The organism is Acrocarpospora sp. B8E8 (assembly GCF_039871605.1).
Lineage (GTDB): Bacteria > Actinomycetota > Actinomycetes > Streptosporangiales > Streptosporangiaceae > Acrocarpospora > Acrocarpospora macrocephala.
In genome coordinates, this window is sequence record NZ_JBDPLV010000021.1 from 112,301 (window position 1) to 158,903 (window position 46,603).

Annotated in this window: 38 protein-coding genes (1 of these 38 only partly in view); 25 read left to right on the forward strand and 13 right to left on the reverse strand. The window is 67.9% G+C overall.

Annotated features, from left to right (window positions below):
- Positions 1-1,912 carry the 5' portion of a nitrate- and nitrite sensing domain-containing protein gene (locus tag ABGB08_RS21965; RefSeq protein ID WP_347593112.1) on the reverse strand. 491 nt of this gene lie to the left of the window's left edge, so 1,912 of the gene's 2,403 nt are visible here — the first part of the coding sequence; it begins with the start codon at positions 1,910-1,912; the stop codon falls past the left edge of the window.
- Between the two features lie 153 nt (positions 1,913-2,065).
- Between ABGB08_RS21965 and ABGB08_RS21970 the strand changes: the two genes are divergently transcribed.
- Positions 2,066-2,860: an SDR family NAD(P)-dependent oxidoreductase gene (locus ABGB08_RS21970; protein WP_347593114.1), complete on the forward strand. Its 795-nt coding sequence runs from the start codon at positions 2,066-2,068 to the stop codon at positions 2,858-2,860.
- A gap of 9 nt (positions 2,861-2,869) precedes the next feature.
- Here ABGB08_RS21970 and ABGB08_RS21975 read toward each other — a convergent pair whose 3' ends face one another.
- Entirely contained in the window at positions 2,870-3,322 is a 453-nt protein-coding gene (locus ABGB08_RS21975) for a hypothetical protein (protein ID WP_347593116.1), read from the reverse strand.
- A gap of 319 nt (positions 3,323-3,641) precedes the next feature.
- On the opposite strand from ABGB08_RS21975, the gene ABGB08_RS21980 reads away from it, so the two are divergent.
- Positions 3,642-5,048: a multicopper oxidase family protein gene (locus ABGB08_RS21980; protein WP_347593118.1), complete on the forward strand. Its 1,407-nt coding sequence runs from the start codon at positions 3,642-3,644 to the stop codon at positions 5,046-5,048.
- 276 nt (positions 5,049-5,324) lie between these two features.
- Positions 5,325-6,398, forward strand: a complete 1,074-nt coding sequence (locus ABGB08_RS21985) for an acyltransferase family protein (RefSeq protein ID WP_347593120.1) — start codon at positions 5,325-5,327, stop codon at positions 6,396-6,398.
- On the opposite strand, the gene ABGB08_RS21990 is transcribed toward ABGB08_RS21985, so the two are convergent.
- The gene (locus ABGB08_RS21990; protein WP_347593122.1) at positions 6,399-7,196 is read right to left on the reverse strand and encodes an IclR family transcriptional regulator; all 798 of its coding nucleotides are present in this window, start codon (positions 7,194-7,196) and stop codon (positions 6,399-6,401) included. It abuts the gene before it with no gap.
- Between the two features lie 95 nt (positions 7,197-7,291).
- Between ABGB08_RS21990 and ABGB08_RS21995 the strand changes: the two genes are divergently transcribed.
- Positions 7,292-8,563 carry a glucarate dehydratase family protein gene (locus tag ABGB08_RS21995; RefSeq protein WP_347593124.1) on the forward strand — a complete coding sequence of 424 codons (1,272 nt, stop codon included), beginning with the start codon at positions 7,292-7,294 and terminating at the stop codon, positions 8,561-8,563.
- Entirely contained in the window at positions 8,557-9,534 is a 978-nt protein-coding gene (locus ABGB08_RS22000; RefSeq protein WP_347593126.1) for a 2-hydroxyacid dehydrogenase, read from the forward strand. The genes ABGB08_RS21995 and ABGB08_RS22000 overlap by 7 nt, the downstream gene beginning before the upstream one ends.
- Positions 9,535-9,764: 230 nt before the next feature.
- On the opposite strand, the gene ABGB08_RS22005 is transcribed toward ABGB08_RS22000, so the two are convergent.
- The 4 genes from ABGB08_RS22005 to kdgD are packed head-to-tail and all read right to left on the reverse strand — an operon-like array spanning position 9,765 to position 14,559.
- Positions 9,765-10,691, reverse strand: coding sequence for a 2-hydroxyacid dehydrogenase (locus ABGB08_RS22005; RefSeq protein WP_347593128.1), 927 nt, complete (start codon positions 10,689-10,691; stop codon positions 9,765-9,767).
- 13 nt (positions 10,692-10,704) lie between these two features.
- Positions 10,705-12,045, reverse strand: a complete 1,341-nt coding sequence (locus ABGB08_RS22010; protein WP_347593130.1) for an enolase C-terminal domain-like protein — start codon at positions 12,043-12,045, stop codon at positions 10,705-10,707.
- Entirely contained in the window at positions 12,023-13,624 is a 1,602-nt protein-coding gene (locus ABGB08_RS22015; protein ID WP_347593132.1) for an aldehyde dehydrogenase (NADP(+)), read from the reverse strand. The genes ABGB08_RS22010 and ABGB08_RS22015 overlap by 23 nt, the downstream gene beginning before the upstream one ends.
- Before the next feature lie 2 nt (positions 13,625-13,626).
- On the reverse strand, positions 13,627-14,559 hold the full coding sequence (gene kdgD, locus ABGB08_RS22020; RefSeq protein WP_347593134.1) for a 5-dehydro-4-deoxyglucarate dehydratase: 933 nt from the start codon (positions 14,557-14,559) through the stop codon (positions 13,627-13,629).
- Positions 14,560-14,673: 114 nt separating this feature from the next.
- Between kdgD and ABGB08_RS22025 the strand changes: the two genes are divergently transcribed.
- From ABGB08_RS22025 to ABGB08_RS22055, 7 genes are all read left to right on the forward strand, one after another.
- Positions 14,674-15,591 (forward strand): LysR family transcriptional regulator, encoded by a 918-nt coding sequence (locus tag ABGB08_RS22025; RefSeq protein WP_155360909.1) that lies wholly within the window; start codon positions 14,674-14,676, stop codon positions 15,589-15,591.
- Positions 15,592-15,677: 86 nt separating this feature from the next.
- Entirely contained in the window at positions 15,678-17,252 is a 1,575-nt protein-coding gene (locus tag ABGB08_RS22030) for an ABC transporter substrate-binding protein (protein ID WP_347593137.1), read from the forward strand.
- Positions 17,253-17,274: 22 nt separating this feature from the next.
- The gene (locus tag ABGB08_RS22035; RefSeq protein ID WP_347593139.1) at positions 17,275-18,210 is read left to right on the forward strand and encodes an ABC transporter permease; all 936 of its coding nucleotides are present in this window, start codon (positions 17,275-17,277) and stop codon (positions 18,208-18,210) included.
- Positions 18,207-19,163 (forward strand): ABC transporter permease, encoded by a 957-nt coding sequence (locus ABGB08_RS22040; protein WP_347593141.1) that lies wholly within the window; start codon positions 18,207-18,209, stop codon positions 19,161-19,163. Before ABGB08_RS22035 ends, ABGB08_RS22040 begins: the two co-directional genes overlap by 4 nt.
- Complete coding sequence (locus ABGB08_RS22045) at positions 19,160-20,134, forward strand: ABC transporter ATP-binding protein (RefSeq protein WP_347593143.1); 975 nt, start codon at positions 19,160-19,162, stop codon at positions 20,132-20,134. The genes ABGB08_RS22040 and ABGB08_RS22045 overlap by 4 nt, the downstream gene beginning before the upstream one ends.
- Positions 20,131-21,135, forward strand: a complete 1,005-nt coding sequence (locus ABGB08_RS22050; protein ID WP_347593145.1) for an oligopeptide/dipeptide ABC transporter ATP-binding protein — start codon at positions 20,131-20,133, stop codon at positions 21,133-21,135. The genes ABGB08_RS22045 and ABGB08_RS22050 overlap by 4 nt, the downstream gene beginning before the upstream one ends.
- Positions 21,132-21,776: a sulfite exporter TauE/SafE family protein gene (locus tag ABGB08_RS22055; RefSeq protein ID WP_347593147.1), complete on the forward strand. Its 645-nt coding sequence runs from the start codon at positions 21,132-21,134 to the stop codon at positions 21,774-21,776. The genes ABGB08_RS22050 and ABGB08_RS22055 overlap by 4 nt, the downstream gene beginning before the upstream one ends.
- Before the next feature lie 181 nt (positions 21,777-21,957).
- Here the strand turns inward: ABGB08_RS22055 and ABGB08_RS22060 are convergent, their stop codons facing one another.
- Both ABGB08_RS22060 and ABGB08_RS22065 read right to left on the reverse strand, forming a co-directional pair.
- On the reverse strand, positions 21,958-22,170 hold the full coding sequence (locus ABGB08_RS22060; protein ID WP_347593149.1) for a DUF397 domain-containing protein: 213 nt from the start codon (positions 22,168-22,170) through the stop codon (positions 21,958-21,960).
- A complete protein-coding gene (locus ABGB08_RS22065; RefSeq protein WP_347593151.1) occupies positions 22,161-22,985 on the reverse strand; it encodes a helix-turn-helix transcriptional regulator in 825 nt (274 codons plus the stop codon). The genes ABGB08_RS22060 and ABGB08_RS22065 overlap by 10 nt, the downstream gene beginning before the upstream one ends.
- A gap of 652 nt (positions 22,986-23,637) precedes the next feature.
- Here ABGB08_RS22065 and ABGB08_RS22070 point away from each other — a divergent pair.
- The 4 genes from ABGB08_RS22070 (at position 23,638) to ABGB08_RS22085 (ending at position 27,275) form a co-directional block, all read left to right on the forward strand.
- The gene (locus ABGB08_RS22070; protein ID WP_347593153.1) at positions 23,638-25,047 is read left to right on the forward strand and encodes an ATP-binding protein; all 1,410 of its coding nucleotides are present in this window, start codon (positions 23,638-23,640) and stop codon (positions 25,045-25,047) included.
- 555 nt (positions 25,048-25,602) lie between these two features.
- Positions 25,603-25,872 carry a hypothetical protein gene (locus ABGB08_RS22075; RefSeq protein ID WP_347593155.1) on the forward strand — a complete coding sequence of 90 codons (270 nt, stop codon included), beginning with the start codon at positions 25,603-25,605 and terminating at the stop codon, positions 25,870-25,872.
- Complete coding sequence (locus ABGB08_RS22080; RefSeq protein WP_347593157.1) at positions 25,865-26,485, forward strand: DUF6879 family protein; 621 nt, start codon at positions 25,865-25,867, stop codon at positions 26,483-26,485. The genes ABGB08_RS22075 and ABGB08_RS22080 overlap by 8 nt, the downstream gene beginning before the upstream one ends.
- 4 nt (positions 26,486-26,489) lie before the next feature.
- A complete protein-coding gene (locus tag ABGB08_RS22085) occupies positions 26,490-27,275 on the forward strand; it encodes a DUF6082 family protein (protein ID WP_347593159.1) in 786 nt (261 codons plus the stop codon).
- A 24-nt stretch (positions 27,276-27,299) separates the two neighbouring features.
- Here the strand turns inward: ABGB08_RS22085 and ABGB08_RS22090 are convergent, their stop codons facing one another.
- Complete coding sequence (locus ABGB08_RS22090; RefSeq protein WP_347593161.1) at positions 27,300-29,366, reverse strand: glycosyltransferase; 2,067 nt, start codon at positions 29,364-29,366, stop codon at positions 27,300-27,302.
- A 72-nt stretch (positions 29,367-29,438) separates the two neighbouring features.
- Positions 29,439-30,578 (reverse strand): UDP-N-acetylglucosamine 2-epimerase (non-hydrolyzing), encoded by a 1,140-nt coding sequence (gene wecB, locus ABGB08_RS22095; RefSeq protein ID WP_347593163.1) that lies wholly within the window; start codon positions 30,576-30,578, stop codon positions 29,439-29,441.
- A 56-nt stretch (positions 30,579-30,634) separates the two neighbouring features.
- On the opposite strand from wecB, the gene ABGB08_RS22100 reads away from it, so the two are divergent.
- The 7 genes from ABGB08_RS22100 (at position 30,635) to ABGB08_RS22130 (ending at position 39,455) form a co-directional block, all read left to right on the forward strand.
- A complete protein-coding gene (locus ABGB08_RS22100) occupies positions 30,635-32,299 on the forward strand; it encodes a glycosyltransferase family 4 protein (protein ID WP_347593165.1) in 1,665 nt (554 codons plus the stop codon).
- A 102-nt stretch (positions 32,300-32,401) separates the two neighbouring features.
- Complete coding sequence (locus tag ABGB08_RS22105) at positions 32,402-33,664, forward strand: nucleotide sugar dehydrogenase (protein WP_347593167.1); 1,263 nt, start codon at positions 32,402-32,404, stop codon at positions 33,662-33,664.
- A gap of 13 nt (positions 33,665-33,677) precedes the next feature.
- The gene (locus ABGB08_RS22110) at positions 33,678-34,766 is read left to right on the forward strand and encodes a glycosyltransferase (RefSeq protein ID WP_174900310.1); all 1,089 of its coding nucleotides are present in this window, start codon (positions 33,678-33,680) and stop codon (positions 34,764-34,766) included.
- A gap of 34 nt (positions 34,767-34,800) precedes the next feature.
- On the forward strand, positions 34,801-36,618 hold the full coding sequence (locus ABGB08_RS22115; protein ID WP_347593169.1) for a DUF4434 domain-containing protein: 1,818 nt from the start codon (positions 34,801-34,803) through the stop codon (positions 36,616-36,618).
- 26 nt (positions 36,619-36,644) lie between these two features.
- Positions 36,645-37,301, forward strand: a complete 657-nt coding sequence (locus ABGB08_RS22120) for an NUDIX domain-containing protein (protein ID WP_155348067.1) — start codon at positions 36,645-36,647, stop codon at positions 37,299-37,301.
- 340 nt (positions 37,302-37,641) lie between these two features.
- Entirely contained in the window at positions 37,642-38,604 is a 963-nt protein-coding gene (locus ABGB08_RS22125; protein WP_347593188.1) for an acyltransferase, read from the forward strand.
- 515 nt (positions 38,605-39,119) lie between these two features.
- The gene (locus tag ABGB08_RS22130) at positions 39,120-39,455 is read left to right on the forward strand and encodes a helix-turn-helix domain-containing protein (protein WP_347593171.1); all 336 of its coding nucleotides are present in this window, start codon (positions 39,120-39,122) and stop codon (positions 39,453-39,455) included.
- Here the strand turns inward: ABGB08_RS22130 and ABGB08_RS22135 are convergent.
- Entirely contained in the window at positions 39,364-40,215 is an 852-nt protein-coding gene (locus ABGB08_RS22135) for an IS110 family transposase (protein ID WP_347593190.1), read from the reverse strand. The two genes, ABGB08_RS22130 and ABGB08_RS22135, sit on opposite strands and share 92 nt — an antisense overlap.
- Positions 40,216-40,647: 432 nt before the next feature.
- Between ABGB08_RS22135 and ABGB08_RS22140 the strand changes: the two genes are divergently transcribed.
- Complete coding sequence (locus ABGB08_RS22140; RefSeq protein ID WP_347593173.1) at positions 40,648-41,709, forward strand: RNA-guided endonuclease TnpB family protein; 1,062 nt, start codon at positions 40,648-40,650, stop codon at positions 41,707-41,709.
- 63 nt (positions 41,710-41,772) lie between these two features.
- Here the strand turns inward: ABGB08_RS22140 and ABGB08_RS22145 are convergent, their stop codons facing one another.
- The gene (locus tag ABGB08_RS22145; protein ID WP_347593175.1) at positions 41,773-42,417 is read right to left on the reverse strand and encodes a polysaccharide deacetylase family protein; all 645 of its coding nucleotides are present in this window, start codon (positions 42,415-42,417) and stop codon (positions 41,773-41,775) included.
- Positions 42,418-42,911: 494 nt separating this feature from the next.
- On the opposite strand from ABGB08_RS22145, the gene ABGB08_RS22150 reads away from it, so the two are divergent.
- Positions 42,912-46,463 (forward strand): BTAD domain-containing putative transcriptional regulator, encoded by a 3,552-nt coding sequence (locus tag ABGB08_RS22150; protein ID WP_347593177.1) that lies wholly within the window; start codon positions 42,912-42,914, stop codon positions 46,461-46,463.
- Positions 46,464-46,603: the final 140 nt, after the last annotated feature.

Here is a 46,603-nt window from a genome sequence, read left to right on the forward strand (position 1 = left end):
GCGCGGGCTGCGCGGGCACGACCTCCGCCTGAACCTTGGCGGGGGGGATGGAGGCGGGTGATCCCTCCTCGGCCACCAGGGCCCTGGGCACGAGCACGATGGCCGTCGTGCCGCCGTACGGGGAGGAGCGCAGCACCACGCCGATGCCGTACCGGGCGGCGAGCTGGCCGACCACGAACAGGCCGAGGCGGTCGCTGTCGGCCAGGTCGAACTCAGGGGGCGTCACCAGCTTCGCGTTGATCGCCTCGTATTCCTCGGGGGCGAGGCCGAGGCCGCGGTCCTCCACCTCCAGCACCAGGCCGTTGGCGACCATCTCGGCGCGCACCTGGACCTTGGTCTGCGGCGGGGAGAAGACGGTGGCGTTCTCGATCAGTTCGGCGACCAGGTGGATGAGGTCGGCCACCGACGCGCCGGCCACGGCGGACTCCGGCATCGGCAGCACGGTCACCCGGGTGAAGTCCTCCACCTCGGCGACGGCGGCGCGGACCACGTCGATGATCGGGACCGGCTTGCGCCAGGACCGGCCGGGCGTGGCGCCGGACAGGATGATCAGGCCTTCGGCGTGGCGGCGCATCCGGGTGGTGAGGTGGTCGAGCCGGAACAGGTCCTCCAGGGTCTCCGGGTCGTTGGCCCGGCGCTGCATGGAGTCGAGCAGGGTGAGCTGGCGGTGCAGCAGGCTCTGCTTGCGGCGGGCCAGATTGAGGAAGACGTGGTTGACGCCGCGGCGCAGGTTGGCCTGGCCGACGGCGGCCTCGACGGCGGTGCGCTGGACCGAGCTGAACGCCTGGGCCACGTCCTCGACCTCGGTGGAGCCGCCCGCGACGATCGGCGGGGCCTCCGTCTCGATGTCGACCTCCTCGCCCTTCTTGAGGCGGTCGACGACCCGCGGGAGCCGTACGTCCGCGAGCTCGATGGCGGCGAGGCGCAGCCCGGCGAGGTCGCGGACGAGGCGGCGGCCGAAGCGGACCGAGAAGATGATCGTGGCCACCACAGCCACCAAGCCGAGGCCGCCGGCGATGGCGATCCTGGCCATGATCCCGGTGGCCACCGAGGTGGCGTTGTCGTTGAGCGCGTCGGAGGAGCGGATCCGGGCGTCGTCCAGCCGGACGATCAGGCTGTCCACGGTGGACTTCCACTTGCCGGCCTCGGCCGGCAGCGGCCCGCCGGAGCGCACCTGGTTGACGATCTGGTTCTCCAGCAGCTGGAACTGGGTGAACAGATCGGAGTTGAGCACCGTCTCGTACGGCGTGCGCATGCCGCCTTCGAGCACCGGGAGATTCTTCGCGTAGAGGAACTGCCGGGTGGCCACCCACTCGCTGAAGGCGTTGTGCTCCTCGGCGGTCAGCTTGCCCCTGGACAGCGCGCCGCGGATGAGCGCGTCCTCGCGGGCGATCATCTCGTGCGCGTTGCCCATCGCCTGCATGGCGTTGGCCTGCTGGAAGATGCCCAGATCCGGCACGGAGACCATCCGGTCGTAGACCCGGAACAGCTCGTCCATGATCGAGTTGTAGGACTTGATCGCGTCCAGCCGGGTGGCGTTGCCCAGCGCGACCGAGTCCCGGATCCTCGGCAGGTTCCCGAGGGCGACGATGAGGCTGTCGAGGGGCGACTGCAGCTCCTCGCTCATCGAGCCGCGCGCTTCGGGATCCTTGGCGGCCTTGGTGAACGCGTCCACGGCCGCGGTCGTCTTGGCCTGCATGGTGCTGAGCTCGGCCGAGTTGGTCTGGCCGCTGCTGAGCACGTCGGCGGAGAGTGATCGCTCTTCCTGGATCCGCAGGCCGAGGTCGGTGGAGGTCACTCCGATCGTCTCGTACAGCGTGGCGGCCCGCAGGAGCGCGAGGCCGTCGCCGACGGTCAGATTGAGGACGAATCCCCACAAAGCACTCAAGGTCAGCAGAGGTAAGAGCAGCAAGAGAAAGATCTTGAACCGAATCGACCGGTTTCTTGAACCCATGGCCACTCCTGCAGTGCGTGGAGGCTCGCGCCGCATTTGGGGGGAAATGCACCTCCGGAAGATCGCACAGGAGACTAGCACCGATACAGTTCGTGCGCAGTGGAGGAACTGATGATTACTGTGATTACGGGGGCGAGCGCGGGAATCGGCGCAGCTTCCGCCCTTGATCTCGCCAAAAAGGGGCACCAACTTGTCCTGGTCGGCCGCAGCCGGGCCAGGCTCACGGCGGTAGCCGAGCGTGCGAGAGCGGTTTCGGATAGTGATCCGAAGATCGTCGTGGCCGACTACGCGTCCTTCGATTCGGTACGGCAGGCAGCCGACGAGATCAAGGAACACTGCGCGCGCGTAGACGTTCTGGCCAACAACGCCGGAGTGATGACCCCGCGCAGGGAGCTCACCTCAGACGGTCACGAGCTGATGATCCAGGTCAACCACCTGTCGCCGTTCCTGCTGACCAACCTGCTCCTGGACCGGGTGGGGCGGGTGGTCACGACGACCTCCCGGGCCGCCTATTGGGCAAAGCTCGATATTTCGGATTTGTCCCGAAATGGGCGGCGGTGGAATGGATGGCAGCAGTACGGGGACTCCAAACAGGCCAATGTTCTGTTTACGGTCGCCCTTGCGGCGCGGGGGACCGCGGCGACCTGCTTTCATCCCGGCGTGATCAGAACGGGATTCGCCGCTGGAACTTTCCTCATGCGCGCGCTCACCCTTCCCGGGCTCGCCGAGCCACCCGAGTCCGGGGCCGCCCGGCTGGTCCATCTGGCGACCGCGGCGGACGGTGTCACGAACTCCGGCCGCTACTTCAAGAAGGACCGGCCGCGGAACGTTCCCGCCGCCATGGGCGATCTGGCGCGAGCCGAGGCCCTGTGGGCGGCCAGCGCCGAGGTGACCGGTCTGTCCTGAACCATCCGTCTAGGCGTCCACGAGGAAGTCGCGGTAGCAGGAGTAGATGCTCGCGTTGTCGTCGCGGGAGCGCAGGATCAGGTCCCACAGGTTGAGATGCACCTCGCCGGGCGCCGCCTGGTGCACGACGCCGTTGAGGAAGCGGATGTGCTGGCGGATGGTTTCGTCGAAGCTGAGCGCGGCCGAGCGGAAGTCGGCGTCGCTCAGCTCGTCGCCGAAGCCGCTCCCCTCCAGCTCGTTGCGCACATGCCCGGCCACGAGCCCGACGAACTGGTCGAAGGAGACACCCTCGGGCAGGCCGCCCGCGGTCTGCTGGACGTTGAAGAAGTCGCGGCTGATGTAGTCGTCGCGGTTCGACTCGTTCAGGACGTGGTTGAAGATCTGCCGGCTGTGGTCCCCGTTGCCGCTGGAGTCGCCGTCGAGCACCCGTAGCGCGCGGGCCGCGCGATCCTGCCAAGACATCGTTCTCCTCCCTCACGCGGGATTGCGCTGGAGCAAGAAAACTCCCTTTCCTTATCGTGCGGTATGACGTCGCCTGCTTTGGATGAACAGCACGCCAAGAAAGATAAGATTTCCGGCTTGAGCTCTTGGGAATTATCCAGGAGTATCTGCAATTTACGGTCAAGTTCCGTTTTAGGCTTTACCAGACACGTTTCTCTGGTGAAGCGATTCACCGAAATATTCGGATTCCCGGGTGAGCCGGGGCTGAGTGTCGGCTCGGAGCTCCCGTCAATCGGTCATACGATTTCCTCGCCCCCACTCGTCGCACGTGAGGGACTCCATGTCTGCAAGCCGGGCCACGCTGGTCAGCTTGATCGCCGGCATCGTCGTGATCAGCGGTTGCGGCACCGTTCCCCCCGTCCAATCGGACCCGCAACCGACGGCAACCAAGGCGCGGAAAGCTTTCCGCCAGCCGTACGAGCTGGTCAGCAGGAACAAGACCCTAAAAGTACGGCTGGTCGCCGAGATACGCACCGTGGATCTGGCGGGCCGGCGGCTGCGAGCGCTGACCTACAACGGCGAGTACATGCCTCCGACGATTCGGCTACGCCCCGGCGACCGCCTCGATCTGACCCTGGTGAACAAGCTGCCGGAACACACCAACCTGCACACGCACGGCTGGCATATCTCACCGCAGGGGCATTCCGACAACGCCTACCTCCACATTCACCCGGGCGAGACCTTCCACTACAGCTACCGGTTGCCGAAAGACCTGACCCCGGGAACGTACTGGTACCACTCGCATGCGCACCCGCTCAGCGAACCGCAGGTGTTCGCCGGCCTGTCGGGGGCCATCGTGATCGACGGTCTGGAGAAATACCTGCCGGAAAACCTGAAGCACATCGCCCAGCGCCTTATCGCCTTGAAGGATTTCCAGACCCGCGACGGCGCCATTCCCACCGCCGACATCGACAGTAACGCGCCGACGACGCGGACCGTCAACGGGCTGGTCGACCCGATCATCGGCATCCGCCCCGGCGAGACCCAGCACTGGCGACTGGCCAACATCGGGGCCAACATCGCCTACAAGGTCCAGTTGCCGGGGTCGCGCTTCCACGTCATCGCGCAGGACGCCAACCCCGTCAGCGCGGTGTGGAGCGCCGACACGCTCGTGATGCCCCCGGGCAGCCGCTTCGACGTCCTGGTGCAGGGACCTCCGGCGGGCCAGAGCGTGCTGCGGACCTTGGCGTACAGCACCGGACCCGCGGGGGACGCCTATCCGGAGGCGACCCTGGCCACCCTGGTGTCCGCGGGCTCGCCCATGAAACCGGCGACGCTGCCCACGACATTCGCGCCGTTCGATGATCTGCGTAAGCGCCGGGTCGATCGGCGTCGTGTCATCACGTTCTCCGAGAACGCCACCCAGTTCTTCATCGACAACAAGCTGTTCGATCCCAACCGGATCGACGTACGCGCCCGGCTGAACACCACCGAGGAGTGGACGGTCCGCAACATCTCCGACGAGGAGCACACCTTTCACAGCCACGTCAATGATTTCCAGGTCATGAGCGTGAACGGCACGCCGTACCAAGCGGGCAGCTGGCAGGACACCGTGCAACTGCCGGTGCGCGGGGAAGTGGTGATCCGGATGCGGTTCCGGGATTTCCTCGGGAAGTATCCGTTCCATTGCCACATCCTCAACCACGAGGACAAGGGCATGATGGCGAACATCGAAGTGGTTCCGTAGCATGTCGCGTTGCCATCCGTCTGGTATAGGACGGGTGTCCGCTGGGCAAGGGGCTGGTAGTCAGTAGCGGGGCTGTCGCACTTCGGGATTCCAAGAATCGGGGAATGGCCCGGTCATGGGTTACACGTCTGGTGAGTGGGATGCGTTCGTCGCGGGAGCGAGGGCCGGGGAGTTTCACGCGGCCGTAAGTCTTCGACGGTGGTTGTCGTGATGAGTTCGGCTGATGTTCGGATGATGTTGGCCGAGGGCTAGAACGGGCTCGTTACACTGCGGCGCGTGACAGCGCCGTCTCCTGCCCACCCCGAAGCGTCGCCCAGTTCGACCGCTGCGATCACCTCGGCCGGTCCGGCCAGTCCGGCTGGACCGGAGGCTGACAAGCGTCGTGACCCGTTCCTGGACAACGCGAAGTTCCTGGCGATCGTTCTCGTGGTGGCGGGACACCTGATCGAGGACTTGCGCGATGTCCAGGCGGCGCACGCCCTCTACTTCTTCGTGTACCTGTTCCACATGCCGCTCTTCATCGTCATCAGCGGCTACTTATCACGAAATTTCACCGCTCTCCGGGCCCGAAAGCTGATCACCAGCCTGGCCGTTCCGTACGTCATCTTCGAAGTGGCCTACTCACTCCCGCGCTACTTTCTGTACGGCAAGCTGGAGATCACCCTCCTCGATCCCTACTTCCTGACCTGGTTCCTCATGTCGCTGTTCCTCTGGCGGCTGTCGACCCCGCTTTGGTTCCAGGTGAAGTGGCCGCTGGCGGTCGCGGTGGGGATATCGGTGCTGTCGGGGATGAATCCGCTTCCCGACGAGCTGTCGATGAACCGGACGATGGGCCTGCTGCCCTTCTACGTGCTAGGGCTGATGCTCAGGCCGGAACACTTCCAGCTGCTCAAGCGCAAATGGATCAGAATCACCGGGGCCGTGGTCCTCGCCGCCGGACTCGGGATCGCGTTCGCCGTACACACCGCGGTCAAGACCGAGTGGATCCGCTGGCGCCACGCCAACGGCCAGATCGGCGTCGACGACCTCACCGGAAGCGCGATCCGCCTGGCCCTGCTCCTCGTCGGAGCACTCCTGGTGGCCGCGTTCCTGGCCGTGACCACCTCCCGCCGCACCTGGTTCACGGCCCTCGGAGCAGCCACGATCTACGCGTACCTGCTGCACGGATTCGTGGTGAAGGTCATCGAGCGCTTCCACGACCAGCTGGTCAATCCCGCTGGCGTGGCAGCCATGCTCGTGGTCGCCGTCGCGCTTACCGCGGTACTTTGCACATCACCGGTACGGCGAGTGACTAAATGGGCGATAGAACCGGATATGTCATGGGCCTTCATGCGCCGATCAAGGCGCTGACTACCCGGAGAGCCCGCCGAGCGGGTTGACGACGCGGGTGATGCGGTCGCGCAACTGGAGCATGATGGCGACGACCTCGAGTTCGCCTTCCGTGGAGAGCCGCGCGAGCGGGATGGACACGCTTATCGCGTCGACCGGCGGGTCGGCGTAGTGCAGGGCGACCGCGTAGCAGCGCAGCCCGAGGCTGTTCTCCTGCTCGTCGATCGCGTAGCCGCGCTTGCGGGTGCGATCCAGTTCCGCTTCCAGCGCGGCGCGCGAGGTGATGGTGTGGCGGGTGAGCGCTTCCATCGTCTTCGGCAGGTGCCCGTCGAGCTGCGCCGGGCTGCGCTCGGCCAGCAGCGACTTGCCCAGCGCCGTGCTGTACGCGGGCAGCCGCCGCCCGACCCGGCTGTACGGCCGCAGATACTGGCTCGACTCGCGGGTGGCCAGGTAGACCACGTCCGGCCCGTCGAGCCGCCCGAAGTGGAACGTCTCGTCGACCTTCTCCCGCAGCTCCTCCAGGAACGGCACGATCAGCGCCAGGTAGGGGTCGGTGTCCAGGTAGCTGGTGCCGGCCAGCAGGGCCCGGATGCCGATGCCGTAGAGCGAGCCGGACGAGTCGGCGCGCACCCAGCCGTGCTTGACCAGGGTCCGGAGCAGGGCGTGCAGGCTGCTGCGCGGCACGCCGAGCGCGTCGGAGAGCTCCCGCAGCCGGGCCGGGCGGTTGCGCCGGGCCGCCAGGTACTCCAGCAACTCGACCGTACGCGCCGCAGATTTGACCTCGCGGACTCCTCCGGTCTCCTCGAGATCATCCGTCATGCTGCTCAGCGTAGCCGGAGCGGGAAGTGCTGTCCACATATGCGGACACTTTCCAGCATTGTTCGAGCATGTAGACATATGCCAGAATATCGAACATGGTTCAGGACCGTGTCACACGTATCACGACCACCCCCGTGGCTTTCCACGACCTGCCCCTGCTGAACACCGTAGGCGTGCACGAACCGTACGCCCTGCGCGCGATCGTCGAGGTGGAGACCGCGGACGGGCTGACCGGGCTCGGCGAGACGTACGGTGATGAGGCTCACCTGGCCCGGCTGCGCGCCGCCGCCGACGCCCTGATCGGCACCGAGGTCTTCGATCTCAACGACGCCGCGGCCCGGGTGACCCGGGTGCTGGCCGTGGACACCACCACCGGGGGCCACGGCATGAGCGGCATGGTGACCGGCTCCAGCACCGCCGACCGGGTGCTGTCGCCGTTCGAGGTCGCGCTGCTCGACATCCAGGGCAAGGCCGTCGGCCGGCCGGTGTCCGACCTGCTCGGCGGACGGCTCCGCGACCGGGTGGCGTACAGCGGCTATCTCTTCTACAAGTGGGCGGGCCATCCCGGCGCTCCGGCGGACGAGTGGGGCGCCGCGCTCGATCCGGAGGGCATCGTGGGGCAGGCCCGTACCATGATCGACAGGTACGGCTTCGGCGCGCTGAAGCTCAAGGGCGGCGTGTTCCCGCCCGAGGAGGAGATCGCCGCGATCCTCGCGTTGCGTGCGGAGTTCCCGGACCTGCCGCTGCGGCTGGATCCGAACGCCGCCTGGACGGTGGAGACCTCGGTGATGGTGGGCAAGGCGCTCGCGGGCGTACTCGAGTACCTGGAGGACCCGACCCCCGGCATCGAGGGGATGGCCGAGGTGGCCCGGCAGGTGCCGATGCCGCTCGCCACGAACATGTGTGTGGTCGCCTTCGACGACGTGCCGCCGGCCGTCCGCGCGGACGCGGTCGGCGTAGTGCTCTCCGACCACCACTTCTGGGGCGGGCTGCGCCGCTCGCAACTGCTCGGCGGGCTGTGCCGGACCTTCGGTCTCGGGCTGTCCATGCATTCCAACTCGCACCTGGGGATCAGCCTGGCCGCGATGACCCACCTGGCCGCGGCCACGCCGAACCTGGACTACGCCTGCGACACGCACTGGCCGTGGAAGCGCGCGGACGAGGACGTGATCAAGCCCGGCGCCATCGGCTTCGCGGACGGCGCGGTCGCGGTGCCGGACGGTCCCGGGCTCGGCGTCGAGCTGGATCGCGACGCCCTGGGCCGGCTGCACGAGCAGTACCTGTCCTGCGGGCTGCGCAACCGCGACGACACCGGCTACATGCAGACGATCGATCCGTCCTACCGGGCGGTGTCGCCGCGATGGTGACGCCGCTGCGGGTGCTCCAGACCGACCGGATCATGGACCGTTACGCCGACGTGCTGACCGCTGGCAGCGCCCACCACTGGACCTTCGCGTCGGGCTGGGACCACGAGCGGCAGATCGAGGCCCTGCGTACGGCCGACGTGCTGGTCGCCGCGAGCATGACGACCGAGATGGCCCGCGCCGCCGGGCGGCTGCGCCTGGTGCACGTCACCGGCGCCGGCTACGACAAGATCCCGCTCGCCGACCTGCCGGCCGGCGTCCGGGTCGTGAACACCTTCCACCACGGCCGGTCCATCGCCGAGTACGTGCTGGCGAGCGCCGTCCTGCTCGCCCGGCGAGTGCCGCGGTCGGACGCCGAGTTCCGCCGCGGCGTGTGGCGGTCGGTGCTCACCGACCCGGCGGTCCCGCTCGGGCCGACGCTGCACGGCCGGATGGTCGGGCTCATCGGGCTCGGCGAGATCGGGACGGAGGTGGCCCGGCTGGCCGGGGCGTTCGGCGCCCGGGTGCAGGCGGTGCGGGCGCGTCCGTCGGCGGCGGGTCCTGCCGGGGTGGAGCTGGCCTGGGTGGGCGGCATCGACGAGCTGGACCGTCTCCTGGCCACGTCGGACGTCGTGGTGGTGACCGTGCCGCTGACCGACGCGACGCGCGGCCTGCTCGGCGAGAAGCAGTACCGGTTGATGCGCCCGGACGCCCTGTTGATCAATGTCGCCCGCGGGCCGGTCCTGGACGAGGCCGCGACCTACGCCGCGCTGGCCGACTGCACTATCGCGGGGGCGGCGCTGGACGTGTGGTGGGGTCACCCGCGCGAGGGCAAGCCCCCGGCGAGCCACGACTTCGCCGCGCTGCCCAACGTGCTGCTGACCCCCCACCAGGCGGGCCACACCGATGACACGTTCCGCGGCCGGGCCCAGGACATCGCCGCGGCGATCGACGCCCTCGCCGCCGGCCATCCTCTGCGCAACGTGGTGCACTGACGACGAGCGGCCTCGGGGTCAGCGGAACTGGTCGACTATCAGGATCGGGCGCTGGCCGCCGTCGCGCGCGTGCCTGGGGGCCGGTCCCGGCTAAACCTTGCCACGCTCCCTCAAAGGTTCTTAAGCCGCTTGATCTCAGCCATAAATCCTTCAGCGTCAGGAAACGCTTCAAGCGCCTGACGCCCTGCCGAAGCGATCGCCGTCGGCCACCCCGAGCAGCACGTCATGATCTAAACGATCGGCGTCACCAGCGTGCCGTTCTTGCGGAACTGCGCCACGTTCGCCAGCACCAGGTCGGCCATCGCGCGCCGGGTCTCGGTGGTGCCGCTGGCCAGGTGCGGGGTCAGCACCACCCGGTCCAGCGCGAGCAGGTCGGCCGGGACGTGCGGCTCGTCCGCGAACGCGTCCAGACCGGCGCCGCCGAGCCGGCCCGCCACCAGCGCGGTGACCAGCGCCGGCTCGTCCACCACCGAGCCGCGGGCGACGTTCACCAGCAAGCCGTCCGCGCCCAGTGCGGCGATCACCTCGGCGGACACCAGGTGACGCGTCTGCGGGCCGCCGGACACCGCCACCACCAGCACGTCCGCTTCGGCGGCCAGCTCGACCGGCGTGCTCACGTAGCGGTAGGGCACATCCCGGCGCCGCCGGTTGTGGTAGGAGATCACGCAGTCGAAGCCCTCCAGCCGCCGGGCGATCGCCAGCCCGATCCGGCCCAGGCCGAGGATCCCCACCCGGGCCCCGCTCACCTTCCGCGCCAGCGGGTAGTTGCCACCCGCCGCCCAGTCACCCCGGCGCACGAACCGGTCGGAGGCGCTCAGCCCGCGCATCACGTCGATGATCAGCCCGAGCGCGGTGTCCGCCACGCAGTCGTCGAGCACGTCCGGGGTGTTCGACACCGCGATGCCGCAGCGGGCGGCCTCGGCCACGTCGGTGGTGTCGTATCCGGCGCCGAAGTTGACGATCGCGCGCAACGCGGGCAGCCGCCGCATCAGGCCGGCGTCCACACCGGTCCGGCCGGAGGTGACCACGACCTCGACCTGAGCGCCGGGGCCGTCGAGAAAGGAGTCCGGCGGGTCCGGCAGCCGCTGCGCGGCGTAGAGCTCGCGCAGGTCGGCCTCCAGGAACGGCATCAGCGGGCCGACCTGCAGCACAGTCATGCGTACCTCCGGATCATCGGACCAGGGCGGGTTGTTTGGGGTGGAAGGACCAGCCGGGCACAAGGTATTGCATCGCCACCGCATCATCGCGACCGCCCAGCCCCTGGGCGCGGTACAGCTCGTGCGCCTCAGCCAGCCGGTCCTCGTCGAGGTCGACGCCGAGACCACCGGCGGTGGGCACGTCCAGGTAGCCGCCCCTGATCTCCAGCGGCGCGCGGGTGAGGCGCTGGCCATCCTGCCAGATCCAGTGCGTGTCGATCGCGGTGATCTCGCCGGGCGCGGCCGCCGCCACGTGGGTGAACATCGCCAGCGAGATGTCGAAGTGGTTGTTCGAGTGCGAGCCCCAGGTCAGCCCCCAGGCAGCGCACAGCTGGGCGACCCGGACCGAGGCCTGCATGCCCCAGAAGTGCGGGTCGGCCAGCGGGATGTCGACCGCGCCGGCGCGGATCGCGTGGCCCAGCTCGCGCCAGTCGGTGGCGATCATGTTGGTCGCCGTCGGCAAGCCGGTGGCGCGGCGGAACTCGGCCATCACCTCCCGGCCGGAGAAGCCCTGCTCGGCACCGCACGGGTCCTCGGCGTAGGCCACCACGCCGCGCATCGCCAGCCCGTGGCCGATCGCGTCGGCCAGCGGCCAGGCGCCGTTCGGATCAAGCGTGATCCGCGCGTCCGGGAACCGCGCCTTCAGCGCCGTGACCGCGGCGACCTCGTCCTCGCCCGGCAGCACCCCGCCCTTGAGCTTGAAGTCCGCGAAGCCGTACCGCTGCCGCGCGGCCTCGGCCAGCGCGACCACGGCCTCCGGGGTGAGCGCCGGCTCGTCGCGCAGCCGGGTCCACGCGTCCGGTCCGCCCTCGGCGCGATAGGGCAGGTCGGTGGCCGTGCGGTCGCCGACGAAGAACAGATAGCCGAGGGTGCGCACGCGGTCCCGCTGCCGCCCGTCGCCGAGCAGGTCGCAGACGGGCACCCCGAGGTGCTTGCCGAGCAGGTCGAGCAGCGCGGCCTCCAGGGCGGTCGCCACGTGCACGGTGGTGCGCAGGTCGAACGTCTGCGGCCCGCGGCCGCCCGCGTCCCGGCCCGCGAACCGGGTACGCACCGCGCCGAGCACGCTTAAATATGCTCCGATCGGCCGGCCCACCACCAGGTCCCGCGACTCCTCGAGGGTGCGCGCGATCTCCTCGCCGCCGGGCACCTCGCCGACGCCGGTGCTGCCGTCGGAGGCGGAGAGCACCACGACCGTCCGGGTGAAGAACGGCCCGTGCGCGCCGCTCAGGTTCAGCAGCATGCTGTCGTGCCCGGCGACCGGCACCACCCGCATCCCGGTGACCCGTGGCGTCTCAGCGGCCATCGAAGCGGCCATCGACCCGCCTCGGCAGGCCGAGCGTGTTCGCGTCGTCGAGCCCGGCCGGCAGCAGTCCGGCGGGCAGGTTCTGGTACGCCACCGGCCGCAGGAACCGCTCGATCGCGGCGGTGCCGACCGAGGTGGTCCGCGGGTCCGAGGTCGCCGGGAACGGCCCGCCGTGCACCATCGCGGGCCCGACCTCGACGCCGGTCGGCCAGCCGTTCACGATGATCCGCCCGGCCTTGCGCTCCAGCAGCGGCAGCAGCGCGCGAGCCGCGTCCAGATCCGCGTCGTCCGCGTGCAGCGTCAGGGTGAGCTGGCCCTCCAGGCCCGCCACGGTGTCCCGCAACTCGGCCATCGAGTTCACCGTGACAATCAGCGAACTGGCCCCGAACACCTCCTCCCGCAGAGCCGGGTTGTCGCGGAGCTCCGCGTTCGTGGTCCGGAAGAGATGGGCCTGCCCCGGCGCGGCGATCCCGTCGCCCGCCTCCCCGGCGGCGGCGATCTCCACGCCGGTCGCGGTCCGCAGCCGCTCGACGCCCTCGGCGAACGCCTGCTGGATGCCGGCCGAGAGCATGGGCGCGGCCGGGACCGCGCGCAGCGCCTCGGCGGCCGCGGCCACGAACTCCGCCACGCCAGGCCCGTCGACCGCGAAGACCAGGCCCGGGCTGGTGCACAGCTGGCCCTGGCCGACGGTCATCGAGGCGACCAGCGCCCGGCCGATCTCGCCGCCCCGGCCGCGCAGCGCGGCGGGCAGCACGATCACCGGGTTGATGCTGGACATCTCCGCATAAACCGGGATCGGCTCGGGCCGGGCCTGGGCGGCGGCGACCAGGGCGAGTCCGCCGCTGCGCGAGCCGGTGAAGCCGACCGCCTTGATCCGCGGGTCGGTGACCAGCGCGATGCCCACCTCGCGGCCGGCGCCGAAGAGGAGGGAGAAGACCCCCTCGGGCAGGCCGAGGTCGGCGACCGCGCGCTGGATCACCCGGCCGACCAGCTCGGAGGTGCCCGGGTGCGAGCTGTGCGCCTTCACGATCACCGGGGCGCCGGCCGCCAGCGCGGCCGCGGTGTCGCCGCCGGCCACCGAGAACGCGAGCGGGAAGTTACTGGCCGCGAAGACCGCGACCGGGCCGAGGGGAACCAGCCGGCGGCGGATGTCGGGGCGGGGCAGCGGCGTACGCTCCGGCAGCGCCGGGTCGATCCGCGCGCCCAGCCAGCCGCCGTCGCGCACCACGTCCGCGAACAATCGCAGCTGGTTGGTGGTGCGGGCCAGCTCGCCGGTGACCCGGGCGGCCGGGATGCCGGTCTCGGCGGTGACCCGGGCGATCAACTCGTCGCCGAGCGCGTCGAGGCCGTCCGCGATGGCGGTGAGGAAACCGGCGCGGACCGCGGGCGTGGTCTCCCGGTAGGTGTCGAAGGCGGCCTCGGCCAGCTCGGCGGCCCGCCGCACGTCCGCGGGGCCGCCCAGGCCGTACGACGGCTGAAGTTCCTGCCCGGCGCGCGGGTCGACCGCGGCGATCTCGCCGTGCGTGCCGCGGTAGGCGCCGGCACCGACGAGCAGGTCGCCGGTGAGGCCGATGGTGGCGGTCGGGGACATGCTCAGCCCACCCGTTCGATCGAGTCCGTGGCCGCGATCAGCTCGGTCAGCTCGGCCAGTTCCGCCGGCGTCAGGTCGGACAGCGGCGGACGGACCGGACCGGCGCTGCGCCCGACCGCGGTCATGCCGGCCTTGACGATCGACACCGCGTATCCGCTGCGCCGGTTGCGGATGTCCAGGTACGGGAGGACGAAGTCACGGATCCGGGCGTACACGTCGTCACGGTCACGCTTGACCACCGAGGTGTAGAAGTCGCTGGCCCACTGCGGCGCGAAGTTGAAGATCGCCGAGGAGTAGGTGGTGGCACCGAGCTCGAGGTAGGGCAGCGCGTAGGTCTCCGCGGTGGGCAGGCCGCCGACGTAGACCAGCCGGGGGCCGAGCACCGCGTAAAGGTGGGCGATCACGTCGACGTCGCCGATGCCGTCCTTGAAGCCGATCAGGTTCGGCAGTTCCTCGGTCAGCTCGATGAAGGTCCGCGGGGTGAAGCGGGCGTTCGCCCGGTGGTAGACGATCACGCCCAGCGAGGTGGCGCGGCAGACCGCGCGCACGTGCTCCTTGAGGCCTTCCTGGTCCAGCTCGGTGAGGTACGGCGGCAGCAGGAAGATGCCGTCCGCGCCCGCCCGCTCGCCGTCGCGGGCCATCTCCACCGCGAGCGAGGTGCCGTACCCGGCCGGGGCGACCACCGGCACGCCCGGCTTGGCCTCGGCCACCGCCGCGCGCACGACCTGCCCGACCTCGGTCAGGGTGTGACAGAAGAACTCGCCGGTGCCGCCGGCCGGGAACACCCCGCGAGCGTCGTAGGCCGCCAGCCACCGCAGGTGCGAACGGAACGCGGGCTCGTCGAAAGTGAGCTCCGCGGTCATGTGCGTGACCGGGAAGCAGAGCAGCCCGGAACCCAGCGTGTCGCGCAGCTGAGTGGGCGAGAACGTCGTCATGAAGGCTCCAGATCCGAGGCAATTGGTACGACGAAGGTAGGCGGATGCCGCGATACCTGTCCAAGACACTTAGGGCATGGTTTGATACCCAGACTGCATAACGCGGGAGGAACGATGTTCAGTCTGGATCAACTCCGGGGGTTCGTCGCGGTTGCCGAGGAGCGCAACTTCGGCCGGGCCGCCGAGCGGCTGCGGATGACCCAGCCGCCGTTAAGCCGCCAGATGCAGAAGCTGGAGCGGGCGGTGGGGGTCGATCTGCTCATCCGCACCTCGCGCTCGGTCGAGCTGACCCCGGCCGGCCGGGTCTTCCTGGACGAGGCCCGGCGCCTGCTCAGACTGGCCGCGGCGGCGCCGCTGCTGGCCCAGCGCGCGGCGCACGGCTCGCGCGGCACGCTGCGCGTCGGCTTCACCGCGACCGCCGCGCTCAGCGTGCTCGGCGCGTGGGTGACGTTCCTGGACGACCAGCTGCCCGAAGTGCACCGGGTGCTCCGCGAGATGGTCACCGGCAGGCAGATCGAGGCGCTGCTGGCCGAGGAGATCGACATCGGCCTGACCCGCGGCGTGCCGCCCGGGGCGGCGCTGGAGCAGATGCTCGTGCACACCGAGTCGCTGCTGCTCGCGGTGCCCCGCGGGCACCCGCTGACCCGGCTGGGCCGGGCCCCTGAGCTGGCCGACATCGGCGGGTCGAGCGTGGTGACCTACTCGCCGGTGGAGGCCCGCTACTTCCACGACCTGGTCGTCTCCACCTTCCGGTCGGCCGGCGTGCAACCCACGTACGCCCAGCACGTGACCCAGGTGAACAGCGTGCTCGCCCTGGTGGACGCGGGTCTCGGGGTCGCGCTCGTGCCCGCCTGCGCGTCCGTGATCACCCTTCGCAACCTGCGGTTCCTGCCGGTGGCGGAGATCCCGGACGACTGCGTCGAGGTGTACGCGGCCTGGCGCCCCGACGACGACAGCCCGGCTCTCGCGGTGTTGCTCGAGCATGTCCGGTCCACCGCCCGGATGTTTCACCAGAGTTTCCTGGGACCTTGACGGCGGCTTGTGCCGAAATTACGGTGTCGTTCACGAACGCAGATTCCGTCTACATATACAGACAACGTCTGAGAGGTCAGCGGAACATGACCCATACCCCCCACGGACTACGGGCCCGGAATTCCCGTGCCGCCGCGCTGCTCGCCGCGGCCACGATGTCGCTGGCCGCCACCGGATGCTCGGTCGCCAACTCCCCCTCCGGCGACTCCGCCGGCGCCGGCAACACGCTGCGCGTCGTCCTGCCGCAGGAGCCGCCCACCCTGGAGCCCTGCGAGGCGTCGCTGACGGCTACCGGCGTCGTGGTCCGGTCCAACATCACCGAGCCGCTGCTGGAGCGGAACCCGACGAGCGGCGCGCTGGAGCCCAAGCTCGCGACCGAGTGGACCCAGACCCAGCCGACCCTCTGGACCTTCAAGCTGCGCCCGGGGGTGAAGTTCTCCGACGGCAGCGACTTCACCAGCGAGGACGCGGTCGCCGCGATCGAGCGGAGCGCGAACAACACGGCCCTGGCCTGCAATGTTCAGGGCTACGTGTTCGGCGACAGCGGCAAGCTCACGCTCGCCGCGCCGGACGCGGCCACGGTCACCGTCCAGACCGAGCAGCCCGACCCGTTGCTGCCGCTGCGCGTCTCGTTCGTGGAGATGACCAAGTCCGACATCAGCACCACCGAGAAGGTGCGCGAGCCGGTCGGCACCGGCCCCTACAAGATCGAGACCTGGGCCGCCGGGCAGAAGCTGACCCTCACCAGCTGGGACGGCTACTGGGGCAGCAAGCCGAGGTACGCCAAGGCCGAGTACCAGTGGCGCGAGGAGGGCACCGTCCGGGCCGCCATGGTGGTCAACGGCGAAGCCGACCTGGCCACCAACCTGGGCGCGGACGACGGCGCCGGCGACACCGGGGTGCAGTACCCGAACAACGAGACCACCGCGCTGCGCTTCAGCACCGACGAGGCGCCGCTCGACGACATCCGGGTGCGCCAGGCCATCGACATGTCGGTCGACCGCCAGGGCATCATCACCTCGCTGTTCGGCGGTATCGGGCAACCGGCCAGCCAGCTGATCGGCCCCGGCGTGGTCGGCTACAACGAGTCGCTCACCCCCACCCCGTACGACCTGGCCGCCGCCAAGGCGCTGGTCGACCAGGCCCGCGCGGACGGCGTCAAGGTGGACACCCCGTTCCGGATCATCGGGCGGACCGCGCAGTTCCCGAAGATCGCCGAGAGCATCGAGCTGATCCAGAGCGCCCTGACCCAGATCGGCCTGACCGCCAAGATCGAGATGCTGGACACCTCCGCCCAGATCAAGTACCAGCTGCGGCCGTTCCCCGAGGACGCCGGGCCGGTGGCACTGATGATCATGCATGGCAACCAGGCCGGCGACGCCGCGTTCACCGTGGGGCAGTACTTCGCCACCGACGGCGCGCAGAGCAGCAGCGGCAGCCCGCAACTGGACCAGCAGATCAAGGCGGCCGGCGCGCTGACCGGCGACGCCCGGCAGCAGGCGTTCGCCGACGTCTTCGCCAGTGAGAACCAGGACATCCGCGGCTTTACCTTCCTCGCCAACATGGGGGCGGTGCTCGGCCTGGCCAAGAACGTCTCCTACACGCCCGACGCGGCCACCGGCGACGAGCTGCGGCTGGCCGACGTGAAGCCGAAGAGCTGACCCGCAGATCGGACCCCATGGAATGCTGACCTTCCTGCGACGACGGACGCTGACCAGCCTGCCGCCCCTGCTGGCCGTCGTGCTGGGCGTGTTCGTGCTCGCCCGGCTCACCGGCGACCCGGCCGCGCTGTACCTGCCGGAGAACGCGACGGCCCAGGCGCGGGAGCAGTTCAGCGCGGCCCACGGGTTCGACCAGCCGATCTGGTCGCAGCTCATCGACTACCTCGCCCAGGTGGTGCGGCTGGACTTCGGGACATCACTGCGCACCGGCGAGCCCGCCGCGGTGATGGCGTTAAGGGCCTTCCCGGCCACGCTCCAGCTGGCCGTCGTCACCATGCTCCTGGCGTGCGCGGTGGCGACGGCGGTGGGGTGCTGGGCTGCGCTGCGGCCGAACGGCCTGGCCGACCGGATCTCCAGCCTGATGTCCATGACCGCGGCCAGCGTGCCGGACTTCTGGCTGGCCATCCTCGGCATCTGGGTGTTCAGCATCATGCTCGGCCTGCTGCCCACCTCGGGTGTGGACGCCGGCGGGCTGAGCTGGGTGCTGCCGATCGCGGTGCTCATGCTCCGGCCAGCCGGCGTGCTCACCCAGGTGGTCCGCGGCGCGATGATCGCGGCGCTCGGGTCCCCGTACGTGAAGGTGGCCCGCAGCAAGGGCGCCGGAGAGGGCCGCGTGGTCGCTCGGCACGCGCTGAAGAACGCCGCCCCGCCGGCCCTGACCGTCGCGGGTGACCTCGCGGTCGGGCTGATCAACGGCGCGGTCGTGGTGGAGAGCATCTTCGGCTGGCCGGGCATCGGGAAGCTGATGATCGACTCCATCCTGCAGCGCGACTTCGCGGTGCTCCAGGCGGCCGTGGCGGTCACCGCGATCAGCATCTTCGTGCTCAACATCGGAATCGACCTCGGGTACGCGCTGCTGGACTCCCGCGTTCGACAGAAGGTAGGTGCGGCGGCATGACCCTGTTGGAGAACCCACCGGAGGCGTCCGCCCCGGACCGGCCGGTCAAGGCGAACTGGTTCCGGCTGCTGCTGGCCGACCCGGCCGCCTTCGTCTCCGCGCTGATCCTGCTGCTGGTCGCGTTCGTCGCGGTGTTCGGCAAGCGGCTGGCCGGCGACAGCGCCATCAAGGGCGACCTGTCGCTGTCCCGGCTGGCGCCGTTCGGCCTGGACCACGGCTGGCAGTACGTGCTCGGCGGCGACCTGCTCGGCCGCAGCCTGCTCGGCCGGCTCATGGTGGCCACCCAGACCACGATGAGCGTGGTCGTGCCGGTGGTGCTGATCTCGCTGGTGATCGGCGCCTCGGTCGGGATGTGGGCGGGCTATCACCGCGGGTGGCGGGAGACCGTCGCGATGCGGATCGCCGACGTCGTGTACAGCTTCCCGTCGCTGCTGATGGCGGTCGTGGTGCTCTACATCTTCTCGCCCAGCATCGCCAGCATCATCGCGATCCTCGCGATCACCCGCATCCCCGTCTACCTGCGCACCGCCCGCGCCGAGTCGGCCGAACTGCAGACCCGGCTCTTCGTGGACGCGGCCCGCACGTTCGGCACCCCGAGCGGCGCGATCATCCGCCGGCACATCTTCCCGATCGTGCTGCCCACCCTGCTCACCGTGGCCACGGTGGACTTCTGCTACGTGATGCTGGCCGAGTCCTCGCTCAGCTTCCTCGGCATCGGCGTGCAGCCGCCGGACGTGAGCTGGGGTCTGATGGTCGCCCAGGGCCGCGACCAGCTGCGCACCCAGTGGTGGCTGTCGGTGCTGCCCGGCCTGGCCATCGTGATCACCACCGTGTCGGCGAACCTGCTCGCGTCCTGGGTCAGGATCGCCACCGACCCGGGACAGCGCTGGCGCCTGACCACACCCCGCCGGCGGCGCCGCGCCGCCCGGCCGACCGTGCTGGAGACGACATGACCGCGATCGGCATGGAGGTCAGCGGGCTGACCGTGGAACTCGCCACCCCGCGTGGCACGGTCCGCGCGGTGGACGGCGTGAGCTTCACCGCGTACCGCGGCCGCACGCTGGCGCTGCTCGGCGAGTCCGGCTGCGGCAAGAGCATGACCGCGCAGGCGGTCGCCGGGCTGCTCGAGCCGATCGCCTCGGTGACGGCCGGCTCGGTCCAGGTGGACGGCGAGGACCTGCTCAAGGTGAGCCGCAAACGGCGCCGGCAGCTCGCCGGTCCGGCGCTGTCGATCGTCTTCCAGGACGCGCTCACCGCCCTGAACCCGGTGCTCAAGGTCGGCACCCAGCTGGCCGAGCCGTACCGGATCCACCAGCGGATGCCGGCCAGGCAGGCCCGGGCGAAGGCGATCGAGCTGATGGGGCACGTCGGCATCCCCGAGCCGGAGTCACGGGTAGACGCCTACCCGCACCAGTTCTCCGGCGGCATGCGGCAGCGGCTGCTGATCGCGATGGCGGTGGCGCTCTCGCCCAAGGTGCTCATCGCCGACGAGCCGACCACCGCCCTGGACGTCACCGTGCAGGCGCAGATCCTGGCGCTCCTCGCCCGGCTGCGCGCGGAGCACGACATGGCGGTCGTGCTGATCACCCACGACCTGGCCGTGGTCGCCGAGGAGGCGGACACGGTCGCCGTCATGTACTCCGGCCGGATCGTCGAGACCGGGCCGGTGGACGAGGTGTTCGAGGATCCACGGCATCCGTACACCCGAGGGCTGCTCGACTCGGTGCCGGTGGACGCCGAGCGCGGCACCGACCTGAGCTCGATCCCGGGCGCTCCGCCTGACCTGTTCTCCATCCCGCCGGGCTGCCCGTACCAGGCGCGCTGCCCGCTGGTGCGGGACGTCTGCCAGACCGAGCGCCCGCCGCTCGAGACCCGGGCCGGCCGCACGGTCGCCTGCCACGTCGCCGAGGGGACCGCCCGATGACCGACTCGCCGCTGCTCGACGTCCAGGGACTCAGCAAGTCCTTCCACGTGCCCAAGGGGCCGAACGGCAACGACCGGCTGCGCGCCCTCGACGGCGTCGACCTGACCCTCCGCAAGGGCGAGACGCTCGGCCTGGTCGGCGAGTCCGGCTGCGGGAAATCCACCCTGGCCCGCACGCTGATGCTGCTGGAACGACCCGACCAGGGCACGGTCCGGTTCAGCGGGGTGGACCCGTTCGCCCTGCGCAAGAGCGAGCTGCTGCGCTGGCGGCGCCGGGTGCAGATGGTCTTCCAGGACCCGTACGCGTCGCTGAACCCGCGACTGACCGCCGCCCAGATCATCGCCGAGCCGTGGCACACCCACCGCGACCTGTTCCGCACCTCGCGCGAGCGCGCCGCCCGGGTCCGCGAGCTGCTGCACCTGGTCGGGCTGCGGCCCGGCGACGCCGACCGCTACCCCCAGGAGTTCTCCGGCGGGCAGCGGCAGCGCATCGGCATCGCCCGCGCCCTGGCGCTCGGCGCGGAGGTGGTGATCTGCGACGAGCCGGTGTCCGCCCTGGACCTGTCCGTGCAGGCCCAGGTCCTGAACCTGTTGAACGAGCTGCAACGGGCGCTGTCGGTGTCGTACCTGTTCATCTCGCACGACCTCTCGGTGGTACGGCACGTCGCGGACCGGGTCGCGGTGATGTACCTCGGCCGGATCGTGGAGACCGGCACCACTGAGGAGATCTTCGAGAACCCGCGGCACCCGTACACGAAGGCCTTGCTGTCGGCCGCGCCCTCGCTGCGCCGAGCGGATCGGGAGAAGAAGCAGAAGATCCTGCTCAAGGGCGAGCTGCCGTCCCCGCTGGACCCTCCCAGCGGCTGTCGCTTCCGGACCCGCTGCTGGCAAGCCACCAACCTGTGCGCGACCACCCCGCCGACGACCGCCGATCGGGTGTCGCCCGGGCACACCGCCGAGTGCCACTACCCGCTCGACGCGCGCGTCTCCGCCGCGCGGTGAGCGGCTGGGCGGTCACCGTCGTCGCGCTGGCCATCGTCGTGGCCAGCTGCCTGCAGGGCTCGATCGGCTTCGGCATGGGCATGGTGGCCGCGCCGGTGGTCGCGATCGTCGACCCGGGCCTGCTGCCCGGCATGCTGATCATGCTGGCCGTGGTGCTCACCCTGGTGGTCACGCTGCGCGAGCGCGAGGCGGTGAACCTGCGCGGCGCGGGCTGGGCGCTGTTCGGCCGGGTGCCCGGCACGGTGGCCGGCGTGTGGCTGGTCGCGGTCCTGCCGCAACGCTGGCTGGCGCTGCTGCTCGGCGCGGCGGTGCTGGTCGGGGTGGTGCTGGCGATCGGCGGCTGGGCGCCGGACCCGACCCGGCGGACGACCGCGGCCGCCGGCGCGGTCTCCGGCCTGCTGGGCACGGCGACGTCGATCGGCGGTCCGCCGATGGCGCTGGTCTGGCAGTCGTCGAGCGGCGCCCATCCGCACGCAACGCGAGGATCGCGGCGATCTCCTCCTTCTTGTCCTCGGCTCGCTCCTTGCGGCCCCGCACCTTCTCATTCGAGGGAGGCGTCCCCCGAGTTGCCGGATTTGATGTTCAGCCGTCGCTGCAGCGGTGCGACCAGTTCCCGCAGCCGCTTGATCTCCTCGGCCTGAGCGGTCAATACTCGATTCAATGTACACCTGATGGCGCAGCTCATATGGCGACGATGGAAACGCGCCGACCACATTTCCGGTTCCATCCAAGTGCTGAACACCGAAGCACTGCATCTATGACAGAAAGGCCTCCAGCTAGGTAGCCGGAGGCCTTTCTGTTTCCCCGCAAGCTACAGCCTGCTCAGAAGTCGAACTCACCGGCCTTGGCACCCTTAACGAAAGCGTTCCAGACACTTGGGGTGACAACGAAGGGCGCTTGCTCGGGCGCTTCGGTGTCGCGTATGCCGACTCGGCCGCCCGACAACGGGGCGACCTCGATGCAGTCGCCGCCGTTCGATGATGAGAAGGACGCCTTGCGCCAAGCTGCTCTGGCCAGTTCGTCTTTCAGCTCCATTTGTTCACCATCGTCTCTCTGATCAACTCGATGGATGCGCGCCCCGGGAGCGCGTCCGCGCTTATGGCTTCGTATCTGTTACTGATCGCCGCGACTTCCTGTTCATGATCAGTGATATATCCGCGCGCGGGTGATTCAAGATATATGGTAGCAGGCCGAGCAGGAACGTCTGCGATTGCGAATGCTCCAGGCAGGCCGGCTGTGGATCCACTATCCAGTGGCACTACTTGGATAGTGATGAAGGGGTGATCGGCCATCTCGATCAGGTGCTCAAGCTGACTACGCATCACTTCTTTGCCCCCGAGCGGGTGCCATAGCAGCGTCTCGTCGATGACCACCCACAGTACAGGTGGAACTGGCTGATCGAAGATCCTCTGTCGGTTCATGCGGGCCAGAACGAGCTCCTCGACTCTTTCTGTACGCAGGCCGGGTTCCCCGCTGAGGACCGCGCGAGCGTATTCCTCGGTCTGCAGCAGGCCGGGCACGTTGAGTGGTTGCCATGTGCGGATCGTGCGAGCGAGAGGTTCGAGTTCCAACCATTCCAGGAACCACTGAGGGCCTGCGTTCATGACTACCAGGGGCCACAGGCGGACGAGTTCTTGGTTGAGACCCAGCGCCTTTTCGCAACGTGCGAGGAAGTCATGCGTGGGAGCGCGTTCGGCAGTTTCGACGAGGCTGACCATTGCCTTGCTGAAGTTTATCCTCTCAGCCAGCATCTCTTGCGACCATCCAGCGGCCTTTCTGTACCTCCGCACCTCCGAGCCCACCAGCGCACGCGGACTGGCGGCAGGGTCGAGTTCCTGGGGGGCAGGCATTCTTACCTCCTATTACTACAGACGAGGATTTTCTCACCACGGTCTTGCAGCGATCTTACTGAGGTGCCTTGAGAATTCCGTAAGAACTCTTTCACGGATTTCCTGTTCGCATTAAACCAAATCACGGGCACGCTGGGAACAGGTCGTCAAGAGCTATGAAGCCGCGTCTCACAGCTCCCGGCACCCCAGCCATCACGCGGAAAGGCAAGGACCTCCACATGCCACGCAGAGATCTTTTCCGCGCCCGCCGAATCCAAATCATCAGCAAGCGAGAAGAACAAGCATGACCGTTCTAGATAGATTCATCCCATACGACGCCGCACGGCGCAGAATGACCCACCCGAACGCACCCGACCCCCGAGTCGGTCTGCGCCGCACGCCTGCTCAGAGGAATAGCGATCCGACATTCCTCCGAACCGACCGCCCCCAAAACCCTGTTCACGGTCCCCGAGCCCAGCAACCCCTAGATGGCATCCAGAAGGTCGAGCCCGTTGGGGGCGTTGCCTGCGAGGCCGATGACGAGGGGTGGCAGAAGATCACTCACCCCGACGCACCAAATTGCGGGCGCGCCTTCGTCGCGTACATAACGGGCGGGCCATCCGACGTTCTCCTGGCTCGACGAGCCCTAAGACAGGAAGCGAGGTCCTAACCCATGACATCGACTCAAGCCGTCCAGGGATCACCCATCGCCTTGCTGGGTGTCATCGATCTTCCCGGGCGACCGCGCGCGGCGTCGAGCGCGCGGAAGTTCGTTCGCGCTCTGTTCAACGGTGTGGCCGATGACCGGCTGGATGACCTGGAATTGGTCGTCACCGAGTTGGTCACCAACGCGCTACGGCACACGGAGTCGGGCCGCAGTCCGAATGGGGAGGTCAGCGTCGCGGTCGCGAGCTTTCAGGGAGACATCTTCGTCAACGTGACCGATGACGGATCGGCCACCAGCGTCCCGCACCTACGGCTTCCCTCCGATGTGGAGCGCCTGTGCGGGCGGGGTCTGCGCTTGGTCGACCAGATCGCCGAGAATTGGGGATACCGCGACCGGGATGGCAAACGGGTGGTCTGGCTCCGCCTGGGCTCGCCGGACAACATCCCCGACGACGATCCCCCTCCATGGCCGCCGCCCTGGTCACAAGCCGTCCGCGAGATGTCGCAGGGACCGTCGTACGAGATCGTGCCGGGCCTGTACTTCGAGGTCCCGCCCGAGGTCATTCCCGGTTTCACGCCCGGGACGGCTGAGCCCGAACCCCAACCGGCCGTGCGCGGCGGCGGTCCTCGCGGGGCCGTGGTGAGGATGCGCTGCCAGGAGATCATCAATCGGATGGCCGAGCGGATTGCGGGCGGCAAGCTCGGCGAGGGGACGCGCATGGCCAGCGTCCAGCAGCTGATGGCGGAGCACGGCATTCCCAGCTCAGCCGCCACCTATATCCAGCGTGCGCTTCGGGAGCGAGGGCTCATCCGCTTGGTCCCCGGCCTGGGCTATGTCATCGGCGCCCCCGACACCACTTCGGTACCGCCACGCCCGCCCGTCCACGATCAGATCACGATGATCGCCCAGGCCATGGCCGAGAAGATCCACACCGGCGAGATCATCGCGCACCAGCGGCTGACCACCCGCCAACTGATGACCGAACACGGCATTTCCCGAGGCAGCGCCTGGATAGTCCTGCGGCGGCTCGTTTCCAGAGGCTGGGCGTACGACACCGAACGCAAGGGCGTCCGGGCCGCTGCCTACCGCGCCTGGCTCTACAAGGGGACCTCAATGACCCTCATACCGACACCCGCCAACCACGCCCCCACTCCCGCTACCCCAAGCCAGAACAATCTCCGGGACACCGCAACGAAGCGGCCGAACCTGCCAATGCTCGCCCTCCGGTTCTACAGGCCGTCTCCTCGACCGAGGATGCCGATGGCAGGCGAGCCGACCGCCGTAACCGGGCAAGGTTCAGGGTCGCGTAACACCGGTGGGCTTCTCTCCATCGTGGGCTGGTGCACACGATGGCGGGGTGCCGGGAAAGGGCACTTCATCGCCCTGGCTGACACATGGCCGTCTGCGGAGACGTGACGGGCGATGATCACTCGCCATCGGGGCCCCAGAGAGACCAGGCCGATAACCCTCTGATCCCGGCAGCCGTACACGACGCAGCTCGGCTGAGCTCCGGATGGCGCGGAGCAAGGGGCCACCACCACCTTTGATCACGAAGCAAGGTTCTTACCCATGGCCAAGATCGAGGCCATAGATGGATCCGACCCGGTGGATTAGACGGCTGTACTGGACCGCCCCGGGGATCTTGGAGGCTACGATTCCTGCGAACCCCTGGACCGGGTGCGGTGTAGCTGCGTTCCAGACCGGGAGGGCGGTGCACCATCACGTTCTTGTCGGGGAAATGTGTGCGGTGGGGTGCCTTTACCGACCATTTCGGTTTCGGAGTAACCGGAGATATAGGATTTCGTAGACGTTGTCGGCGCCTGTGTCAGCGATTGACTTTGCGCTGGCGACACAATCTGCGGGTACCTCATGTTGTAGTGGTCACCATAGATACTCGTACCGAGTATTGACTCGCATGGGTTCCCGAGTGATACTCGGGGTCCGCACGAAGCCAAGGAGGAGGGGCGCGGTATGTCTCGCCCATGGGAAGCGGACCCTCATGCGGAGCTTCGGAGACGGCTGGGGAAGTCGGCGTTAGAGTTGGGGGACACGACTGGAAGCCCGTCTTGCCCGGACATCTGGGAGCTATCGAATGGGGATATCGCAGTAATCGGTAGAGATCTGACCCAATCATATCTGACCCGGCTGCCCCACGGAGTGAGCGTGCGCGATGATGAGCGTCTTGTCGTCATTCCGCGTAACATGATCATAGCTGCCAAGCAGGATATTCCCGATGCTTAGACATATCACTGAGGTAAAGTCGCAGACTTTGAGTCCTGAAGGCTACATCGAGGACTTCTGGCCCTACTTCCGAGAGCTGAAAGATACTTTCTGGAAGCTGGAGGCAGGTCAGACGTTCAGAGAGCCGGGAGATCCAAGTTGGCGAGCTCTCAGTGTGGGCGACTGGGCTGAGGCGGTGCGGCTCATCGACGAGCGGCGTGACGAGATTCAGGAGCCGGTCAGCGAAGCGCGCGGGTTCACGATGCGGCGAGTTCGCATTGTGGAGAGGCCCTACACTGCGTACGTGCAGTGGGAGTTGTACTACATTCGGTTGAGGGCGCTGGCTGGAGAAGATATCCGCGTTCTTGAGTCGGACGCTCTTCCTGGCCTCGGGGTCTCGTATCGGTTGCCCGAACTGGTCATTCTCGATTCGGATGTCATGTATGAAGTTCTCTACACGAGGGCCGGGACACTGTCCGGTGCGAGGAAGATCGTCGACCCCGCCTTGATCGACTCTTGCAGGCACGAAGTTGAGAGACTGTTTGACGAGGGGCAGGAGCTGATCTCGTATCTGAACACTGAACGTGCGGTGCTCCCTCCCCCATTGCAGCAATCCCGTGCGCCCATAGCGTAATAAGGTGATAAATCGACGCCCCTTCCGCCTGTTCTCGGGCGGTAGCGGGCGTCGTTTTGTTGTGACGTCACTGCTGCTTCTCTCTATCGTTTCCGTTTCAGGTCTGGTCGTGTCGTCGCCGTTCTTTCTCGCCGCCCTGGGGGCCAGGCGTGGCGACTGGACGCTGCTCAGCGATATCGGGCAGACGTATGGAGCCGCATCGGCGTTGGTGGCTGTGTTCGCACTGGTCGGAGTAGCGTTCTCGCTTATTGTTCAGTCACGGGAGGCAAAGGCCGCACGAGAGCAGGCCTTGCGCGCGCTTCATGCTGACCTGATGAAGATGGCGATGGATGATCCTCTGTATCGAGCGTGCTGGGGAGCATTTTTCTCATCCGATGATGAGGAGAGCCAGCGAGCCCATATGTACGTGAATATGATCGTCAATCATTGGCTGCTGATGTGGGAGCTGCGGTCGATTACCGAACCACATCTGAGGGCCGTGGCACGGACCGTTCTCGAAGGTGCGATCGGGTATGAGTTCTGGCGTGATGCACGCAGCCTTCGAACCACAAGTTCCGGAACGCGTCGCGAGAGGCAATTCAATCGGATCATTGATAGCGAGTTTGTGAAGATAGACCGAAGGGATGCGATCCTTCCGCCGGATAGTGACCCCCCTCTGAAACTTTCTCATCATGAGGGGGTACGCGCCCGTGATGTCGTCAGTGACAATTTTGTTTCGGGAGCATTGGTCGCGTTGGGGGCGGCGCTGGTCTTCGGCGTGATTCGCCGCGTATGGCGATGGCGGAGATAGGTTCCTATTGCTGGGCTGTTGGGATCAGATCATGACGTGTTGTTCGGGGTGGCCGACGAAGCTGAACTGGGCATTGCGGGTGAGTTTGTAGTCGGCGGCCTGCCAGGTGTGGGCGGAGGCGTCTGAGCCGCGCATGTAGACGAAGTTGAAGCGGTCCGCGGAGTAGATGCGGATGCCGTCCTCTTTGAGGCGGCGGACCAGGCGGGTGTCCTCGCCCGCGTTGACCGGTTCGAAGGGGATCGAGCGGAGCAGGTCGGCCTTGGCGAGGATGGTGGCGCCCTGGACCAGGTGGGCGTAGCGGTGTTCCAGGCCGGGGAGGCGGTAGACCGTCTCGTTGCGGTCGGGGAAGTAGGTGTAGTGCGCGCCCTTGCCCACCATCTCGGCTTCGGAGTAGTCGAAGGAGCGGACCAGGTCGGAGAGGTAGTGCTCGCCGTAGAGGTTGTCGTCGTCCATTTTGGCGATGAGCTCGCCGTCAGCGTGGGCGATGCCGTGGTTGAGGACCTCGCCGAGGGTGAAGCTGGGGGGCGCGGTCAGGACCTTCACCGCGGGGACTCCGGCGGCGAGGGCCTTGTCGCGGATGACGCTGGGGTCTTCGGAGAGGCCGTGCAGGACCAGGACGAGCTCCAGGTCGCGGTGGCGCTGGCGGGCGACCTGGCTGATCGCGTGTTCGAGCTGGCCGGCCCGGTTGGTGGGGAGGACGACGGAGATCGAGTGTGAGCGGGCGACCACCGGGCGGCCGACGGCGCCCAGGATCTGGTCGACGCGGTGGGAGAAGAGGTGCTTGTCGAAGACTTCGCGCATGGCGAGGTGGCCCTGGCGGGCGCGCAGCTCGGGGCTGTTGATCAGGTAGAGGGCCCGGTTGTACGCCTCCTCCTGCGAGTGCGCGACCGGGATGAGATCCCCGAAAGTCTCCTCGATCGCCCGCGACCAGCCGGAGAGCACGGTCGTCCCCGAAGCGGACAGTTCGAAGACGCGGCGCGCGCACATGGTCGGTGAGTCGATCACCGAGTTCACGTTCAGGAAGACCTTGTACATCTTGTACGCGGCGAGCATCTGCTCATAGGGAAGCTCGCCCACGATGTGCGGCCGATACTCCTCCGGCCAGGCGTACTTGTCGGCGACCGTCCCGTTACGAGCGAAGATGTGCAGCCCGAGCTCCCGCGCCGGGGCCAGAATGGTCTCCATCTGCTCGCGGCGTTCCGGGTGCTTGTCCCGGAAATACATGCCGCCGAACACGATGTCGTGCATCCGGCCCTGCTTGGTCTGGATCGGATTGTGAATCCGCGGCTGCGCCGCGAACTGCAACACATCCACCCGATCATGTCCCAAAATTTCCCGATATTTCGGGATCATGTCGCCGTCGCACGTGTACACGTGGTCGAACAACTTCGCCGTGTCGATGAAGAAGTCGAAGTTCGGCGGGTCCTCCTTGTTCCAGAAGACCGACGGAATCCCTTCCGAACGACACCACGCCAGCAGGTCGCGGAGTTCCTGCTTCGGGGCGTTCGTCCCCGTCATCTGGTAGCGCCAGCGCCCCTGGTTCCCATGCCACGCCGACTCGCAGAACAGCAGATCAGGCCGCTTCTCCGCGAAGATCTCCGGCCAGTCCGCGAGCCCGAACTCGATCTGATCCCACTCGTACTGGAAGGCCATCCGCGAGAAGTCGTCCAGGATGACCGCCACCTTGAGATCCGGGCGCGTCATCACCCCTTCCGGCCACTGCAACGTCGGGATCTTGACCTCGGGCCCCTTCAGCTCCGCCTGCGCCGCCGCCTCGACCACGGAAATAGGCGCCTTCGGGCTCTTCCGGCCCTTCATCGCCTTCGACAGATCCCGCGGCAGCCGTACGAACTTGGCCGGCTTCGCCGCACCCGTCAGCGCCTGAGCGACCCGGAACGGCCGCTGCGTCTGGGTGGCCTTGAGCTTCCAGATCGCATATTCCGCCCGCGCCTCCTGGGTGGCGAGCTTCTTCTCCAGCTCCCGGATCCGCTGCTCGTAGCGCTCGACGACCTTACGTTCCTCGGGCAGCCAGTTCACCGGCCCGAGCCGCTGGAACCGCGGCTCGTCGAAGGTCTCGTCGCTCTCAGCCATGCGTCTGCCCTTGCTCGTCGTGATCAGCTATGGTACGGCGGAAGCCGTGGTCATTTGTGAGTTTTGTACGGCTTAGCCGACTGTTCCCCGCGCCGCCGGCGAGAGGTTCTCTCCCCGCAACCAGGCCGCGACCACCCGCGCGATCCGCAGTCCCGACTTCCCATCCCACAACACCGGCAACTCCTCGCTCGGCGTCGAAGCCCCGTCGACCAGGGCCTGAGCGGCGGCGGCCGGCAGCTGCGCCGGAGTCACCAGGCGGTTCGTGCCGTGCGTCACCGTGATCGGCCGCTCGGTGTTGGGCCGGATGGTCAGGCAGGGCACGCCCAGCATGGTCGTCTCCTCCTGAACCCCGCCGGAGTCCGTCAGCACCAGCGCCGCGCCGCGGACCAGCGAGAGGAAGTCCACGTACCCGAGCGGCTCGACGATCTTCAGGGCGGGCCCGTCCACCAGGCCGGCCTCCGCCAGCCGCTGCCGCCCGCGCGGGTGCAGCGGCACGACCACCGGCACCTGCTCGGCCACCCCGAGCACCGCGTCCACGAGCTCCTTGGCGGAGGCGGGATCGTCCACGTTCGCGGGCCGGTGCAACGTTCCCACCGCATAGCGGCCGGAGAGCCCGAGCCGTTCCTGCACGGGCGCGGGGTCCAGCTTCGGCAGCGCCGAGAAGAGGCTGTCGATCATCGGATTGCCGACGAGATGCACCTTCGACGGGGAGATGCCCTCATGCGCCAGGTGCGACAGAGCGTCCGGCGAGGTGCAGAACAGGATGTCGGCCAGCGCGTCGGTGACGATCCGGTTGACCTCCTCCGGCATGCTCCGGTCGAAGGAGCGCAGCCCGGCCTCCACGTGCGCGGTCGGGATGCCGAGCTTGGCGCAGACCAGGATCGCGGCCAGCGTGGAGTTCACGTCGCCGTAGACGACCACGAGTCCGGGCTGCTCGCGGAGCATGACCTCTTCGAGACCGGTCAGCAGGGTCGCGGTCTGCTGCGCGTGCGTCCCGGAGCCGACGGCCAGGTTGGCGAGCGGCTCGGGCAGGTTCAGGTCGACGAAGAACACATCCGACATCAGCGCGTCGTAGTGCTGGCCGGTGTGGATGAGGCCCTGCCGTACCCCCAGCTCGGCCAGACCGGATATGACCGGTGCCGCCTTGACGAAGTTGGGCCGAGCGCCCAGAACATGCAGGACGAGGGTGTCATTCAGCCGTGAATCCCTCAATGACCTTGCCTTTCTTCTGGGACTGGGGCAAACGTTGCCTATGGTACGGTCACGCCGTGGTAAGCGAGGCCAACAAGCCAACGAAGGTGTCCGCCAAGAAGGCGAAGGCCGGTGTCGGTGGACTTCTGCGGGGATTCGTGAAGAATCCCGTGATCGTGTCGCGAATCGTGGTGGGCAAGGTCAAGTCGGATCCCATGCGGGTCGCGCAGGCCGCCGCGGACGCCATGCCGGCCCGGATGCGGCCCCTGGTGGGCCGGATCGCCTGGCCGGTCGCCCGGTATGCCCGGGTCACGATCCGGAAGATCGTTCGCCGGATGGCCGACGGACCGCTCGAAGCGGCCAAGGTCCACTGGGAGGGCGGGCGGATCACCAAGGCCATCGAGGTGCTGCAGCCGCACACCCGGTGGCCGTTCATCCGCCGCAGGATCGCCTACTACGAGGGCGAGCTGGCCGCGATCGGCAGCGATCCCATTCCGCCCAAGGCCAAGGTGATCATGGGCGATCGGGTGCCGGGGCGGGTGCTGCATATCGTGACCAACGCCTTGCCGTACACGCAGGCGGGGTACACGGTGCGAACTCACCGGATCGTCACCGCGCAGCAGGCGGCGGGGCTCGATCCGCATGTGGTGACCAGCTGGGGCTGGCCCATGTTGCAGGGCCACACCGACGCGACGCCGTACGACGAGATCGACGGGATCCCCTACCGGCGGCTGCTGCCCAGCGGCGAGGTGCCGAACGAGAGCCGGGGCCGCATGATCCGCGGCGCCGCGGACGTGACCGAGCTGGTCCGGCAGCTGCGCCCGCAGGTGCTGCACGCGGCCACCGACCACCGCAACGGTTCGGTCGCGCTCGCCGTGCGCGAGCGCACGAACACCCCGTTCGTCTACGAAGTGCGCGGCTTCCTCGAAGAGACCTGGACCTCCAGGGACCCCAGGCGCATCGGCAGCGAGCGGCACCTGCTCCAGAAGGAGCGCGAGGCGCACATCATGCGCTCCGCCGACGCCGTGGTCACGCTGGCCGAGACCATGGTCACCGAGATCCTCGAACGCGGCGTGCCCCGCGAGCGGATCTACCTGGCCCCGAACGCGGTGGACGACAGCCTGCTCACCGCCTCCTACGACGGCCAGGCCCTGCGCCACGAGTACGGCATCCGCGACGACGAGATCGTGGTCGGCTCGGTGTCCAGCATCGTCGGGTACGAGGGTTTCGCCACCCTGCTGAGCGCTGCCGCGCTGCTGAAGGCCCAGGGCTCGCCGGTCCGGGTCCTGATCGTCGGCGACGGCGCTGAGCGGCCCGCGCTGCTCCAGCAGGTGGACAAGCTCGGTATCGGCGACATATCCCTGCTGCCCGGGCGAGTCGGGCCTGAGGAAGCACTCCAGGCTCAGGCGGCCATCGACATCTTCGTCTGCCCGCGCGACGACCTTCGCGTCACCCGGCTGGTCACCCCGCTGAAGCCGGTCGAAGCGATGGCGCTGGGCAAACCGGTCGTGCTCAGCGACCTTCCCGCGCTGTCCGAATTGGTGGGCTCCGACGGCGCGGGCCTGCTGGTGAAGCCGGAGAGCCCGGAAGAGCTGGCCAAGGCCCTCGCCGAGCTGCGGGACGACCCGGAGCGGCGGCGGCGAATGGGCGAAGCCGGTCGCGCAGAAGTTGCCGCAAAACGGACATGGAGCAGCCTCGCGAAGACCTATCGTGACATTTACGAATCGATCGTCAGCACGTGAGTTCCACCGAAGAAGCCGGATCTGGTGCATCAGGCATCCTTGGTGCCGAGTTGAGATAGCCTTTGCGACCATGAAGTGTTGTTCCCGTTCCCAGGTCTCATCGTGACCCGCTTCGATCTCACGATCATCGGATTGGGCTACGTAGGCATGCCGCTGGCCAAGGAGGCCACCGCGGCCGGCTTGACCGTGGCCGGGCTCGACGTGGACCCCCGCAAGGTGGACGCGCTCAACGCGGGCAGGTCGTATATCGATGACCTGACGGACGCCGACCTCGACGGCATGATCGGCAACGGCTTCACGCCGACGCTGGATCCTTCGGTGCTGTCCGAGTCGTCCACGATCGTGATCTGCGTGCCGACGCCGCTGGATGAGGACCACCGTCCGGACCTCTCCGCCGTCGAAGGAGCCACCGCCGCCGTCGCCGCCCACCTGCGGGCCGGCACGCTGGTGGTGCTCGAATCGACCACCTGGCCGGGCACGACCGACGAGGTGGCGCGGCCGATCCTCGAGAAGTCGGGTCTGGTCGCCGGGACCGACTTCCACTTGGCGTTCTCGCCGGAGCGGATCGACCCGGGCAACACCAAATTCGGGCTGCGGAACACCCCCAAGGTGGTCGGCGGATTCACGCCCGCCTGCCGGGAGCGGGCCGAGGCCTTCTACTCGCAGTTCATCGAGCGGGTCGTGCCGGTCAGCGGCACCCGCGAGGCCGAGATGGCCAAGCTGCTGGAGAACACCTACCGGCACGTCAACATCGCGCTCGTGAACGAGATGGCGATCTTCTGCGACGAACTCGGGGTGGACCTCTGGGAGTCCATCGAGGCGGCGGCCACCAAGCCGTTCGGGTTCCAGAAGTTCCTGCCGGGGCCGGGCGTCGGCGGGCACTGCATTCCGGTGGATCCGTCGTATCTGTCGTATACGGTGCGCAAGCTCGGGTACCCGTTCCGGTTCGTGGAGCTGGCGCAGGAGATCAACGAGCGCATGCCGTCGTATGTGGTGGCGCGGGTGCAGCGGCTGCTGAACCGGCATCGTAAGCCGGTTAACGGGTCGAAGGTGCTGCTGCTCGGCGTGACGTACAAGCCGGATATCGCCGATGAGCGGGAGACGCCCGCGATCCCGGTCGCGGAGGCGCTGCTCGAACTCGGCGCGGATCTCTCGTTCTGCGACCCGCACGTGCGCGAATGGTCGGTGGAGGGCACTCCGGTGGCGCGGAAGGACGATCTCGCCACCGCTATCGCGGAGGCGGACGTGACCGTGCTGCTGCAGCAGCACTCCGCGTTCGACCTGGAACTGATCGAGCGGCAGGGTGTCCTGGTGCTCGACACTCGTGGCGTGCTCGCCACGAGCGAACGCGTCGAGCGGCTGTAGGGAGGCCTGGCGCGTGCACGTGCTCGTCATGACGGTGGTGCATCACCCCGAGGACGCCCGGATCCTGCACCGGCAGATCCGGGCCCTCGTCGACGCCGGTCATGAGGTCACGTACGCGGCGCCGTACACGGCGCGCGGAGTCGTTCCCCGGTCCTGGGTGACCGGCGTGGACCTGCCGCGAGCCGCCGAGCGGCGGCGGGTGACCGCGGTGCGGGCGGCCAGGCGGCTGTTCAAGAGCATGCGCGGCAAGGTCGACCTGGCCCTGGTGCACGACCCGGAGCTGCTGTTCGCGGTGGCCGGGGTGCGCAACCGGCCGCCGGTCGTCTGGGACGTGCACGAGGACACCCCGGCGACCCTGTCGCTGAAACCGTGGCTGCCCGCGTTCCTGCGCCCCCCGACCCGCTTCCTGGCCCGCCTCCTCGAAGGTACGGCGGAGCGCCACCTGCACCTGCTGCTGGCCGAGACCGCCTACGCGGGCCGGTTCCGGGAGGCGCACCTGGTGGTGCCGAACGAGACCTGGGTGCCGGACAACGTCAGCGCGCCCGGCGACGACCGGGTGGTCTACCTGGGCTGGCTGTCGGAGGCGCGCGGCGTCCGGGAGGCCGTCGAGGTCGCGCGGCTGCTGCGGCCGCATCGGGTGGCGGTCGAGCTGATCGGATACGCCGATCCGCAGACCCGTCCGGTGCTGGCCGGCGCCGTCGAGGAGGGCCTGCTGGAATGGCGGGACTTCATGCCGAACGACGAGGCGTTAAAGCGGCTGGACGGGGCGCTGGCCGGGCTTTCGCTGCTGCATGACGAGCCGAACTACCGGCACTCCATGCCCACGAAGATCGTGGAGTACATGGCACACGGCATACCCGTGATAACGACACCCTCGCCCCGGGCCGTCGAGCTCGTGGAGCGTTACCAGAGCGGCATGGTCGTGCCCTGGCAGGATCCGCAGGCGGTCGCCAAGGCGGTGCTGTCGCTGCGGGACAATACTGAGGAACGACGGGGAGCCGGCGCGCGCGGATACGCCGCCGCCCGGGCCAACCATCACTGGCCGAACTCGGCCCGCCGGTTCGTCGCCCAGCTCGAAACATGGGCAGGCGTCAGGCGTTAGTGTCCTAAATGCCGAATATGTCAGGGGTGACGGTTTGCGTTGGCTGGCTCTGATTCTGGGCGTCGCGATTCTCGGCGGTGTCGCGTCCGTCGTGGTCGCGCTCAACGAGCCGGAACCTCGCGCCGCGAACGTGGGCAATAGCGCGCCCTCCTCGCCGAAGCCGAGCGAGTCGGTGAAGGAGAACGAATTCACCGATCCGTGTGGAACGTTCGACACGAATGTGACGACGCCGTACTCGATTACGGGCTACTGGGTCCTGCCCACGACGGATCGGTGCAACTGGCGGCGGCAGCTGGAGGCCATCCACCATCTGGGCGGCGACACCGTGGTCCGGATCGGGTTCGGGCTCTCGCCGCGGCAGGTCAGCCCCGAGGGGTGGATTCTCGACCAGGTCACCGCTGAGGGTAAGGATCCGCTGGCGGACAAGCGGTATGCGTTCTGCGTGGAGAACGGGGTGCCCTGCGTGAAGGCGGCCGAGAACGATTTGAAGGCGGCCAATCCGGGAAATCGCATCAGCTGGAACTTCACCTATCGCACGGATGAGCAGTATGGGGACGGGGTGTTCCGGTGCCCGGCGATGGAACGCAAGATCGTGATCGGGGACAAGGTCTTCTACCGCCTGCTCGCGTCCGAGGACGGGTCTGACGACGCGACCTGCGATTTCACGTCCAAGGGCAAGGCTTACCATCTGATTCTGGTGTCCGCGGGGGCGACCGACAGCTTGACCGAACTGCTCGATCTGGGGGATCGGTTCGGGATCAAGGTTTTTCCCGCACTGCCGCTGGCTCCGCGCGATCCGACCGGGACGACGAGGGCGAATCCCCGGCATGTCGGTACGCTCACGACTTTGACTCGGCGCATTCTCCAGGATTATGGCGACCGGCACGCCGGGCGGGAGTCGCTCGGGGGGGTTTATCAGCCGTTTGAGTTACAAATCCGGGATTGGGCTGAGCCGGAGAACGTGCCGACGCTCCAGGTGTACGCGGAGCAGCATCGGATCGTGGAGCAGGAATTGCCGGGGAAGCCGATCCTGGTGAGTCCGTATCTGGACGCGCGGCGGCGGGTGGGGTACACCTCGACGCCGAAGCAGGTGAAGAGCGGGTTCAAGGCGCTGGCCAGGACCGGGGTGGGGATCATCGCGCCGCAGGACGGCCGGGGGACGGGCAAGGGCGGATTATTCTGGCCCAACTGGAAGAACCAGCCGGTCGATGAGCGGTTGAAGCCGGTGGTGGGGGAGAGCACGTACAACACCGCTTACTACGGTGGCACGCGCGAGTACTACCGGGAGATGTCGGAGGCTCGTAAGGAGCTTCTGGAAGAGGGCGTCGAGGTCCAGTTGTGGGCCAACGTCGAGTCCTTCGAGCCGTCGGCCACGGAGCGGTGCGGGACGCAGGGGTCCCGGGGGCGTACGGACAAGCCTCGGATGGACACGGCGGTGACGCTCGTGGGGCCGTACGTGTCGAAGATCATTTCGTATATGTGGACGGATTTCTATACCTGTGGGTCGCCGTCGCTTTCTGAGGAGATCGCGCGGGACTGGGATCGGCCGGTGGCGATCCAGGCGGTGCGGGAAGAGCGACAGATCCAGGATGGGCTGGAAATTCGGGGCTACCACATGCAGGACGCCAAGGTCACGTTGAGCTGGCCCGGTTTGGAGACTCCGCGCGTGGTCGACGCGGCCACCGTCGGGTGGTTCGACGGCAGCCCGATGGCGGATCTGCCCAGCACCGTCGGGCGGGTCTGGATCCCCGTGGACTGGGAGTCCGTGCCCAAGGACACGTGGGTTCGCGTCGAGGTCACCTCCGCCGACGGACGCAAGGCGGCCGAGCCTGTTTACTACCGCCACGAGTGATCCATTCAGCGTGTAACGTGCCTGACATGGTCCCGCGTATTCCCGTCAGCGTGGATCTCGTTGTGCTCACCGTGCGGTTTCAGCAGCTCAGCGCGCTGGTGTGGCGACGGGATCGCGCGCCCTACAACGACTTGTGGGCGTTGTCGGGTGGGTTCATCCAACTGGAGGAGGACCTGCCCGCGGCGGCCGCCCGGGTCCTGGCCGAGCGGGCCGGGTTGCCCGGGGCTCCGGTGCATCTGGAGCAGCTCAAGACGTATGGGTATCCGGATCGGGATCCCCGGCAGCGTGTGGTGAGTGTGGCGTATCTGGGGTTGGCTCCGGATTTGCCGGCCTCGACTGAGGCGCATATGAGCTGGCAGGCGGTGTCGTCGTTGACGGCGATGGCGTTCGATCACCGGCGGATCGTGCTGGATGGGATCGAGCGGGCTCGGGCCAAGCTGGAGTACACCTCGCTGGGGGCGGCGTTCTGCCCCGAAGAGTTCACGGTGGCGGAACTGCGGCGGGTGTATGAGATCGTGTGGGGGCGGCAGCTTGATCCTCGTAACTTCCATCGGAAGGTGACGAAGACCGAGGGGTTCCTGATCCCGACCGGGCGGACGACGACGCGGGATGGGGGGCGTCCGGCGATGCTCTACCGGCGCGGACCTGCGGTGTTGTTGCATCCGCCGATGTTGCGGGTGTGAGGTGGGATGAGCGTCTGACGCTGCTCTACCGGCGCGGACCTGCGGTGTTGTTGCGTCCGCCGATGTTGCGGGTGTGAGGTGGGATGGGGCGTCCGGCGCTGCTCTACCGGTGTGACCTGCGGTGTTGTTGTTGCGGATGTGATGTCCGTGCCCGAATGGGACAGAATGTGATTTCCCAGGGTTTTCTCAGGATATATTCGCCCATGTGCTGATCTCGGCGCCTCCGTCTTCGGCGGCTATCGCGGAAACCCTGGCCGTTGAACCTCCGGTTCGCCAGCGGCTGCGTGTGCTTGACCTGCTGCGGTTTGTCGCGGCGCTTGGGGTGGTTCTGTTTCACTTCGTGGAGACGCGGGCGTGGGGGACTCCCAACGCGTTTCCGGGGTTGAGCGCGGTCAGCGTCTTCGGGGCGTACGGCGTGCGGTTGTTCTTCATGATCAGTGGGTTTGTGATCCTCATGAGTGCGTGGGGGCGGACCACGGGGGAGTTCGCGGCTTCGCGGATTGCGCGGTTATATCCGGCGTACTGGGCGAGTGTGATCGTGCTGGGGGCGCTCGCGCTGGCGGGGTGGGTCACTGATCATCGGCCGACGTTGCCGGAGCTGCTGGCTAATCTGACCATGCTTCAGCATGGGATGAAGATTCGTGATCTTGAGATCGTGTACTGGACGCTCTGGCAGGAGCTTGTCTTCTACGTGATGATCGGGTGTTTCGCGGCGGTGGGGATCACCTATCGGCGTTGCCTGGGGTTCATGGCCGGGTGGGTGTTCCTGCTGCTGGTAGGGGAGCGGCTGGATATCAGCGTGCTCAAGGTGGTGCTGGTGCAGTTCAGCGCGCCGTACTTCATCGCGGGGATGGCGCTGTTCCTGATCTACCGGTTCGGCGGGTCGTTGCTGCCGTGGCTGTTCGTGGGAGTGGCGTGGACCATTGGGCTGATTCAGGCGCTGGGAGAGCGTCCGCCAGCGGTGGTCAGGTTCGGGGAGGCGCTGGGGTCGGCGCTGGTGGTCGGGGTGATCTCACTGATCTTCCTGGTGATGATCCTTGTGGCCCTTGGAAAGCTGGAGGGGCTGGACTGGAAGTGGTTCACGGTGCTGGGAGCACTGACGTATCCGCTGTACCTGTTCCACCACCATGTCGGGTTTCTGTTGATCCAGTGGTTGCATCCGGTTCTAGGGAATCGGGTGACGTTACCGCTGGTGTTGGGAGTTGTGCTGGGGGTGGCATGGCTGGTCTATCGGCTGATCGAGGTGCCGCTGCAGCCACGATTGAAGGCAGCCCTGGCTCGCTCACTACGGGCCGACACCTGATACGAGGCCGTATTCTCTCGTTTTGTCCGGGTCGCTTCCTCGCGGGAAATGACCGCTCACAAGCTTGACGACAGCGAGCTGGCGAGGGCTTTAGCTGCTCGGCAGCGAAGATCCCATCATCCGAACGATCTTCCGGTCACCGAGAAGCCGAAGAGGGCCCCTGTCCTTAAGGGCGGGGATGAATGCGGTCCCCGGTAAGATGGCCCGCCCTCAGGAGGGGCAGCCCGGAGCGCGTAGCGCGGACCCAGGACCGGTCAGGTGGGACGGCGCTGTTAATCGATGTACCGTCTGATGATCGAGGTTGGGCATCGCCGCGAGAAGCGGCGAAATAGTTTCTTCGCAGTGGGGCGTCATCGCGTCATCGAAGACATTCCGCGGCGTTTCGCCGATATGTGGTCACTAAGACGAGATGACCGTGGGAGCGCGGAGACGTCGTGCCCGCCGCCTCGGTATTCGGCTGCCCTACTCATCGAGCATGCGCTAATGTGTTCGAGTCATTACGGTGTGTGATTGATATGCGGAAGGAGGCTCGGGTGAGGCTGCGCTACAACTATCGGCTTTACCCCGATGCCTCCCAGCGTCAGGCACTGGCGCGGTTGTTCGGGTGTGTCCGGGTGGTGTGGAATGACGCGTTGGCGATGCGCAAGGCCGCGCGTAAGGCCGGGCTGCCGTGGATCGGTGGCGGGGATCTGCAGAAGATTTGTATCACTGTCGCGAAGCGGACGCCGGAGCGGGAGTGGCTGATGCTCCTATGTCCCGTCAAGCGGTTGGAGCAAGATCTTTTCGTGTGGTGGGCTGGGTTTTCGGGTGGGTCAGTATCCGGTAGAGCTGGCGTGCGATGTATCGCTTGAGGCAGCGGATGATCTCTCGTTTGGAGAGGCCTTCCTTGGTGCGTCGTTCGACGTAGGCGCGGGTGTTCGGGTCGTGGCTCATACGGACGAGTGTGATGGTGTACAGGGCGCGGTTGGCTTGCCGGTCGCCGCCGCGGCCCAGGCGGTGGCGAGTGGTGCGGCCGCTGGAGGCCGGGACGGGCGAGACGCCGCACAGGGACGCGAAGGCCGCTTCGCTGGTCAGCCGGTCGGGGTTGTCGCCGCAGACGGCTAGGAGCTGCGCGGCGGTCTCCACGCCGACGCCGCGAACGGCGAGCAGGTCGGGCCGGACCCGCGCGAGGATGGGCTGGAGCTGGCCGTCGAGGGTGTCGATCTCGGTGGTGAGGGTCCGCCGGCGGCGTGCGAGGTGCACGAGCGCGGCCCGGACGCCGTGGGCGGGGTCGGCCAGGTCGGCCAGGTCCCCGCTCACCTCCAGGGCGGCGCAGGTGTCTGCGAGTTTGGCGCCTTTGAGCCCGGCGAGGTCCTCGCGCAGCACGACGGGCGCGGTGATGAGCATGGACTGCAGCTCGTTGATGGCGGCGGTGCGGGCCTTGACCGCCCCCGCCCTCGCCGAGTGCAGGGCCCGGATCGACTCGACTATCCCATCGCCGGCCTTGGGGATCGCGGTGGCCCGGCCGGCCAGGACGGCATCGGCGGCGGCGTAGGCGTCCAGCGGGTCGGACTTGCCCTTGGCGCGGCGCTGCCCGCGGTCGGCCGAAGCCCCGCATCCATTGGAGCAGATCCGCGTAGCCCTGGCCGGTGGCGGGGAACTCCGCGTCGGCCAGCCGCCGCCCGTTCATCAAGGTCACCGCGGCATGGTGGGTGTCCTTGTGGGTGTCGATCCCGCCGACCACCCGCCGCTTGTTCGACTGCTTGGCCATGTACAACCTTCGGCGCCTGGGGGGAAGATGAGGGAGGTGGTGCGTGCCGGACGGCCGGACGGGCAGACCAGTGATGAGACACAGTCTTGGCACAGGCTCCTATCAGGCCACGTTCCAGCCGAACCCGGCACGCACCATCGGAGACACTCCGGGCGAGGCGACAGATCAGCCAAAGGACACCCGAAGGCACGGGGTCAGGGTGAGTTTGGGTCAACCTCGAGGGAACACCTCCTGTCACAGCTATCCCACCCGAACCACCGGGTGCTGCTGCTCCCTCAAGTCTCACTGGTGAGGTGTCCTCGGTCCCGCTCCAGCAGTCGCTTCGTGACCTGGACGTGGCGTACCAGAATTTCTTCGACTCGGTCAGTCGGAAACGCCGGGGCCCGCGGATGGGGTTGCCGGTGTTCAAGTCGCGCCGGGACCGGCGCCAATCCGCCCGATTCACCCGAAGTGCTTTCCGCCTGCCCGGTGACGGGACGCTGTATTTGGCCAAGATCGGGAAGGTTGAGGTGCGCTGGTCGCGGGAGTTGCCCGCGGCCCCGTCGTCGGTGACGGTCATTCAGGATGCGGCGGGCCGCTGTTTCGCCTCGTTTGTGATCGAGGTCGAGGATGCCGGGCAGGTGCTGGCCGAGGCGGAGGCCGAGGTCGGGATTGATCTGGGTTTGACTCATTATGCGGTGCTGTCGGATGGCACGAAGATCGCCAATCCGCGGTGGCTGCGCCGCCGGGCCAGGCGGCTGGCCCGGCTGCAGCGGGCACTGTCCCGGAAGGAAAAGGGGAGCAAGAACCGGGAGAAGGCGCGGATCGCTCTGGCCCGCCAGCACGCCAAGGTGAATGATGCGCGCCGGGATTTCCTGCACCAGACCAGTACGGCGATCATCCGTGAGAACCAAACGGTTGTGATCGAGGATCTGGCGGTGCGTGGGTTGGTCCGTGGCCGGTTGGCGAAATCAGTCAGCGATGCGGCCTGGGGTGCGTTCCGTACTTTGCTGGGTGGGAAGGCGGCCCGCTATGGGCGGACAGTCATCACGGTCGGCCGCTGGTTTCCCTCCTCCCAGTTGTGCCCGTGCTGCGGTCATCGGATCGGGCAAGTACCTCTGCAGGTGCGGGAGTGGGCTTGTCCCTCCTGTGGGGAGCACCACGACCGCGACCTTGCGGCCGCGTTGAACATTCTGGCCGAGGGCATTCGCCTGCGCGCGCAGGCGGAGGTGGCCTCTGCCGGGGGAGGGCAGGATGAGGAGATGGTGGCCGCCGGGCTGGCGGACACTCGAAACGACTGTGGAGGGCGGGTAAGACCAGGCGAGGCAATTCCGACCCTGGCACCGCCCGCAACCTACGACGCTCACGCGGCGTAGCAGAAGCAGTAAGAACTCCACGGCGACGTGGGGGAGTCCCTGGCGTTCACGCCGGGGAGGATGTCAATTCTTCTTGGGCCATACCTCGCCAGGGGCAAGCTTGCGGTTGCCGAGCAGGGTTGAGATGGTGACGAACTTGTAGCCGCGCTTCTTGAGGGTCTTCAGGACGGCAGGCATCGCCTTGACGGTCTCGGGGACGATGTCGTGTAGAAGGATCACACCGTTGCGCTTGGCCAGTTTGAGGGTGCGGGCGGTGATGATCTTCTGGTTTCTGGCCTGCCAGTCGAGGGTGGAGCCGGTCCACATGATCTGCGGCAGGCCGAGTTCGGCCATCCGCGCGCCGACTCGGGCGTTGGTGGCTCCGGACGGCGGGCGCATCATGGTCGGCCACAGGCCGATGGTCTCGTGGATCACTTCCTGGGTGCTGGTGATCTCAGCGACGATCTCCTCGTCCGAGAGCGTGGTCAGGCTGGGGTGATCCCACGTGTGGTTCCCGACCTCGTGCCCTTCCTTGACCATGCGCTGCATCATCTCGGGCCGGTTGGCGACCTTCCGGCCGAGCACAAAAAATGTCGCCTTGGCTTGATACTTCTTGAGGGTGTCCAGCAGCTCGGGGGTGTACGGCCAAGGGCCGTCGTCAAACGTCAGCGCGATGCACTTGTATCGCTCGCAGTACGGCTTGGCCGCCTGGGCGGTCGCCGGCGGCATGAGCAGACTCGCAACACATAAGGTGCAGATCGCGGCAATCGCAACCCGGGAAAATCGTGCAATCTTCGCATTTCGGACGCGGCTGGTCCACCTGCCCCGAGCGCTGCTCATAATCCTTGCGACCCTCGTGATCCTTGCAACCCTCATGAACCCAGCAACTCGGGCAACATCGGCAACTCTGACATTTCTGGCGATCAACCGCATGGTGCCGCATCTTAACGTTCGTCACCGCATGCGGTTTAACACCCGTCACGGTTGGCGGTTTCACGTCAGTCACGGTTCGGGGCTTCACGTCAGTCACGGTTCGGGGTTGCGCCTTCGCCACGGCACGGGGTTTCGCCGTCGTCACGGGGGAGGGTTTCGTGTTCGTCACCGTATGCGGTCACATTGGCGATCTTTCAGGATTTCCTTGCGTCTAATGACGTGGTGCGATTGGATCCATACCGCTCTTGTTCGTGTCCGCGCGTCCCCACTGCTGATGGCTGGGAGAGACGGTGGAGTTTCGAGTACTGGGGCCCGTCGAGGTGTGGGACGGGGCGCGCAGCCTGCAGCTGGGGGGCCCGAAACCGCGCACGCTACTGGCCGCTCTCCTGCTGGAATCCGGGCGAGTCGTCTCGGTGGACCGGCTCATCGACATCCTGTGGCCGCTGTCGCCTCCAGGCAGCGCCCCCTCGCTCATCCAGACGTACGTTTCAGCGTTGCGCAAGGAGTTGCTCGCCGCCGGGCGAGGCGAGGTGATCGAGACGCGGGCGCCGGGTTACGTCGTCCGTACGCGGCCTGGAGAGCTGGATTCCGAGCAGTTTGAGGCACTCGTCGCGGAAGGTCGGCGCCGGGCGACTGCGGGGGATCTGGAGGGCGCCAGCGGCTCGTTCGTAGCAGCGCTCGGATTGTGGCGCGGAGAGGCTCTTGGGGGCCTTGGGGAAGCGTTGCGAGCCGAGGCCACCCGCCTGGAAGAGATGCGCCTTTCAGCCATCGAGGAGCGAATCACCACCGATCTGGCCAGGAACGCCGAATCCGAGATCGTGGCCGAACTCCGCTCGCTGGTCGGCGAACACCCCACCCGCGAACGGCTGCGCGGCCAGCTGATGATCGCCCTCTACCGCCTCGGCATGCAGGCCGAAGCCCTGACAATCTTCCAACGCGGCCGCGACCTCCTCGTCGAAGAACTCGGCATCGAACCCGGCCCAGAACTCCGCGCCATCCACGAGGCCGTCCTCCGCGCCGACGACACCACCCTCGGCTGGACCAGCCCCGACCAACGCCTCCGACTGCAGGACCCCCACCTCAGACTGCCCGACCCACGCCATGGATTCCAGGCCCCCGGGCCCGGCGGACCGGACTCCCGGCATGGAGCTCAAGACCCTCGATTGGGTGGGGCAGGCCCTAGGCGTGGGGGACAGGATCCTGGGTTCGGCGGGTCGGATTCCCCGCATGGGGCTCGGGACCTCAGGCATGGAGCTCAAGACCCTCGGTCGGGTGGGACGGAATCCCAGCAAGACCCTCGGTTCGGTGGGGCAGGGCCTAGGCGTGGGGGTCAGGATCCTGGGTTCGGTGGGTCGGAATCCCGGCATGGGGGTCAGGACGCCTGGGCTGGGAGCGCGGAGGATCGTCATTGGGGTCGAGATCGGTGGGGCGGGGGGCAGGAGGGGGTTGATTCTGCGCATCGGGCGCAGGAGGCGCAGTTTGGGGGGCAGGACGGTTCCTTCGCCGGGCGGGAGGCTCGGTTTGGGGGTTCGGATGGTCGGTATTCGGGGTCGGGGGAGGAACGGGGGCAGGGAGCAGAGGGAGTCCAGCGGGGTGGGCCTGTGCTGGCGCAGTTGCCGCCTGAGCCGCCGGACTTTACGGGGCGGCGGCATGAGGTGGAGATGCTGGCCGAGTTGCTGGTGCCGCGGGTGGGGAGTTTGTCGGTTCCGGTGGCGGTGGTTTCCGGGCAGGGCGGGAGCGGGAAGTCCGCGCTTGCCGGGCATGTCGGGCATCGGCTGGCGCGGGAGTTTCCCGATGGGCAGATCCATGTGGAATTGCGCGGGATGACGGATGCTCCGGCCGCGCCGGAGGAGGTGCTCGGGCGGCTGTTGCGTGAGCTCGGAGCCGACCCTGTCAACCTGCCGGCCGGACAGGAGGAGCGGGCCGCGCGTTACCGCTCGCTGCTGGCCGGGCGGCGGGTCCTGATCGTCCTGGACGACGCGGCGGACGAGCGGCAGGTCCGGCCGCTGCTGCCGGGCACTCCCGGTCCGGCCGTGCTGATCACTTCGCGCAACCGGCTGGCCGGGCTGGCGGGGGCGGCGTTCACCGAGCTTGCCGTACTCAGCCCGGATGAGGGTGTGGAGCTGCTCACCAGGATCGTCGGCCAGGACAGGGTCGGAAAGCAGGAGGAAGCCGCGCGGCGGATTGTCGCGCTCTGCGGGCATCTGCCGCTGGCGATCAGGATCGCGGGGGCCAAACTCACCTCCCGCCGGGCTTGGTCGCTGGACCTGATGGCCGACCGCCTCACCAGCGAACTGCGCCGCTTGGACGAGCTGGCCGTCGGCGACCAGGAGGTCCGGGCTGGAATCGAGCTCAGCTACCGCGCCCTGCCGGATCCGGCCCGGCGCGGTTTGCGCCTGCTCGGCTTGCTCGGGCTGCCGGGCTTCTGCGCGGCCACGGTGGGAGCGCTCCTCGGCCTTCCGCGAGATGAGGCGGAAGACCTCATCGAAGGCCTGGTGGACGCCCAGCTCGTCGAACACACCGGCACCGACGGCCTCGGCGACCTGCGCTACCGCATCCACGATCTGGTACGGATCTTCGCCCGCGAACGCGCCGAATCCGAGGATGAGCCGCAGGATCGGGTGGCGGCCGTGGAAGGTGTACTCGGCCGGTGGCTGTGGCTGATCCAGCAGATCACGCTGGCCGCGCCGTCCGGTTCGATCCACCTCCGGGAGGCGTACCCCCACGCCATCGAAGTCGAGCCGGCGCTCACCGAATCCGTGCTGGCCGACCCGCGTGCCTGGTTCGAGGCCGAGCAGGACAGCCTGGTCGTCGGCGTCGAGGTGGCCGCCGCGATGGACCTGGACGAGCTGGCCGGGGAACTCGCCTCCGCCCTGTGCGGGTCGGTCTTCGTGGTCCACAACCGCCTGCAGGCGTGGACCCGCACCCACGACGCCGCCCTCGCCGCCGCCCGCCGGGCCGGGAACAAACACGGCGAAGCCCGCCTGCTGGCCGAACTCGGCGAGCTCAAGTACGCCCAGGATCGTTTCGCCGAAGCCCGCGAATGCCTGATCCAGGCCCTGGCCATGTTCCGCGAGGTCGGCGACGCCCAAGGCGAGACCTCCGCGCTGGCCTCGCTCGGCGCGTCCTGCCGCGAACAGGCCAGATTCGCCGAAGCCATCGAACACCTCGACGCGGCCAGGACCACCGCCCGCGCGATGGGCGACGAGGCCGCGATCGGCCAGGTCACCCGGCTCCGCGGCTCGGTACGGCTGGAGCTCGGCGACTACGCCCTCGCCCAGGAGGACCTCGCCGAATCCCTGACCGCCTACCGGAACGCGGGCAGCCGCCGCGGCGAAGCGCTCACCCTGCGCAGCCTGTCCCTGGTCCACCGCGCGATGGGCGAACTCGCCCTGGCCGAAGACCTCGCCGCCCAATCCCTGGCCATCTTCCGCGAAGTCGGCGACGAACTCTTCGAAGCCTTCGGCGTCCAGGCCTGGGCCAAATCCCGCCTCCGCCAGGGCAAGTACGACGGCCTCCTCACCCAGCTGGAGAACGCCCTGGCCGTCTCCCGCCGCTCCGCCGACCGCTTCGGCGCCGCCCTCACCCTGCGCACCCTCGGCGAACTCCACCTGGCCGAAGCCCGCTACAACCACGCCGCCACCTGCTTCTCCGAATCCATCCACCTCTGGGACGAACTCGACCTCCCCCTCTTCCGCGCCCGCACCCTCCGCGACGTCTCCCACCTCCACACCCGCCTAGGCGACCCCACCACCGCCCACGCCACCCTGCAATCCGCCCTCCAAATCTTCAAACGGTACGGCTCCCGCGAATACACCGAACTCACCCAAGCCCCTGACTAACCCGACAGCAGCTTCCACGGACTAACGATTGCGGTGGTTCTCCCACCCGCCCACCCTTTGGTTTCCTTCGGGCTCCGCCCGTCCCCGTGATCCCCGTGGGTTCCCGTTGGTTCCGGCGGTTTTGATGCGGTGGTTCTTTC

Excerpts from the sequence above, each read along its gene's own strand:
- ABGB08_RS22025 (WP_155360909.1), top strand. The coding sequence starts at position 14,674 with ATGTTCAGTCTGGATCAACTCCGGGGGTTCGTCGCGGTTGCCGAGGAG.
- ABGB08_RS22010 (WP_347593130.1), bottom strand. The coding sequence starts at position 12,045 with ATGGCCGCTTCGATGGCCGCTGAGACGCCACGGGTCACCGGGATGCGG.
- ABGB08_RS22005 (WP_347593128.1), bottom strand. The coding sequence starts at position 10,691 with ATGACTGTGCTGCAGGTCGGCCCGCTGATGCCGTTCCTGGAGGCCGAC.
- ABGB08_RS21995 (WP_347593124.1), top strand. The coding sequence starts at position 7,292 with ATGGTTCAGGACCGTGTCACACGTATCACGACCACCCCCGTGGCTTTC.
- ABGB08_RS22060 (WP_347593149.1), bottom strand. The coding sequence starts at position 22,170 with ATGGAGCTGAAAGACGAACTGGCCAGAGCAGCTTGGCGCAAGGCGTCC.
- ABGB08_RS22080 (WP_347593157.1), top strand. The coding sequence starts at position 25,865 with ATGCTTAGACATATCACTGAGGTAAAGTCGCAGACTTTGAGTCCTGAA.
- ABGB08_RS22070 (WP_347593153.1), top strand. The coding sequence starts at position 23,638 with ATGACATCGACTCAAGCCGTCCAGGGATCACCCATCGCCTTGCTGGGT.
- ABGB08_RS22050 (WP_347593145.1), top strand. The coding sequence starts at position 20,131 with ATGACCGACTCGCCGCTGCTCGACGTCCAGGGACTCAGCAAGTCCTTC.
- ABGB08_RS22075 (WP_347593155.1), top strand. The coding sequence starts at position 25,603 with ATGTCTCGCCCATGGGAAGCGGACCCTCATGCGGAGCTTCGGAGACGG.
- ABGB08_RS22130 (WP_347593171.1), top strand. The coding sequence starts at position 39,120 with ATGCGGAAGGAGGCTCGGGTGAGGCTGCGCTACAACTATCGGCTTTAC.
- ABGB08_RS21970 (WP_347593114.1), top strand. The coding sequence starts at position 2,066 with ATGATTACTGTGATTACGGGGGCGAGCGCGGGAATCGGCGCAGCTTCC.
- ABGB08_RS22015 (WP_347593132.1), bottom strand. The coding sequence starts at position 13,624 with ATGTCCCCGACCGCCACCATCGGCCTCACCGGCGACCTGCTCGTCGGT.
- ABGB08_RS22120 (WP_155348067.1), top strand. The coding sequence starts at position 36,645 with ATGGTCCCGCGTATTCCCGTCAGCGTGGATCTCGTTGTGCTCACCGTG.
- ABGB08_RS22030 (WP_347593137.1), top strand. The coding sequence starts at position 15,678 with ATGACCCATACCCCCCACGGACTACGGGCCCGGAATTCCCGTGCCGCC.
- kdgD (WP_347593134.1), bottom strand. The coding sequence starts at position 14,559 with ATGACGACGTTCTCGCCCACTCAGCTGCGCGACACGCTGGGTTCCGGG.
- ABGB08_RS22040 (WP_347593141.1), top strand. The coding sequence starts at position 18,207 with ATGACCCTGTTGGAGAACCCACCGGAGGCGTCCGCCCCGGACCGGCCG.
- ABGB08_RS22045 (WP_347593143.1), top strand. The coding sequence starts at position 19,160 with ATGACCGCGATCGGCATGGAGGTCAGCGGGCTGACCGTGGAACTCGCC.
- ABGB08_RS22065 (WP_347593151.1), bottom strand. The coding sequence starts at position 22,985 with ATGCCTGCCCCCCAGGAACTCGACCCTGCCGCCAGTCCGCGTGCGCTG.
- ABGB08_RS21980 (WP_347593118.1), top strand. The coding sequence starts at position 3,642 with ATGTCTGCAAGCCGGGCCACGCTGGTCAGCTTGATCGCCGGCATCGTC.
- ABGB08_RS22000 (WP_347593126.1), top strand. The coding sequence starts at position 8,557 with ATGGTGACGCCGCTGCGGGTGCTCCAGACCGACCGGATCATGGACCGT.
- ABGB08_RS21975 (WP_347593116.1), bottom strand. The coding sequence starts at position 3,322 with ATGTCTTGGCAGGATCGCGCGGCCCGCGCGCTACGGGTGCTCGACGGC.
- ABGB08_RS22145 (WP_347593175.1), bottom strand. The coding sequence starts at position 42,417 with ATGCCGCCGGCGACCGCCCAGGCGGCCAAGCCGTACTGCGAGCGATAC.
- ABGB08_RS22035 (WP_347593139.1), top strand. The coding sequence starts at position 17,275 with ATGCTGACCTTCCTGCGACGACGGACGCTGACCAGCCTGCCGCCCCTG.
- ABGB08_RS22090 (WP_347593161.1), bottom strand. The coding sequence starts at position 29,366 with ATGGCTGAGAGCGACGAGACCTTCGACGAGCCGCGGTTCCAGCGGCTC.
- ABGB08_RS21990 (WP_347593122.1), bottom strand. The coding sequence starts at position 7,196 with ATGACGGATGATCTCGAGGAGACCGGAGGAGTCCGCGAGGTCAAATCT.